The sequence below is a fragment of the Kocuria sp. WRN011 genome, assembly GCF_002295155.1.
GTDB classification, from domain to species: Bacteria; Actinomycetota; Actinomycetes; order Actinomycetales; family Micrococcaceae; genus Kocuria; species Kocuria carniphila.
On the sequence record NZ_NSGI01000009.1, the window covers coordinates 57,672 to 114,523 of the forward strand.

49 protein-coding genes (1 of these 49 only partly in view) are annotated in these 56,852 nt (G+C 65.7%); 24 read left to right on the forward strand and 25 right to left on the reverse strand.

The window, feature by feature from the left end:
• Positions 1–55 precede the first annotated feature (55 nt).
• A complete protein-coding gene (gene fdhA, locus CKW39_RS12770) occupies positions 56–1,279 on the forward strand; it encodes a formaldehyde dehydrogenase, glutathione-independent (protein ID WP_095798501.1) in 1,224 nt (407 codons plus the stop codon).
• 234 nt (positions 1,280–1,513) lie between these two features.
• Here the strand turns inward: fdhA and CKW39_RS12775 are convergent, their stop codons facing one another.
• Both CKW39_RS12775 and CKW39_RS12780 read right to left on the reverse strand, forming a co-directional pair.
• On the reverse strand, positions 1,514–3,142 hold the full coding sequence (locus CKW39_RS12775) for a thiamine pyrophosphate-binding protein (protein WP_095798502.1): 1,629 nt from the start codon (positions 3,140–3,142) through the stop codon (positions 1,514–1,516).
• Complete coding sequence (locus CKW39_RS12780; protein ID WP_095798503.1) at positions 3,139–4,584, reverse strand: sodium:solute symporter; 1,446 nt, start codon at positions 4,582–4,584, stop codon at positions 3,139–3,141. Before CKW39_RS12780 ends, CKW39_RS12775 begins: the two co-directional genes overlap by 4 nt.
• Positions 4,585–4,777: 193 nt before the next feature.
• On the opposite strand from CKW39_RS12780, the gene speB reads away from it, so the two are divergent.
• The 3 genes from speB (at position 4,778) to CKW39_RS12795 (ending at position 7,841) form a co-directional block, all read left to right on the forward strand.
• Positions 4,778–5,815: an agmatinase gene (gene speB, locus CKW39_RS12785; RefSeq protein ID WP_095798558.1), complete on the forward strand. Its 1,038-nt coding sequence runs from the start codon at positions 4,778–4,780 to the stop codon at positions 5,813–5,815.
• A gap of 2 nt (positions 5,816–5,817) precedes the next feature.
• Complete coding sequence (locus CKW39_RS12790; protein WP_095798504.1) at positions 5,818–6,993, forward strand: PLP-dependent aminotransferase family protein; 1,176 nt, start codon at positions 5,818–5,820, stop codon at positions 6,991–6,993.
• A 341-nt stretch (positions 6,994–7,334) separates the two neighbouring features.
• On the forward strand, positions 7,335–7,841 hold the full coding sequence (locus CKW39_RS12795; RefSeq protein ID WP_095798505.1) for a MarR family winged helix-turn-helix transcriptional regulator: 507 nt from the start codon (positions 7,335–7,337) through the stop codon (positions 7,839–7,841).
• A gap of 89 nt (positions 7,842–7,930) precedes the next feature.
• Here the strand turns inward: CKW39_RS12795 and CKW39_RS12800 are convergent, their stop codons facing one another.
• Complete coding sequence (locus CKW39_RS12800; RefSeq protein ID WP_095798506.1) at positions 7,931–8,545, reverse strand: malonic semialdehyde reductase; 615 nt, start codon at positions 8,543–8,545, stop codon at positions 7,931–7,933.
• A gap of 248 nt (positions 8,546–8,793) precedes the next feature.
• Here CKW39_RS12800 and CKW39_RS12805 point away from each other — a divergent pair, with 248 nt between their 5' ends.
• On the forward strand, positions 8,794–9,378 hold the full coding sequence (locus CKW39_RS12805; protein ID WP_095798559.1) for a LysE/ArgO family amino acid transporter: 585 nt from the start codon (positions 8,794–8,796) through the stop codon (positions 9,376–9,378).
• A 60-nt stretch (positions 9,379–9,438) separates the two neighbouring features.
• Here the strand turns inward: CKW39_RS12805 and CKW39_RS12810 are convergent, their stop codons facing one another.
• The 3 genes from CKW39_RS12810 to CKW39_RS12820 are packed head-to-tail and all read right to left on the reverse strand — an operon-like array spanning position 9,439 to position 12,969.
• Positions 9,439–10,191: a succinate dehydrogenase/fumarate reductase iron-sulfur subunit gene (locus CKW39_RS12810; protein WP_095798507.1), complete on the reverse strand. Its 753-nt coding sequence runs from the start codon at positions 10,189–10,191 to the stop codon at positions 9,439–9,441.
• A 58-nt stretch (positions 10,192–10,249) separates the two neighbouring features.
• Positions 10,250–12,208: a fumarate reductase/succinate dehydrogenase flavoprotein subunit gene (locus CKW39_RS12815; RefSeq protein WP_095798508.1), complete on the reverse strand. Its 1,959-nt coding sequence runs from the start codon at positions 12,206–12,208 to the stop codon at positions 10,250–10,252.
• Positions 12,205–12,969: a succinate dehydrogenase cytochrome b subunit gene (locus tag CKW39_RS12820; RefSeq protein ID WP_095798509.1), complete on the reverse strand. Its 765-nt coding sequence runs from the start codon at positions 12,967–12,969 to the stop codon at positions 12,205–12,207. The genes CKW39_RS12815 and CKW39_RS12820 overlap by 4 nt, the downstream gene beginning before the upstream one ends.
• Positions 12,970–13,197: 228 nt before the next feature.
• Between CKW39_RS12820 and CKW39_RS12825 the strand changes: the two genes are divergently transcribed.
• Positions 13,198–14,406, forward strand: coding sequence for a cytochrome P450 (locus CKW39_RS12825; RefSeq protein WP_158222950.1), 1,209 nt, complete (start codon positions 13,198–13,200; stop codon positions 14,404–14,406).
• Positions 14,407–14,410: 4 nt separating this feature from the next.
• On the forward strand, positions 14,411–15,532 hold the full coding sequence (locus CKW39_RS12830) for a polyprenyl synthetase family protein (protein WP_095798511.1): 1,122 nt from the start codon (positions 14,411–14,413) through the stop codon (positions 15,530–15,532).
• Positions 15,533–15,588: 56 nt separating this feature from the next.
• Here the strand turns inward: CKW39_RS12830 and CKW39_RS12835 are convergent, their stop codons facing one another.
• The 3 genes from CKW39_RS12835 to pdhA are packed head-to-tail and all read right to left on the reverse strand — an operon-like array spanning position 15,589 to position 19,601.
• Complete coding sequence (locus CKW39_RS12835; protein WP_095798512.1) at positions 15,589–17,295, reverse strand: dihydrolipoamide acetyltransferase family protein; 1,707 nt, start codon at positions 17,293–17,295, stop codon at positions 15,589–15,591.
• A gap of 3 nt (positions 17,296–17,298) precedes the next feature.
• Positions 17,299–18,309 (reverse strand): alpha-ketoacid dehydrogenase subunit beta, encoded by a 1,011-nt coding sequence (locus CKW39_RS12840; RefSeq protein ID WP_095798513.1) that lies wholly within the window; start codon positions 18,307–18,309, stop codon positions 17,299–17,301.
• Positions 18,309–19,601: a pyruvate dehydrogenase (acetyl-transferring) E1 component subunit alpha gene (gene pdhA / locus CKW39_RS12845; RefSeq protein WP_095798514.1), complete on the reverse strand. Its 1,293-nt coding sequence runs from the start codon at positions 19,599–19,601 to the stop codon at positions 18,309–18,311. Before pdhA ends, CKW39_RS12840 begins: the two co-directional genes overlap by 1 nt.
• A 265-nt stretch (positions 19,602–19,866) precedes the next feature.
• On the opposite strand from pdhA, the gene CKW39_RS12850 reads away from it, so the two are divergent.
• The 3 genes from CKW39_RS12850 (at position 19,867) to CKW39_RS12860 (ending at position 22,835) form a co-directional block, all read left to right on the forward strand.
• Positions 19,867–20,322 (forward strand): Lrp/AsnC family transcriptional regulator, encoded by a 456-nt coding sequence (locus CKW39_RS12850; protein ID WP_095798515.1) that lies wholly within the window; start codon positions 19,867–19,869, stop codon positions 20,320–20,322.
• A gap of 329 nt (positions 20,323–20,651) precedes the next feature.
• Positions 20,652–22,109, forward strand: a complete 1,458-nt coding sequence (locus CKW39_RS12855; protein ID WP_095798516.1) for a tryptophan-rich sensory protein — start codon at positions 20,652–20,654, stop codon at positions 22,107–22,109.
• Between the two features lie 63 nt (positions 22,110–22,172).
• On the forward strand, positions 22,173–22,835 hold the full coding sequence (locus tag CKW39_RS12860) for a CPBP family intramembrane glutamic endopeptidase (protein WP_254049414.1): 663 nt from the start codon (positions 22,173–22,175) through the stop codon (positions 22,833–22,835).
• A 267-nt stretch (positions 22,836–23,102) separates the two neighbouring features.
• Here the strand turns inward: CKW39_RS12860 and CKW39_RS12865 are convergent, their stop codons facing one another.
• Both CKW39_RS12865 and CKW39_RS12870 read right to left on the reverse strand, forming a co-directional pair.
• Positions 23,103–24,731: an ATP-binding cassette domain-containing protein gene (locus CKW39_RS12865; RefSeq protein WP_095798518.1), complete on the reverse strand. Its 1,629-nt coding sequence runs from the start codon at positions 24,729–24,731 to the stop codon at positions 23,103–23,105.
• A gap of 237 nt (positions 24,732–24,968) precedes the next feature.
• A complete protein-coding gene (locus CKW39_RS12870; RefSeq protein WP_095798519.1) occupies positions 24,969–25,613 on the reverse strand; it encodes a TetR/AcrR family transcriptional regulator in 645 nt (214 codons plus the stop codon).
• Positions 25,614–25,708: 95 nt separating this feature from the next.
• Between CKW39_RS12870 and CKW39_RS12875 the strand changes: the two genes are divergently transcribed.
• The 4 genes from CKW39_RS12875 to CKW39_RS12890 all read left to right on the forward strand — a co-directional run bounded on the left by CKW39_RS12875 (position 25,709) and on the right by CKW39_RS12890 (position 30,201).
• On the forward strand, positions 25,709–27,313 hold the full coding sequence (locus CKW39_RS12875; protein ID WP_095798520.1) for an ABC transporter permease: 1,605 nt from the start codon (positions 25,709–25,711) through the stop codon (positions 27,311–27,313).
• A 66-nt stretch (positions 27,314–27,379) separates the two neighbouring features.
• Entirely contained in the window at positions 27,380–27,835 is a 456-nt protein-coding gene (locus CKW39_RS12880) for a DUF4870 domain-containing protein (protein WP_173674331.1), read from the forward strand.
• A gap of 300 nt (positions 27,836–28,135) precedes the next feature.
• On the forward strand, positions 28,136–29,395 hold the full coding sequence (locus CKW39_RS12885; RefSeq protein WP_254049415.1) for an NRAMP family divalent metal transporter: 1,260 nt from the start codon (positions 28,136–28,138) through the stop codon (positions 29,393–29,395).
• 5 nt (positions 29,396–29,400) lie between these two features.
• Entirely contained in the window at positions 29,401–30,201 is an 801-nt protein-coding gene (locus CKW39_RS12890) for a putative hydro-lyase (protein ID WP_095798561.1), read from the forward strand.
• A gap of 4 nt (positions 30,202–30,205) precedes the next feature.
• Here the strand turns inward: CKW39_RS12890 and CKW39_RS12895 are convergent, their stop codons facing one another.
• The 6 genes from CKW39_RS12895 to CKW39_RS12920 form a co-directional block, all read right to left on the reverse strand.
• Positions 30,206–30,913: a GntR family transcriptional regulator gene (locus CKW39_RS12895; RefSeq protein WP_095798522.1), complete on the reverse strand. Its 708-nt coding sequence runs from the start codon at positions 30,911–30,913 to the stop codon at positions 30,206–30,208.
• Positions 30,914–30,933: 20 nt separating this feature from the next.
• Complete coding sequence (locus tag CKW39_RS12900) at positions 30,934–32,673, reverse strand: biotin carboxylase N-terminal domain-containing protein (protein ID WP_095798523.1); 1,740 nt, start codon at positions 32,671–32,673, stop codon at positions 30,934–30,936.
• Positions 32,670–34,301: a 5-oxoprolinase/urea amidolyase family protein gene (locus CKW39_RS12905; protein WP_095798524.1), complete on the reverse strand. Its 1,632-nt coding sequence runs from the start codon at positions 34,299–34,301 to the stop codon at positions 32,670–32,672. The genes CKW39_RS12900 and CKW39_RS12905 overlap by 4 nt, the downstream gene beginning before the upstream one ends.
• Positions 34,298–35,056 carry a LamB/YcsF family protein gene (locus tag CKW39_RS12910; RefSeq protein WP_095798525.1) on the reverse strand — a complete coding sequence of 253 codons (759 nt, stop codon included), beginning with the start codon at positions 35,054–35,056 and terminating at the stop codon, positions 34,298–34,300. The genes CKW39_RS12905 and CKW39_RS12910 overlap by 4 nt, the downstream gene beginning before the upstream one ends.
• A gap of 71 nt (positions 35,057–35,127) precedes the next feature.
• Entirely contained in the window at positions 35,128–36,096 is a 969-nt protein-coding gene (locus CKW39_RS12915; RefSeq protein ID WP_095798562.1) for a cation diffusion facilitator family transporter, read from the reverse strand.
• A 5-nt stretch (positions 36,097–36,101) separates the two neighbouring features.
• A complete protein-coding gene (locus CKW39_RS12920) occupies positions 36,102–36,581 on the reverse strand; it encodes an ABC transporter substrate-binding protein (RefSeq protein ID WP_095798563.1) in 480 nt (159 codons plus the stop codon).
• Between the two features lie 164 nt (positions 36,582–36,745).
• Here CKW39_RS12920 and CKW39_RS12925 point away from each other — a divergent pair, with 164 nt between their 5' ends.
• The 3 genes from CKW39_RS12925 to CKW39_RS12935 are packed head-to-tail and all read left to right on the forward strand — an operon-like array spanning position 36,746 to position 39,104.
• Positions 36,746–37,957 carry an LLM class flavin-dependent oxidoreductase gene (locus tag CKW39_RS12925; RefSeq protein WP_095798526.1) on the forward strand — a complete coding sequence of 404 codons (1,212 nt, stop codon included), beginning with the start codon at positions 36,746–36,748 and terminating at the stop codon, positions 37,955–37,957.
• Positions 37,954–38,616 carry a CE1759 family FMN reductase gene (locus tag CKW39_RS12930; protein ID WP_095798527.1) on the forward strand — a complete coding sequence of 221 codons (663 nt, stop codon included), beginning with the start codon at positions 37,954–37,956 and terminating at the stop codon, positions 38,614–38,616. Before CKW39_RS12925 ends, CKW39_RS12930 begins: the two co-directional genes overlap by 4 nt.
• A gap of 41 nt (positions 38,617–38,657) precedes the next feature.
• Positions 38,658–39,104, forward strand: coding sequence for a MarR family winged helix-turn-helix transcriptional regulator (locus CKW39_RS12935; RefSeq protein ID WP_095798564.1), 447 nt, complete (start codon positions 38,658–38,660; stop codon positions 39,102–39,104).
• A gap of 119 nt (positions 39,105–39,223) precedes the next feature.
• On the opposite strand, the gene CKW39_RS12940 is transcribed toward CKW39_RS12935, so the two are convergent.
• The 5 genes from CKW39_RS12940 to CKW39_RS12960 all read right to left on the reverse strand — a co-directional run bounded on the left by CKW39_RS12940 (position 39,224) and on the right by CKW39_RS12960 (position 43,968).
• Positions 39,224–40,411: a Fic family protein gene (locus CKW39_RS12940; protein ID WP_254049417.1), complete on the reverse strand. Its 1,188-nt coding sequence runs from the start codon at positions 40,409–40,411 to the stop codon at positions 39,224–39,226.
• A gap of 193 nt (positions 40,412–40,604) precedes the next feature.
• Complete coding sequence (locus CKW39_RS12945; protein ID WP_095798528.1) at positions 40,605–41,399, reverse strand: hypothetical protein; 795 nt, start codon at positions 41,397–41,399, stop codon at positions 40,605–40,607.
• A complete protein-coding gene (locus CKW39_RS12950; RefSeq protein ID WP_095798529.1) occupies positions 41,396–42,190 on the reverse strand; it encodes a hypothetical protein in 795 nt (264 codons plus the stop codon). The genes CKW39_RS12945 and CKW39_RS12950 overlap by 4 nt, the downstream gene beginning before the upstream one ends.
• Positions 42,191–42,322: 132 nt before the next feature.
• Positions 42,323–43,195 carry an anti-sigma factor domain-containing protein gene (locus CKW39_RS12955; RefSeq protein ID WP_158222951.1) on the reverse strand — a complete coding sequence of 291 codons (873 nt, stop codon included), beginning with the start codon at positions 43,193–43,195 and terminating at the stop codon, positions 42,323–42,325.
• Positions 43,192–43,968, reverse strand: coding sequence for a sigma-70 family RNA polymerase sigma factor (locus tag CKW39_RS12960; RefSeq protein WP_371514770.1), 777 nt, complete (start codon positions 43,966–43,968; stop codon positions 43,192–43,194). Before CKW39_RS12960 ends, CKW39_RS12955 begins: the two co-directional genes overlap by 4 nt.
• 274 nt (positions 43,969–44,242) lie before the next feature.
• Between CKW39_RS12960 and CKW39_RS12965 the strand changes: the two genes are divergently transcribed.
• From CKW39_RS12965 to CKW39_RS12975, 3 genes are read left to right on the forward strand one after another with little or no spacing between them, the layout of a single operon-like run.
• A complete protein-coding gene (locus CKW39_RS12965) occupies positions 44,243–45,019 on the forward strand; it encodes a hypothetical protein (RefSeq protein WP_095798531.1) in 777 nt (258 codons plus the stop codon).
• Between the two features lie 41 nt (positions 45,020–45,060).
• Complete coding sequence (locus CKW39_RS12970) at positions 45,061–45,756, forward strand: class F sortase (protein WP_095798532.1); 696 nt, start codon at positions 45,061–45,063, stop codon at positions 45,754–45,756.
• Positions 45,757–45,809: 53 nt separating this feature from the next.
• Positions 45,810–46,694 carry an SDR family oxidoreductase gene (locus CKW39_RS12975; RefSeq protein ID WP_095798533.1) on the forward strand — a complete coding sequence of 295 codons (885 nt, stop codon included), beginning with the start codon at positions 45,810–45,812 and terminating at the stop codon, positions 46,692–46,694.
• An 81-nt stretch (positions 46,695–46,775) separates the two neighbouring features.
• Here CKW39_RS12975 and CKW39_RS12980 read toward each other — a convergent pair whose 3' ends face one another.
• Positions 46,776–48,038 (reverse strand): MFS transporter, encoded by a 1,263-nt coding sequence (locus tag CKW39_RS12980; protein WP_095798534.1) that lies wholly within the window; start codon positions 48,036–48,038, stop codon positions 46,776–46,778.
• Between the two features lie 97 nt (positions 48,039–48,135).
• Entirely contained in the window at positions 48,136–49,707 is a 1,572-nt protein-coding gene (locus CKW39_RS12985; protein ID WP_095798535.1) for a molybdopterin-dependent oxidoreductase, read from the reverse strand.
• A gap of 291 nt (positions 49,708–49,998) precedes the next feature.
• Between CKW39_RS12985 and CKW39_RS12990 the strand changes: the two genes are divergently transcribed.
• The 4 genes from CKW39_RS12990 (at position 49,999) to CKW39_RS13005 (ending at position 56,097) form a co-directional block, all read left to right on the forward strand.
• Entirely contained in the window at positions 49,999–51,606 is a 1,608-nt protein-coding gene (locus CKW39_RS12990; protein WP_095798536.1) for an AMP-binding protein, read from the forward strand.
• Between the two features lie 182 nt (positions 51,607–51,788).
• The gene (locus CKW39_RS12995) at positions 51,789–52,238 is read left to right on the forward strand and encodes an acyl-CoA thioesterase (protein WP_095798537.1); all 450 of its coding nucleotides are present in this window, start codon (positions 51,789–51,791) and stop codon (positions 52,236–52,238) included.
• On the forward strand, positions 52,235–53,149 hold the full coding sequence (locus CKW39_RS13000) for an SMP-30/gluconolactonase/LRE family protein (protein ID WP_095798538.1): 915 nt from the start codon (positions 52,235–52,237) through the stop codon (positions 53,147–53,149). Before CKW39_RS12995 ends, CKW39_RS13000 begins: the two co-directional genes overlap by 4 nt.
• Before the next feature lie 206 nt (positions 53,150–53,355).
• Entirely contained in the window at positions 53,356–56,097 is a 2,742-nt protein-coding gene (locus tag CKW39_RS13005) for an aminotransferase class I/II-fold pyridoxal phosphate-dependent enzyme (RefSeq protein ID WP_095798539.1), read from the forward strand.
• A 168-nt stretch (positions 56,098–56,265) separates the two neighbouring features.
• Here the strand turns inward: CKW39_RS13005 and nagB are convergent, their stop codons facing one another.
• Positions 56,266–56,852, reverse strand: partial view of a glucosamine-6-phosphate deaminase gene (gene nagB, locus CKW39_RS13010; protein ID WP_095798540.1) — the 3' portion only. Its footprint extends 205 nt past the window's final position; only the last 587 of its 792 coding nucleotides appear in the window; its start codon lies beyond the right edge, outside the window; the stop codon is at positions 56,266–56,268.

The following is a 56,852-nucleotide window of genomic DNA, read 5'->3' on the forward strand; positions in this document are numbered from 1 at the left end:
TGTGATCCAAGTCACTGAGAAGCACATGCGTAGCTCATCAGGAGGATGATCCGTCATGGCCGACAATCGAGCGGTTGCTTACGAAGGTCCAGGCAAGGTTCAAGTCATCGACACGCCCTATCCAGAGTTCGAACTCAAGGACGGTCCGGGTGTGAATCCGGCCAACGTGGGACGAAAAGTTCCCCACGGGGTGATTCTGAAAACCATCGCCACCAACATTTGTGGTTCCGATCAGCACATGGTGCGCGGTCGAACCACGGCGCCTCAGGATTTGGTCCTGGGCCACGAAATCACCGGTGAAGTCATTGAAGTGGGGCCGGACGTCGAATTCATCAAAGTCGGCGACATCTGCTCCGTCCCGTTCAACATTTCCTGCGGTCGGTGCCGCAACTGTAAGGAACGCAAAACCGGCATCTGCCTCAATGTGAATCCGGATCGCCCCGGTTCCGCCTACGGGTATGTCGACATGGGTGGCTGGGTAGGTGGTCAAGCGCAGTTCGTGCTGGTGCCCTATGCGGACTGGAATCTGTTGAAGTTCCCGGACCCGGAGCAAGCCCTTGAGAAAATCCTGGACCTGACCATGCTCTCGGACATTCTGCCCACCGGGTTTCACGGTGCCGTGACCTCCGGAGTGACGGTTGGTTCCACGGTCTACATCGCCGGCGCGGGACCCGTGGGACTGGCCGCGGCGGCGTCGGCGTTGCTGCTCGGTGCGGCCGTGGTCATCGTGGCTGACATGAACGATGACCGCCTGGCGCAGGCGCGCAGCTTCGGGTGCGAAACGATCAATCTCACGGAAGGCGACCCGCAGGATCAGATCGAGCAGATCCTGGGCGTGCCCGAGGTGGACTGTGCCATTGACGCTGTCGGTTTCGAGGCGAAGGGCCACGGCAAGGATGCTGAAGAGGCGCCCGCAACCGTGCTCAACTCCCTCATGGAGATCACCCGGGCCGGTGGTGAACTCGGTATCCCGGGGCTCTACGTCACCGGCGATCCGGGCGGTATCGACGAAGCCGCGCAGAAGGGCTCCCTGTCACTGTCGTTGGGCACCGGGTGGGCGAAGTCCCTGACCTTCACCACTGGTCAGTGTCCGGTCATGAAGTACAACCGTCAGCTGATGATGGCCATCCTGTACGACCGCATCCACATCGCCAAGGCGGTCAACGCCAAGGCGATTCCGCTAGAGGACGCGCCCAAGGGCTACGCCGAGTTCGACCACGGCGCGGCCACCAAGTTCGTTCTGGATCCCAACGGATACCTGGGGGCGTCTGCGGCATAGGGAGCCGCCAGAACCTCGCGGTCGCACGCTGATCGACGTTACGACCCTTGCGTGCGCCACCTCGCAATCTGATCGACCTTGGGACCCGGATTTCCGGGTTTCAAGGCGTTAACGTCAATTAGTTTGTAGACGGTCCCGGGGCGTGGGCCGTACCGTCGACCCGCCTACCGACGGTGTCGGGGCAACCAGAGCACGCGGTCCTAGCGTCGACCAGGCTGCGCCCCGGGCCCGGCTTCAGATCCGCAGGTGCACCAGGCTCGGCCCGGAGATGCTCAGCGCCTGCTCCACGGATGAAGCCAGGCTGTCCATGGTCGCGGACAACCCGGTCGCGTCGAAGGATTCCGCGAGCTGCACCCAGTCCGGCTGCTTGAGGTCCACGGCCAGCGGGTCGATGTCACGGTCGACCATGCCCTGTCGGATTTCGCCGTACCCGCCGTTGTCCACGCAGATGATCGGCAGATCCAGCTCGAGTTCCACCGCGGTCATCAGCTCCTGGATGCTGAACATCAGGGCGCCGTCGCCCAGTAGACACACCACCGGGCGGTCCGGTGCGGCTAACTTGGCGCCGATCGCGGCGGGCAGGCCGTAACCCAGCGTCGCGTACGTGCCCATGTACAGCAGCGAGTGCGGGGTGGGTGCGCGGAAGAACGTGGTGGATCCCATGTACGTCACCTGGGACGAGTCGCCGGCCATGATCGTGTTGTCCGGGACCACGTCCATGATGGTTTCGTTGAGCGCGGCCAGGTCGGGCGCCCACTGGCGCCCCTCGTTGTCCATGGCGTCGAAGACTTCGCGTAGGTCCGGTGCCTCTCGATCGCCGACGTCGCTCCCATCGTCCGCACGCAAGGCCTCCAGTAGCTGCGCCACCACGGCGGCCGAGTTGCCCGGTACCTCGATGTCCGGCGTGAGGTTGCACAGCATTTGGTCGCGCATGATGTCCACGCGGATGATCGGCCCCTGGGGTGTGATGTCGCCGCCCCACAGCTCGGCCTCGCCCACCTTGGAGCCGATGACCAAGAGCGCGTTGGCGGTGCGCAGGAATGAATGTGCCGTGGTCAACCTCAGATCCGCGCCCAGGGACAACCGGTGCTTCTCCGGAATCGCGCCCTTGCCGTTGGTCGTGGTGATGACGGGAGCTTCGAGTAGCTCGGCCAGTTCCAACAACTGAGAACCCGCGGCCAACGAGCCACCACCGGCCAGGACGACCGGACGAGAAGCTGCGGCGAGAGCAGCAGCCGCCGCGGCGACGTCGGACGCCGGTGCAGGCTGGGGCGCTCCCAGGGGACGCGGGGCCGTCGCGGACGCAGGCACGTCCGCCGGGCCCTCGAGGATGTCCAGCGGAATCTCGATGTGGATGGGCCGGGGGCGGGAATGGGCGAAGTCGCGCATGGCGTCGTGAATCATGGTCACGGCCTCTGTCCCGGACGTCACACGGCGGGACTGACCCACGATCGCGTTGACCGCGGCGGACGGGTTCTTGGTCTCGTGCAGCGAACCGATGTCCCGGAAGTCCTGACCCACCGGGCGGCCCGGTGACAGCAGGATCATGGGGCGCGATTCGGCGTACGCGGTGGCCGCGCCGGACAGCGAGTTCAGCAGCCCCGGCCCGGAGGTCGTGATGACCACGCCGGGCAACCCGCGCACCTGCGACCAGCCGTCCGCGCCGTAAGATGCGCCCTGCTCGTGCCGCGTGGTGATCGCTCGGATTCCCAGCTCGCGCAGCGGCCGGTAGAACTCAAGAGAATGGGTGCCGGGAATGCCGAACACGGTGTCGATCCCGTAGCCGCGCAGGGTCTCGAGGGCCGCTCGGGCCACGGTGCGTTGAGGGTACGACGTCGCCTGGTTGCCTGGGTTTTCGCTCAAGACTTGGCCTCCTTGATCCGTTCCGACCACTCCGTGGAAATCTCGGCCGAGGTGCGCTTGGTCAGCAGCGACACCACCACGTACACGAGCGCGGAGGACAACAGGCCCAGGTAGATGGGGGCGTTGGCGAGCACGCCGAAGACCGCCATCGACACCAGGGTGACCAGAGAGCCCACGGCCATGGAGAGCGCGGCACCGATGGCGGTGCCGCGCTTCCAGATCAGACCGCCCAGGATGGCGACCAACAGGCCACCGACCAGCACGTTGTACGCAATGGTCAGGGCCACCACGGTGGATGGGACGAGCATGGAGATGAACGTGACCAGCAGTCCCACGACCACCACGTAGACGCGGTCCTTGAAGACGGAGGCGTCCTCGGAGCGGGCGCGAGCGACGTCGTCATGAGAAGCTCCGAACAGGCCCTTGAGGGTGGGGATCACGTCAACGCGAGCCACTGTGGAGGCCGCGATCATTGCGCCGGAGGCCGTGGACATCATGGCCGCCACGCCGGCAGCGAGCACCACACCGCCCAGGCCGGCGGGGGCGTGCATCTGTGCCATGGCGGCGAACGCCTCTTCCGGAACGGACAGGTTGGGCAGTACGGCCGCCGCGGCGGTGCCGATCAGCGCACCCGCCACGCCGTACAGCGCAACGTAGGCGGCCGCGCCCAGGCCGGCCCAGCGCGCGACCTGCGGGGAGCGGGCGGTGAACACGCGCTGCCAGATGTCCTGGCCGATCAGCATGCCAAATCCGTAGACCACGAATTGCGTGATGATCGCCTGGAAGCCCATGGAACCCCAGTCGAAGTAGGTGGCGTCCAGGCGTTCGGTCAGCCCGTTGATGCCGCCGGCGGCGGAGAGTGAGAACGGCAGCAGGATCAGGAACATGCCGATGGTCATGAACACGAACTGCATCAGGTCGGTCAGGGTGATCGACCACATGCCGCCCAGCACGGAGTAGGCGATCACCACGGCACCGCCCAACAGGATGGCCCAGGGGCGGGAAATGGGGAAGAGCACCGAGAAGATTGAGGCGTACGCGGCCGTGGACGTCACGGAAATCATGAGCGTGTACGCGAGCATCACGAATGACGAGGCGCTCGCACCGCCGCGGTCGCCGTAGCGCAACTGCAGCATCTGCGAGACCGTGAAGACCTTGAGCGACTGGATGCGTCCCGCGAAGAAGAGACTCAGCGCCGCCAAGCCTGTGGCGATCGCGACCACGAGCCACATGCCCGAAATGCCGTACTGGTAGCCCAGACCCACGCCGCCCACGGTGGACGCGCCACCCAGAACGACCGCCGCCATGGTGGAGGTGTACAGACCGGGGCCGAGTCGACGGCCGGCCACGCGATAGTCCGTGGCCGTCTTGGCTCGGCGTGCCGCCCACAGGCCGATGACCACCATGGCCACCAGGTACAGCACGATGACAAGCACATTCATGAAGGGGTTCTCCTCGGGAGATGGCGGGGGCAGCTGTTGCGTGAGGGGTTGATCTCGCGAAACGGGTACAGGGCATAGGGTTTATGCACTAGGTCACAAAAAATATCACTGCCGGGTCTCCGAGCCGACCACATCCTGGTTGCCCCCGGAGCGTGTGGTGTCCCGAGCGATCCTCGGGAAGAAGGGAGAATCCGTGGAACCGGAACGCATCGTGGAAACCACGGCTGACGGGCAAAAACGCGTGGGGCCGGTCAATGCGGCGCTCACTCCGCGGTGGGTGGGGCCTGCCACGTTCGCCCGACTACCGCGCACGGACCAGGTCGATCACACGGACATTGCCGTGGTGGGAATCCCGTTCGATTCCGGAGTGTCGTACCGTTCCGGCGCGCGCTTTGGGCCGAATCACGTGCGCGAATCCTCGCGGCTGCTGCGCCCCTACAATCCGGCTCAGAACCACTCGCCGTTCGCGCGCCTGCAGGTCGCGGATGCCGGCGACCTGGTCGGCAACCCGTTCGACATCAAGGACGCCATTTCGGCCATTGAAACCGGCGCGCTCGAGTTGATGGGTTCGGACACCAAGATCGTGGCCATCGGCGGCGATCACACCATTGCGCTACCCCTGATGCGTGCCGCGCATTCGCGGCACGGCAAGATCGCGCTGTTGCACTTCGACGCGCACCTGGACACGTGGGACACCTACTTCGGTGCAGAGTTCACGCACGGCACGCCGTTCCGCCGCGCGTTCGAAGAGGGCATTATCGACACGGACGCCGTCATGCACGTGGGAACCCGCGGTCCCCTTTACGGCACCAAGGACTTGGAGGATGATTCGTCCTTCGGTTTCGAGATCGTCTCCTCCGCGGACGTCATGCGCTCCGGTGTGGACGCCGTGGTCCAGGCCCTGCGCGAGCGCGTGGGCGACCGCCCGCTCTACGTGTCCTTGGACATCGACGTCCTGGATCCCGCCCACGCACCTGGCACCGGTACTCCCGAGGCGGGTGGCATGACCAGCCGCGAGGTCCTCGAGATCCTGCGTGGCTTGCGCGGTCTGGACGTGGTCGCGTGCGACGTCGTGGAGGTCGCCCCCGCGTACGATCACGCCGAGATCACCGGCATCGCCGCTGCTCACGTGGTCTACGAGTTGATCACGCTCATCAGCCTGGGTCCCGACGCCGCTCCGGACGGCCCCGCGTACGGCATCTCCGGCGCACGCTACGGCGAGGGGGAGTGACCATGGAATTCGCATCACGCGCGGCGGAGTTCCGGCCTTCGCCGGTGCGCGCCGTCTTTGAAACCGCTATGGACCCGTCCGTGGTCTCACTGGCAGGCGGCAATCCCGATCTGTCCGTGTTGCCGGGCGGGGACATCGGCGCGCTGGCTTCCTCCCTGTTGGCCGAACGGGCCGGGGAAATTCTGCAGTACGGTTCCGGCGCGGGGACGACGCCGCTGCGAGACCTGGTCGTGCACCTCATGTCCCGGGGTGGTTCGGACATCACCGCCGCTGACGTGCTTCCGACCACGGGATCGCAGGCCGGGCTGGATCTGGTGACCAAGCTGTTCTGCAATCCCGGTGACGTGATCCTCGCGGAAGGTCCCACCTATGTGGGCGCGCTGGGAGTCTTCGGCGCGTACGAGGTGGACGTCCGGCATGTGGAGCTCGACGACCACGGACTGGATCCCGAGCACGTGGCCACCGCGTTGGACGAGCTGGCTGCGGAGGGCAAACGGGTTCCGTTCGTGTACGTGATCCCGAGCTTCCAGAACCCGACCGGCGTGACCATGCCGACCGAGCGACGTCGTGAATTGGTGCGTGTCTGCGCCGAACGCGACGTGATGATCGTGGAGGACGATCCCTACGCCCTGTTGTCCTTCGACCGCTCCGGACCGCTGCCATCGATGCACGGCATGGACCCGGAACACGTAATTCACCTGGGCAGCTTCTCGAAGATCTTTGCCCCGGGGCTGCGCGTGGGATGGCTCGTGGCACCCCCGGAAGTCAGGGGGCGGCTGCAGATCGCCGCCGAATCCGTGGTGATCCACCCGTCCAATCTGGCGCAGTCGCTGGTCACCGCGTGGGTCGGGTCGGAGCAGTGGGAACCAGCACTGGGCCGGGCCGTGGAGTTCTACCGGGAGAGGTGGGAGGCCATGAAAACAGCGCTGGAGGAGTTCATGCCCGAGCGTGCCGACTGGACCGAGCCGACCGGTGGCTTCTTCACGTGGGTCAAGGTGCCCGGGTTGGCGGAGAAGGACGATCTGCTGCGGGACGCGATCGAGCAGGGAGTCGTTCTGGTGCCGGGTTCCGCGTGCTACTCGGACGGACGTCCCTCCGACGCCGTGCGGCTCGCGTTCTCCGGTGTCTCGCCCGTGCGCATCCGGGAAGGTGTGAAGCGGCTGGCGCAGATTTTGTAAGTCAGACCGCCACCTCCACCGCGATTCACCGGACCCTTGAGTCTGGTGTGAGGGAACTGCAGGCAGTAAGGCTTAGGGGAGGGAAATGCTGGAATCTTCGTCGATTTCAACACTTCCCTCCCACGAGATTTCCTGCTTGCACTTTCCTCACTCAGCGCTTCTTGGATCGCATGGCCGCTTTAACCGTGACCGGTTCACCCGCGGTGGCGGCGCTGTCCGGCGAGACGGTGATGAAGGTGTCGAAATAGCATGTGCTGTGCGAGGTCATGGCCACAATCTAGACCGCACGAGCCCCCTTGGGAACTTGCTACTTTCCGCAGAATAAGTTAGCTTAACTAACTATGGATAAGACTCCCGATGTTGAGAGCCAGTCCCTGGGCCGTGCGCCCCTTGAAAGCGCTGAGAAGCTTAGAACGGCACTGCGTCACGGGGTGTTTTTCCTCCGGCGCATGGACAACACGCGGGAACTCACCAGTCAGCAGATCAGCCTCATGTCCATGTTGACAGACGGCGGGGTCCGCATGACGACTATTGCAGCGAACCTCGGAGTCCGTACCCCTACCGCAACGCAGAGCGTCGACCGCTTGATGAAGTCCGGCCTGGTGGAGCGTCAGCCAGACCCTGCCGATGCTCGCGCTGTTCTCGTGAAGCTCACGCGCCGCGGCCACAACGTGATCGCGGCAGAAGATCGCCACCGCAACGAGGTGGTTGCCAAGGTTCTTGCGCGGCTGGATGACAAAGAACTGGCCGCGCTCGACGCCGCCATGCCCGTTCTCGAGAAACTCGCCAGCCCGCGCGGCGGTATGACGGGGGAGCACCAGCCCCGCCCGGGAGTTCGCCGGGACTGATCTGGATTCAACGCATGATCTGCGCCGAAGACAAAACGAGCCGGACCCGCCTCAATGGCGGGTCCGGCTCGCTTTCTGCGTACTGAGAATCAGATGGTCTCGGTAACGTCCTCGGCGTCGAAGCGCGGGTTGCGTGCGTACTCGGGCTCAACCGGGGTGCCCAGGTTGACGACCACGATGGAGTGCTTGCCGGTGCCCTCGAAGAACTCCTCATCCACGCCGGCCGGGTTGAAGCCGGTCATGGGGCCGGCGGCCAGGCCTGCGATGCGGGCGGCAATGATGAAGTAGCCCACCTGGATGTGGGAGTTGGCCTTGCCGCTCGTGATGCGCATGTCGTCGTTCTCGTCATACATGCCCTTCATGTGCGGGGCGGCCGGCAGGAACTCGGGGAAGTGCTCGTGCCAGTTCTCGTCGTAGGAGAGGATGGCGGTCAGCGGCGCGTTGCGGGTCTTCTCCTGGTTGCCGCGGCTCATGTGCTTGACCAGGCGCTCGCGGGCCTCGGGGGACTCGACCCAGGTGATGCGCATGGGCTGGGAGTTGAACGCGGTGGGGCCCATCTTGGTGAGCTCGTAGATGGTGCGCTTCTGCTCATCGGTCACGGGGGCGTCCGTGAAGTGGCTCGCGGTGCGGGCATCGCAGAACAAGCGATCCACGGCGTCCTGGTCGATGGCCACGGTCAGATCAGCGGTTGCGGTCTCAGTCATCTAGCGTCCTCTCGTCGTTCTCTCGTTCGGGCACACACGCCGACGACGCACGCGCACCTTCCGAGAAATTGTTTCGTCGGAAAGTATAACTGCGCAGACTGCCGATGTGTTGCGGATGTAAGGAAGGTAACGTCACTGATTGGTCTGATGGCCATTCACCCGTTTGTGACGAAGCACGCCGCGGTGGGTTTTCGGTGGTCACGGGCAGGGTCTAGTTTGGTCGAGTGACTTCCGTCTTCATCCCCGGCATGCTGACCGGGCTGGCCCTCATCGTGGCGATCGGTGCCCAGAACGCGTTCGTTCTGCGGCAAGGCATTCGTCGTCAGCACGTGTGGGCCGTGGTGCTCATCTGCATCGCCTCGGACGTGTTCCTGATCTCCGTGGGAACTGCCGGGATCGGGTTCCTGATTGAACGCGTGCCGTGGTTGCTCGAGATCTTCCGCTGGGGTGGCGTGATTTATCTGGTGGGCTTCGCGATTCAATCGTTCCGCTCGGCCATGAAACCGCAGGGCCTGCAGGCCGCGAAGGAGGGTGGCGGCTCCCTCAAATCCGTGGTGCTCACAACGCTGGCCCTGACCTGGCTGAACCCCCACGTGTATCTGGACACCGTGATCATGCTGGGCAACCTTGCCAATCAGCAGGGCGATCAACGCTGGGTCTTTTCGGCCGGAGCCATTACGGGGTCCGTCATCTGGTTCATCGCGCTGGGGGCAGGTGCCAAGGCACTGTCCCGGGTCTTGAATACCCCGCTGACCTGGCGCATCGTGGACATCATGGTGGGCGTGGTCATGTTGGCTATTGCCTTGAAGCTGGCGTTGAGCCCAGCGGTCTGATCACTCGGACTGGGCCACGGGGTCAAACTGTCCACTTGCACGGCTGCCTAGGCACAGTCGTCAGTCATCCCGGTTCCGCCGCACGGCGGCGCGGGCGGCCTCACGGTTCACGGCACTGATGGCGGACAAGGGAATGCCAGCGGGGCAGACCTCCGCGCATTCACCGTAAACCGAGCACGGCCCGAACTCTTCTTCGGCGGACTCCACGACCCCGCGCGCACGCCGTCCGCGCTCCGGCTTTCCCTGAGGCAGTGTGGCCAGGTGGGTCAGCAGTGAACCGGTGAACAGGTGTGAGGATCCGTTCGGGCACGCCGCAATGCACGCGCCGCAGCCGATGCACGCGGAGAAATCCAGAGCCCGCTCGGCCATGTCGAAGGGGATCTGGCGGGTGTCCGCATCCGGTGCGGTGCCCGCGTCAACGGACACGAATCCACCCGATGCAACCACCCGGTCCATCGCGGAACGGTCCACCACTAGGTCGCGCACCACCGGGAACGCAGAGGACCGGAACGGTTCCATCCGGATGTGCGCGCCGTCTGAGAACGACCTCAGGTGCTGACGACACATGGGTGTGTGCGGCTCCGGTCCGTGAGGGATGCCGTCCACCGTGATGCCACACGTGCCGCAAATTCCCTCGCGACAGTCCGTGTCGAAGGCAATGGGGTCTTCACCCTCCTCGACCAGTTGCGAATTGAGTCGATCCAGCAGCTCCGGCAGGGACATCTCCGCCGCGGCGTCGTCCACCGTGTACGAGACGAATCTGCCGTCGGTTTCGTCGGAGGCTTGCCGCCACACATCAATGGTCAGTTTCACAGTCGGTCTCCTCGCATGCTGCTGGACAACGCGAATCGGAAGCGTTCATGGGCGGACATCACTTGTAGTTCCTGGTCTGCAGCGGAACTGTCTCGAACGACAGTGGTTCCGCGTGCCGTATGGGCGTGCCCGGGTGCTCGGGCGTGCCGGGCACGTGCTCCCACGCGGATACGAACGCCCAGTTCTCGTCATCGCGCTGCGCTTCGCCGCCTTCGGTCTGGTGATCCTCACGGAAGTGCGCGCCGCAGGACTCGTCGCGGTCCAAGGCATCCAGGCACATGAGTTCGGCCATTTCCAGATAGTCGGCCACGCGACCCGCGCGCTCGAGTTCCTGGTTCAGCTGCCGCCCCGTTCCCGGAACTCGCAAGTCATTCCAAAATTCCGAACGCAAGGAGCGGATCTCGTTGAGGGCAGTTTCCAATCCGGACACCGTCCGGGACACTCCACAACCCGTGTACAAAATGTCGCCGAGTCGCCGGTGGAAGTCGTCTGCACCGCGGGTTCCACCGATGGACAGCAGCTGCTCCGTGCGGGCCTTGACGTCGTCGACCGTGGCGCGCACGGCGTCGTCGTCAAGCGACAGGGGAGCGGTCCCGAGATGCGAAGCCAGGAAGTTGGGCACCGAGAACGGGAGGGTGAACCAGCCATCCACGCACGCCGAGAGCAGTGAGTTGGCGCCCAACCGGTTGGCGCCGTGATAGCCCCATCCGGCCTCGCCACCCACGAACAAGCCGGGTACTGAGGTCATCATGTCGTAGTCGCTCCACAGCCCACCCATCGCGAAGTGCGCGCCCGGAGCGATGCGCATGGGCTGGGTGTAGGGGTCCTCACCTGTTGCATCGAAATACATGGAGAACAGGTTTCCGTAGCGCTCCTTGATGGTCGGCTTGCCCAGCCGTTCCATGGCGTCTCGGAAATCCAAGTACACGCTGTTCTTAAGCGGGCCCACGCCGTGGCCCGCCTCGATCTGTTCGCGCGCCGCCCGAGAGGAGATGTCTCGCGGGGACAGGTTGCCGTACGCGGGGTACTTGCGCTCCAGGTAGTAGTCGCGCTCGTCCTCGGGAATCTCGTTGGGTGGGCGGTCGTCACCGGCCCGCGCCGGAACCCAGATGCGTCCGTCATTACGCAGCGACTCACTCATCAGCGTGGTTTTGGACTGCCAGTGCGAACTCACCGGCAACGCGGTCGGATGGAACTGGATGAAGGACGGGGACGCGAAATACGCTCCGCGCCTGTGCGCCCGCCAGGCCGCGGTCACGTTCGAATTGTGCGCGAGCGTCGAGCGGAAATACACGTTGCCGTAGCCGCCCGTGCACAGCACCACGGCGTGAGCGGTCTCCGCCTCGATCTCGCCGGTGTACAAGTTGCGGCACACCACGCCCTGCGCGCGACCGTCCTTGACGATCAGATCCAGCATCTCGCGATGCGTGCGCAGATCCACGCTGCCCGTGCCCACCTGGCGTTGCAGCGCACGGGACGCCGCCACCTGCAGCTGCTGACCCGTCTGGCCACGCGTGTAATAGGTGCGCGAGACCTGCACGCCACCGAACGACCGGGTGCGCAATTGCCCGCCGTACTCTCGGGCGAACGGTGCGCCGATCGCGTCCATATGGTCGATGACGCGCACGGATTCCTCCCCGAGACGGAAACAATCGGCCTCGCGCCCGCGGAAATCCCCGCCCTTCACGGTGTCCTTGACGAACCGCTCGAGTGAATCGTTGTCCACCTTCTTCGCGCGGGCCGCGTTGATACCGCCCTGGGCCGCCACCGAGTGGGCACGGCGGGCGGCGTCGTGGAAGGTATAGACGACGACGTCGTAGCCCAGCTCCCCGAGCGCGGCAGCACATCCCGCCCCGGCCAGTCCCGTACCCACCACGATCACGCGGAACTTACGCCGGTTGAGCGGGCTGACCAGTTTGTAATCGAGTTTCCGGCGAGCCCATGCGGTGGCCGGATCGCCGTCGGGAATGCGGCCGTCCAGGGGTTCGGAGGCGCGGTCGGTCAACGGGGAGCTCATGAAATCAGTCCTGTCAGAACAGCCACGGGAATGGTGATGTTGCCCAGAGCGACCACCAGGGCCACCAGAAGGGCCACCGCGGCCAGAATGTTGCGGGCCTTGGAACCCACGCCGATGCCCAGGTCGTACACCGAACTCACCAGGCCGTGGAGCAGGTGCAGGGCCAGGGCCAGCATGGCCACGATGTAGATCAGAGAGGCCGGCCAGCGGCTGAACGAGTCCACCAGGTTCGAATACGCGTAGGACGATTCGTGCGTGGCGGCTTGGAAGCCGTCCGGGGCCGCGGGGGAGGTGCCCGTGGTCAGATCCAGGATGTGGAAGATCACGAACAGCAACAGCACCACACCGGTGACCAGCATCGATCGGCCGGCGAACACGGAAAGGCCCAGGCCGCGGCGTCGGCGAATGCTGGGCGCGCGGGCACCGCCGCGGGCGCGCCGAGCACGGGATTTCAGAATGAGGGCGCACACGATGTGGGCGATCACGCTGACCAGCAGCACCACGCGCAGGATCCAGAGCAGACCCTCGTAGGGGAGCACGGGGTAGAACGCGTTACGCAGCCAGTGCGCGTACGAATTGAAGGCCTCGGGGCCCTGATAGACCTTGAGGTTGCCGATCATGTGGACCAGGACATAGGCCGAGAAAATCAGACCGGTGATGGCCATGATGTATTTGGCAGCCACGGATGAGAACCGGCTGCGGTGACCGGCGCGCGTGACGGGCGCGGATCCACTCGGACGGGCAGGGGCGGGTGCTGACATGGCGGCTCCAGCTTCGTAGACGGAAGCTGCGGACGCAGCTCCCGGCGACCTCTCACCCCAGCTTATCCGGGGTGTCCTCAGCATTGGGGGTATGGCGCGCTGTATCCACAGGTGCTTTCGTGAGTGACAATGGGGGATGTGAGTGCCGAACGTATGGCGGCGGACGGCCCCGCGGGGGCCCCGACTGCGAACCAGTGCCCGGTGACAGGGCGGAGCGACAGCCAGGATATGGATCAGCGAAAAGCCACCGACGGTGAATGGAACACCGGCATCCCCATCGAGAGGGTGGGTGACGGTTGGCGCATCAGTTCGCTGAACCTTGCACGCCAGGTACTGCGGAACCAGAAGACTCTGCAGGCTGGTTTCCGCGCCGAACAGGTGCGTGCGGGACTGCGCAAGTCACGCCATCCCGTCCTGTTCTCGGACGGCCCGGAGCACCGCGAGCAGCGCTCCATGATCGCTCGCTTCTTCGCGCCCACCACCGTGGACACCACTTACCGCGAGCTCATGGACCGCTACGCCAAAGAGACCTTGGCTGAGCTGGACCGCACCGGGTCGCTCGACCTGGGCGAGGCGGCCATGGGGTACTCCGTTCGGGTGGCCGCGCACATCGTGGGCCTGGACGGCACCGATCCGGACGCCATGGGGCGGCGCCTCATGAAACTTTTCGGCAGCGACGCCGATCCCACCGAGACACCTCGCAACGCTGTGCACAAGGTGTGGTTCACGATCCGCTCGTCCCTGAACAGCCTCCCGGTGGCCACATTCACATGGCACGACGTTCGCCCGGCGGTCAAAGCTCGCAAGAAGGAGCGCCGAGCAGACGTGATCTCGCACCTGCTCGATCAGAATTACACCCTGACGGAAATTGCGACCGAGTGCCTCACCTACGCCGCGGCGGGCATGGTCACCACGCGCGAGTTCATTGCCATGTCTGTGTGGCACTTGCTCGAGAACAAGCCGCTGCAGGAGCGGTTCATGGTGGCGGGTAAGGGTGAGCGATATGCGATCCTGCACGACATCCTGCGCTTGGAACCCGTGGTGGGCCTGCTCTACCGCCGCGCCACCGAGGACATCGAGGTCGAACACGACGGCCAGAGCTACACGATTCCCGCCGGTGACATGATCACGATGTCCGTCAAGGACACCAATGTGGACACCGAGGTCTTCAACCAGCCCCGCGAGGTCTGTCCCGAGCGCAAACTTCCGCGCGGGGCTCGTCCCGAAGGCGCAGCCTTTGGCGACGGTGCCCACCGCTGCCCGGGTCACTTCGTCGCCATCCAGGAGACCGACGTGTTCTTGCGCGAACTATTCAGCCGCGAGGTGGAGCAATTGGCCGCGCCCGAGCTGTTCACTGACGCGTTGATCGCCGGATACAGGGTGGAGGGGCTGCGCGTGGGGCTTTCCTCAGCTGGTCAGAGCGGTGTGCTGAAATAGGGGCATGAAGAAGTACTCCTCGTACACACAGAGCGGCACGGGCCGGCCCGTGGAGGAGTTCACCGCATCCAAGTCCCTGCAGGGGTTCCTGAACAACGCCATTGAGCGCGCGGAGCAGGTCAATCCTCGGTTCGCCGAGCTGTGGCGGGAGATCGCCCGCGTGGCCAACGGGGGCAAGGGTGTGCGGCCGCAACTGCTGCACATGGCCACCCATTCTTATCCGGCCCGTCCCGTGCACCCGGTCATCAACGCCGTGGGTGCAGGGTTCGAATTGCTCCACACCGCCCTGCTCATTCACGACGACGTGATAGACCAGGACGAGCTGCGCCGTCACCAACCCACGGTCAACGCGGCGGCCGAACGGCGCGCGGCGACCCGGATGGCGTTGGGTGCCCGAGCGACGTCGGCGGGGGGAACCGAACACGCGAAACAGTATGGGCGCAGCGTGGGAATCCTGGCCGGTGACCTCGCGCTCACGGGCGCGTACCGGCTGATCGCCACGTCGCATGCGCCGGAATCGCGACTGCTGCGGCTGCTTGCGATCCTGGACGAAGCGGTGTTCCGGTCTGCAGCCGGCGAGTTCCTGGACGTTGAGCACGCCTTGCCCGGTTTGACGGTGTCCAATCAGGAAATCCTACTGGCCACGCGTCTGAAGACCTCCGCGTACTCATTTGAAGCCCCATTGACCGCAGGTGCCGTGCTGGGTGGTGCTCCCGTGGCGGACGTCAACGTGCTCGGCGATGTCGGCCGGGCCATGGGTACGGCCTACCAGCTCGCGGACGATGTCCTGGGCGTTTTCGGCGACCCCGAACGGACCGGCAAGTCGGCTCAATCGGATCTGCGCGAGGGCAAACGGACCATGCTCATCTCCCTCGCCGAACACGGGCCGTACGGACCCAAACTGCGGGAGATTCTGGACCGGGCCGCGGTAGAAGGTCTGAGCGATGAGGACGCCCACGCAGCCAAGGACCTGCTGGAACGCTGCGGTGCCCGCGCCGGCGTGGAGCGCATGGCGGAGCAGGCTGCTCAACGGGCCAAGGACCTGCTGGAAGATTCGCAGCTGCCGACCACGCTCGTGGAGCAGCTGTCGGAGACCACGGACGGCATCGTGCGGCGGACCAAGTAGGTCCACCGCACGATGCACTGCCGCCGGAAGTAAGGCGCCGGCCGGTACCCGAGCCGCTACATCCGCAAGAACGCGCTGGTCGGGTCCTCCACGGCGTCGGCCACGAAGCGCAGGAACCCGCCCGCGGAACCGCCATCGCACACGCGGTGGTCGAAGGCGAGGGTCAGTGTGGTGACCTTGCGGACCGCGAGTTCACCGTTGACGACCCAGGGCTTGTCGATGATGCGTCCGATGCCCAGGATGCCCACCTCGGGGTGGTTAATGATGGGCGTGGCGCCGTCCGTGCCGAACACGCCGTAGTTGTTGAGCGTGAACGTGCTGCCCGACAGCTCCGCTGGGCTCGCCTTGCCGGAACGGGCCACTTCGATGACCTCGCGCATGCGCTGGTTGAGCTCCACGGTGTTGAGCTGATCCGCGTTGCGCAGGTTGGGAACCAGCAGTCCGCGCTCGGATTCCACGGCCAGGCCCAGGTTCACACCGTCGAAGCGCACGATCGAGCGCGTGCCGTCCTCGTGGGTCTCGAGCCGCGAACACAGTTGCGGGAAGGCGCGCAGCCCGGCCAGCGTGAAACGAGCCAGCAGTGCGAGCAGACTCGGCGCGTTCTCCGGGTCCTTGGCCTTGTAGCTCGCGCGCAGATTCAGCAACTCGGTCGCGTCCACATCCACCCAGATGGTGGCCTCGGGAATCTCGGTGCGCGAGCGCGTCATCGCATCGGATATCGCCTTGCGCACGCCCTTGACGGGTTCGCGCTGCGCCACGGCCAGGCCGGTTCGCGAGTCCACATTCTGCCCGTGCGTGCCAGCGACATTCGCCGACGCCGCCGTTTCCGCCCCTGCCTCGCCTGTCCTCTTCCCGCCGCGGGCCGCGCTCGCATGGGGAGGAAGGGTCGAGTGGCCCGGGTCCGCGGCGGTGGCCGGCCACCCCTTGCTGGGCGTGGGCGGAACCGACGTGTGATGCGCCGCTGAGCCGGGAGCTGCCGGCGCGGCCGGAGCCGGGGGAGCGGGAGGTGGCGTCGCGAGACCGGTGGGCGCGGGGCCGGCCGCATCCGAGCGGCGTCGTTGATCGTCCACCTGATCCAGAGCGGCCCGGATATCCTGACGCATGATCAGTCCGCCCGGACCGGTTCCGATGAGCCCGGTGATGTCCACGCCATGCTCCTTGGCGAGCTTGCGCACCAGCGGCGAGATGACCGTGGGGGCCATGCGCGGTGCCGCGGTGAGCGCGTCGTGGGTGTGGGACGCGGCACCGGACTGGCCGGTCGCGGAACCGCCGGACGTGCGCGCGGACTTGCCGCGGCGGCGTCGGCGGGACGAACCACCCGAGGTGGTTCCGTAGCCGATCAGTACGTTGCCGGAGGACTCGTCGGAACTGTCGTCCGCTGACTCCTCGGCGGAGGGCTGCGTTCCCGCGCGCTCCTCCTCGCGGTAGCTCGCGCCCTGGGTGGGTGCGGGAGAGTCCTCGGATTCGGTGGCTGAAGCCTCCGTGGCGGGTGCCGGGGCGTCCTCAGAGGCCGGGGTTTCGGCGCCGTCGGAGACCGAGATCAGCGACTGGCCCACCGTGAGCGTCTCGCCCTCCGCGCCGTGCAACTTGTGGACCGTGCCCTCGAAGGGGCTGGGGATCTCGACCGCTGATTTGGCGGTTTCGACCTCCACGATCGGCTGGTCCATGGCCACGGTGTCACCCTCGGCGACCAGCCAGTGCAGGATGTCCGCCTCGGTGAGACCTTCGCCCAGGTCGGGCAGATGGAACACATTGATGCTCACGGGTCAGTCCTCCCACTGCAGTTCGTCCAGGGTGTCGAGGATCCGCTCGACACTGGGGATGTGATGGTGTTCGAAAGCCGGCGAGGGGTAGGGGATGTCGAATCCCGCGACCCGTAGGACCGGCGCGGCCAGCGAATGGAAGCAGCGCTGCTGGGTGCGCGCCACGATCTCCGAGGCCACGGACGCGAAGCCCTGTGCCTCGGCCACGACCACGGCGCGGCCGGTTTTGCGCACGGATGCGGCGACCGTTTCGTCGTCGTAGGGCACGATGGTGCCCAGGTCGATGACCTCCACGCTCATCCCGTCCTGCGCGGCTTCTTCCGCAGCGGACAAGCACACGGGAACGGACGGGCCGTAGCTGATCAGGGTCGCGTCCGTGCCTTCACGAGCGACGACGGCGTGCCCTTCGCGTTTCGGTGCGGTCCCGTTCGCGTACTGCTCGCGCAATTCGTCCAGGTCGATCTGGGCGGTGGACCAGTACAACCGCTTGGGCTCGAAGAACACCACGGGATCCGGGGAGTCGATGGCCTCGCGCAGCATCAGGTAGGCGTCCGTGACGGAGGCCGGGGTGAAGACCTTCAGGCCCGGGGTGTGGGCGTAGTAGGACTCCGAGGAATCACAGTGGTGCTCCACACCGCCCACGCCGCCGCCGTAGGGAATGCGGATGACCATCTGCATTCCCAGCTTGCCGCGGGTGCGATTGTGCATCTTGGCCACGTGCGAGGCGATCTGCTCGAACGCGGGGTAGGCGAAAGCATCGAACTGCATCTCGACCACCGGGCGCATGCCGTTCATGGCCATGCCCACGGCGGTGCCGATGATCCCGGACTCCGCCAGGGGAGTGTCGAAGCAACGCTCGCGGCCGAACTTGGCGGTCAGGCCGTCGGTGATACGGAAAACGCCGCCGAGGGTTCCCACGTCCTCACCGAAGACCAGCACGCTCGGATCGGTTTCCAGGGCGTCCGCGAGAGCGGTGTTCAGCGCCTTGGCAAAGCTGACTTTCTGGACGCTCATCACGCCTCCTCTCGGGACAGTTCGTCGGCCAGCAGATCGGACTGCTCGCGCAACTGGGTGGTGGGTTCGCTGTAGACGTGGCGGAACAGATCCTGCGGGTCCAGTTCCGGTTTGGTCGCCATGGCTTCGCGCAAGCGCTTGGCCATGTCCTCGGCGTGCGTGGAGATCTGCTCCGACGCGGCGTCGTCCAGGGCGTCCTGATCCGTCAGGTAGCGCTGCATGCGCGTGATCGGATCCTTGGCGACCCATTCGGAGACCTCGTCGCGCTCGCGGTAGCGGGTGTCATCGTCCGCGTTGGTGTGCGCCTGCATGCGGTAGGTCATGGCCTCGACCAGCAGCGGGCCCTTGCCCTGGCGGCACAGGTCGACGCCGCGGCCCAGCACGGAGAGCAGCGCGGCCAGGTCGTTGCCGTCCACGCGCTCGCCGGCCATGCCGTAGCCGACCGCCTTGTGCGCGAGCGTGGGGGCGTGGGTCTGGGAGGACAGCGGCACGGAGATCGCATAACCGTTGTTCTGCACCAGGAACAGGACGGGCAATTGGAATACGGCGGCGAAGTTGAGGGCTTCGTGGAAGTCGCCCTCGGAGGTGGCGCCGTCGCCGCACATCGCCAGGGTGACGGTGTCCTCGCCGCGCAGCTTGGCCGCGTGTGCCACGCCCACTGCGTGCAGGAGCTGGGTGGTGAGCGGGGTGGCCTGGATGCTGACCTTGTACTCGCGCGGATCGAAGCCGCCGTGCCAGTCACCGCGGAACGTGCTCATGACCTCGAGCGGATCCACGCCGCGGGACATCACGGCCACCGAGTCGCGGTAGGTGGGGAACAGCCAGTCGTTGTCGCCCAAGCACATGGCCGCGGCGACCTGGCATGCTTCCTGACCGTGGCTCGAGGGGTAGACGGCCATGCGGCCCTGCCGGACCAACGCCATGTTCTGGTCGTTGATGCGACGACCCACCACGAGTTTCTCGTAGGCCTTGAGCAACTGCTCGGTCGAGGGCAAGGGGTACTCGTGACCCGGTTCGGGGCCCTGCTCGCTGTCCGGGACGGGCTGTCCATCCGGGGACAACAGCTGGATCTCGCTGGTTGCCGGAAGCATGTAGGCCTCCGGGGTGATGCCGAAATTCTTGGACGCTTCCACCGCCGGGATCACGGGTGCGGTGTCCTCTGCGGGGGTTTCGTCGACTGCGCCGGGCGCGGTCTCCTGAGCCGCGGCGTTCTCCGGTGATTCCGGTGTCGTGGAGTTCGTCGTGGGGGTTTCGGCTGCGGGATCGCCGCCGGGTGAAGTGGGCTCGCTCATGGCCGACCCCTTCCATGGTTGGTTCAGACGTTTCGTGATCCAAGTATGAGAACTATTGGTCAGTTGTCTCCCCACTTCGGGGATGCACTGGACAAAAGTGCACTCCAGGGACTCATCGTGGACAATATGGTCTGATGTGACGTACGTCATGACGGTTTGTCGGGCGGGTCACGGCGCCCGTTGGACGCTGGCTGGCGGGCCGCGTGGACGTGAAGGTGGCGGGCGTCGTCGTCGTCGGCGAAGTGCGTGGAGAAAGAGGAGCGAGATGGCGGAGAAGCGGCGGGCGGATCTGGATGATACGGATCGGCGGATCCTGGACGAATTGACCCGGGACGCGCGGCAATCGGTCACGGCGCTGGCGAGTCGGGTGCATATTTCGCGTGCGCACGCCTACGAGCGGATCAAGAAGCTCCATGATCAGGGCGTGATTCTGCGGTACACGGCGGTGATCGATCCGGTGCGGGCGGGCCTGGAAGCGTCCGCATACGTGACCGTGCGGCTGAAGCAAAACACGTGGCCATCCCTGTGTGCCAAGCTGCGCCAGATTTCTCAGGTGCAGCACGTGGCACTGGTGGGTGGCACGTTCGATGTGATGCTTCTGGTGCGAGCGAGCGGCACCACGGAACTGCGCGACGTGATCTTCGAGAAAATCCAGCCCATGCCCGAAGTGGTGGACACCCAGACCTTCCTGATCTTTGAGGACGTGGATGCGCGGGGTTAGTTAGGTCGTTTGCGGCGAGTGCTGCTCGCTGATCGACGGTGAAGCCATGCCCGGCCCGGCTCTGCAATCTGGTCGACGATGAAGCCAGAATTCACGAGTTCTAGGGACGCAACGTCGATGGATTTGCAGGGTGCCAGAAATTTGGGTCGTAGCGTTGATCAAAAAGCACGGCTTTCCCTGCCCTGGCCGTTACGTAGATCAGAATCCGGCGCACACAGCAGATCTCCAGGTGTGGGACCACGGAGAGCCGCTGATCAGTGCGATGCTCAGTAGGCGAACTACTGCGCGGCGACGTGTCCGCGCCAGGTCCATCAGAATGAGGGGTTCTCATGAGTGACATCACACGATTGGCGCTGGTCACCGGTGCCACGGGGTATATCGGCGGCAACGTCGCGCAGGAACTCCTTGACCGGGGTTGGCGGGTCAGACTGCTCAGCCGCAGCGCGGACAAGGTCCGCGACCTACCGTGGGGTGACCGCGTGGTAGCGGATGGCCAGGAAGCCGGCCCGGGTCAGGCAGAGGTTGTCGAAGGGGACGCCTCGGATGCCAAGGACATTGCTCGCGCCATGGAAAACGTGGACGCCGCTTGGTACTTGCTCCACTCGATGGGTGACTCGGAGGACTTCGTGGAGGAAGAGAAGTCCATGGCGGACACCTTCGCCACGGCCGCACACAACGCGGGCGTCAACAGGATCATCTACCTGGGCGGGCTGCACCCCGCAGACACTGCCACCGAAGACCTCTCGGATCACCTGCGTTCCCGCGTGGAAGTCGGCAAGGTGCTCATGGATTCCGGTGTTCCGACCGCGGCACTGCAAACCGGTGTGGTGACCGGGGATGGGTCCTCATCCTTCACCATGATCCGCCACCTGTCCGAGCGGCTTCCCGGTGCCATTGCCCCCAAGTGGGTGCGTAATCACATCCACCCGATCGCCGTGGCCGACGTGATGCACTACCTGGTGGGGGCCGCGGACCTGCCCGAGGACGTGAATCGCACCTTCGACGTGGGCGGCCCCGAACCTCTTGAGTACGCCGACATGCTCAAGGAGTACGCAAGCGCGCTGAACAAGATCCCGCGCTTCATGCTGACGGCACCGGTCACCACTCCGGAACTGGCCGCGTACTGGATCGGTCTGGTCACTCCGGTGAAGTCGAATTTGGTGCGCCCGCTCATCGGTAGTCTCCAGCACGACACCGTGGTGCGCGAGCGCGACCTGGACGATTATGTTGGCCCGCCGCCGGGTGGCCACACCTCGTTCCACGATGCCGTACGCGCCGCGGTCAAGAACCTGGACACCTCCCGGTGGAACAAGATTTTCTGGGCGACCACCGCGGGAGTGGCCGCGACCGCCGTCGTCGGATCGCTCGCAACCAAGCCGAACTCGACGTGGTACAAGACCCTGAAGAAGCCCGCGTTCCAGCCGCCCTCGTGGCTGTTCCCCGTCACGTGGACGGCGCTCTATGCAGATATCGCGGCGATCGGCTCGCTGTCGATTGCCGACCTGGGAGAGCAGGGCCGCACCAAGGAACAACGGGCATACGTAGCAGCCCTCGCGACCAACCTGGTGCTCAACGCCGGGTGGAGCATTCTGTTCTTCGACCGCAAGCAGCTGGGCCCCGCAGCCGTAGAATCAATCGCGCTGGCCGCGAGCACGGCGGACTTGGTGCGCCGGTCGGGCAAGGTGTCCATGGAAAAGGGCGTGGTGCTCGCGCCGTACGCCGGGTGGACTGCCTTCGCCGCGGTGCTCACGGGAACCATCCGGGCATTGAACCCGCGCCGGGACTGACACTCGCACGCGCGCTCCGGCACAGCATAGACCCGAGCATCAACCCTTGTGAAAGGCAGCACCGTGAGGGATTCCGAAGCACCGTCCACCGATGCGCAGCCGGTACTACCCGGAGGGGCTTCTCGAGTGGCCGTCATCATCACCGGAGTGCTGGCGGCTGCCGCCCTCGCGTGGTCCTTGCGCATCGAGGCGGGCGATCCGTGGTTCTACCCGGCCACTTTCATTCTGGCGGCGATCTATATCGTGGGCAGCCTCGTGGCGGTTCGGTTGGTGGGCAGCAGGTTTCGATGGCATGCCTCCCGGCGCGGGATTCGCGACGCCGTGGTGGGCGGTGTGCTCCTAGCTCTCGTTTTCTTCGCGGGTGCCTTCTTGGTGCGGTTCATCCCGTTCCTCCGCGACCCCGTGGACGAACTCTTGGACTACGCCCGCGTGGGCAGCCTGGTGTTCGTGCTGATCACCACCGCGGTCAATGGCGTTGCGGAGGAGATGTTTTACAGAGGTGCCCTGTGGAGGGCCGTGAAGCCGGGATACCGAATGGTCGTGACCACGGTGCTGTACACCGCAGTCACCGCCCTGGCCGGGGTGCCACTGCTGGCCTTTGCCGCCGCGGCCATGGGTGTGATGGTGGCCGTGCTGCGTGAGCGGACCCAGTCGCTGACGCCGCCGATCATCGCCCACCTGATCTGGTCGCTGACCATGCTTTTGGTGTTGCCGCAGGTGGTTTAACGAGCTATCGGCCACTTAGGCTCCGGAACAGGTCCGCATATCTTTGACGAGCAACAGCCGAAAGCTGACTTACAGTGAGATCTCGATCAAGTACCCCGTTTGCGCGATCAAAGCTCTCTGGGTTGTCCGCATCGAAGGCTCCCTGGCGTGAGTCCCCCGTTGCGTGGGATTCCGGGTCGTTTGTCATCTCATAAGGCTGCCAAATTTCTGCGTCCGCGAATAGATGCTCGAATGGTCACCTCGATGGAACATACTCAGGCCTCGGACTCAGTCCAACTCCAATGACCTCATCACCCCGATCCGCTCGATAAAGCTGTCGTCGTGACTGACCACCAGCAGCGCACCCTCGAACGCGGTGAGCGCATCCACCAACTGATCCACCGACCGCAGGTCCAGGTTGTTAGTGGGCTCGTCCAGGATGAGCAGCTTGGGAGCGGGTTCAGAGGTCAGCACCCGCGCCAACGCAAGGCGCAGCAGTTCACCGCCGGACAGTTCACCCATTCGCTTGTCAGACTGCGCACCTCGGAACAGGAATCGAGCGAGCGTTTCGCGGCACGCATGCTCGGTTGCCGCTGGGTTGGCCAGCTGCAGCTCTTGAACCAAAGTGAGCTCCGGACGTTCCACGGTTAATCGCTGCGGGACGTACCACACCGGGGTGATGCAGTAGCGCACGGTCCACGGGGCGACACCCGCTAGATCCGCATCGCGTGGCCCCTCGGCGGAATCGGCGGAATCGGCCGTCCACGCGACCACTCGTTCAAGCAACGTGGTCTTCCCGGAACCGTTCCGACCGGCCAGCCGCACCCGTTCCGGGCCGGCCATATCGAGCCGTTCGGTGTCACCATCGGTAAGGGATCGCTCCAACTCCAGCACCTTGGTCCCATTGGCCACGACGGTCTGGGGCAGCTGAACGCGGATGTGCCGATCCGCACGCAAGGCATCCCGAGCTTCAGCTGCCGCAGCAGCGGCCGTCTTCTCCCTGTCGGCTAGGATGCCGCGTAACTTACCCGCCTGAACCTGAGCCGACATCGCATCGTTGCCCATGACCATGCCGGGCTTACGCTTTTGTCGCTTGAACTTCTCGCCCCGGGTCACCCGATGGCTCAGCTTGGTCTCCTCTTCGACACGCTCCCGCTTCTGCTTCTTGGCCTCAGCCTCCGCGCGAGAAACTTCGCGCAGCGCCGCCTCCTGTTGGGTGGCCAGGTAGGTCTCGTACTCGCTGTACGTGCCACCGAACTCGGTGAGCCGCCCGTCCCGCAGTTCCACGATTTGATCCACGAGCTCCAACAGTTGCCGGTCGTGGCTCACGATCAACAGCGACGCCTTCCACCCCCGCACGGTCGCGAACAGGTCCTCGCGTGCGGCGGTGTCCAAATTGTTGGTGGGCTCGTCCAGCACGGTCAGTTGCGCCCGCCGCAGCACCGCTCCGGCCAGCGCAGCCCGCACGATCTCACCGCCCGACAGCTCCGCAACGCACCGTGCCAGGTCGGTGGGAAGCCCGCGCGCGGCCAGTTCCGCCTGCGCGCGCTCCTCGATATCCCAGTCATCGCCGACGACGTCGTACTCCGCCTCCTCCACACTGCCCGCCTCGATCGCGCGGAGACTTTTCAGGATGCGGTCGATACCCAGAAGTTGGGCCATCGTCCATTCGGATTTCGCGGTGACGTCCTGAGGGACGTGCGCGATGCTGGCTGCGCGGTGTAGCGACCCTGCCGTCGGGGCGAGTTGTCCCGTGAGGACTCGCAGCAGCGTGGACTTGCCGCTTCCGTTGTCGCCGACCAGCCCGGTAACTCCTCGCGGAACGGAACCGGAGAGATCGGTGAAGCACTCCGTGCCATCAGCCCAGGTGACGCCGAGGCCGCTAAAGGTAATGAGTGTCTGTTGTGAATGGGTCATGTGGATCTCCTGAAAAGAAAGAGGATGATCCGCTGCCGCGCCATGAAATGGCCCTCAGCAACCGCCTACGAAAGGCGAGCAAGAAAGAGAAGGGTCAGAGCGGCGTCGTCAATTAAGGAACGAAAGCGTGAAGAAGCGCGTGCAGCGGCGGGCTCAGAGAGAACCGGCAAGCTTCACAGCGCACACCTTTCGTGGACAACAAGACCCGAGAAGCGTAACCCCGGGCCGGCGAGAAATCTAGTGCTCCGCTTGGCCTGCGGGGCGGGTGAACGCGAGCCACATGGTGGGAATGACCTTCTGATCAGTGATTTCACCCATGGCCATGCGGTCGGTCAGCTGACCGCTGTAGCTGGTGAGCATGAGTCGGGTCATGTCGGACGCAGGGATCGTGAACTCCAGGTGTTGGCTCTCCGCTACGCGGCCCAGCGCGTTTTCAACGGCGCCGTAGAGCTTGTTGCGCAACGGTCGGACGACATCGCGAACTTCACTCGAGCGGAATGCTGCGAGGAACAGCTCGAGGCGGACGGCCTGCACGTTCATGTTGGACGACTGGTCCGTGACGCCTTCGATGATGCGGGTGACGACCTCCTCGGTGCCGGCGTCGGAGTCGAGCCACTGCTCCAGTTCCGAGTCGAGGCGCTCGATCAGGCTTTCCACCAGGTTCTCGAAGACCGCCACCGCCAGATCCAGTTTGGTCGCGAAGTTGGAGTAGAAGGCTCCGCGCGTGAAGCCGGCGGCCGCGCACAGCTCGCCGATGGAGGCGCCGTCGATCCCCTTCTCGGCGAAAACCCCCGCCGACGACGCCACGAGCCTCCTGCGCGTGGCCGTCCGGGACCGCTTGTCCGCGTCCTCGTCCGTTCCGTGTGACGTCTGGTCAGTCACTTTTACTCGCTCCCTCTTGCCGCCTCGATACATCAGTGTATCGTGAATGTGAAAACTCGATACAGTAATGTATCCAAATCACATTCAGGGGAACTATGGCAGACGGCAAACTAGGCGCGCGCGCCTCTCATCAAGCAGCGGGGCGGCAGCGCGGACCGTTCTATTCGGCAACGTTCTGGGCGCTTCCGGCGGTGGTCATCATGGTCCTGGCGGTCCTCGGAACGGCCCTGTATCTGGGTGGGTTGTCCAATCCGGCAGGTCACCTCAAGGACTTCCCGGTGGCCATCGTCAATCAGGATCGCGGGGCGGACGTGCCGCGAGAGGGCGGTGGAACCGAGAAGCAGAATTACGGTCACCGCATCGAGGACGGTTTTGCATCCGAGGCGGGTAAGGATGAGCGGCTGGATCTGCGTCGGCTGGATTGGGATCAGGCGCAGGACCAATTGGAGCGCGGCGAGCTGTTCGGAGTGGTGGTCATCCCGGAGTCCTTCTCGGAGGACACGGTGAGCATGGTCAGGGGCTCTCTGACGCAGGAGTCTGCGGCTCGGCCGGAAATCACCCTGTACACGGACCCGCAGGCAGGTTCTCTCGGGACTCGGATCGCCACGGAGGCTGTGCAGCCGGGGCTGGAGCAAGCCAGCTCCACGATGGGTGAATCACTTGTGAAATCTGCGCAGTCCGCCCAGCAGCAGGCCTACGAGCAGGTGCTGTCGGAACTCGAATCGCAGCAGGATCAGCAGTCCGAAGAACTGGCCCGGTCGGCTGCGCAGGGCGGTCCTGCCGTGCAGCAGTTCGCGCAGCAACTTCAGGAAGCCCAGGCCAACACTCCCAAGCAGGTGGCGGATCAACTAGCACCCAAGGTCAGCTCCGTCTCAACGGATCTGTTGCGGGATCCGGTGAACGTGGACACCAAGCCCTATCAAGAGCTTGAAGAGGGCACAGCGTTGGGGATGGGCGCGTTCTACTACGCGATTATCCTGCTGGTCATCGGTCTCTCCGGGTCCATCGCCGTCAATGTTCTGATGGATGCCCGCATGGGCATGGCGCCGTTCGAAATGGGTCCGCTGTTCCGAGACTTGCCGCGCGTGGGTCTTCCGCGGTGGTTGAACTTCCTGATCAAGTGGGGCCTGTTCACCGTGGCAGCAGGACCCACCTCAGCCCTGATGCTGTGGGTCGCCGCAGGCGTGGGCATGCCGGTGCCGCATGGCCTGGCGCTGTTCTTCGCGGGCTGGCTGTCGCTGTCCGCAGTCTCTGCCGTGGTGTTCGCGCTCATCACACTGGGCGGCTCGGCAGGCATGTTGATCTCGATGGTCTACCTGGTGTTCATGGGGCTGCCGACCGCGGGCGCCGTGGTGCCGTTGCAGGCGGTGCCGGACTTCTTCCGGATCATCGCCCCCATTGAGCCGCTGCATCACATCTTCATGATGGTGCGATCGCTTCTGTACTTCGACGCCAATGCGGATGCCGGGTTGCGGTCGGGGCTGATCGGGATCTCTCTGATCCTGCTCGTCGCCGTTGTTGTGGCACTGATGGCGGGGTGCGCCTATGACCGCAAGTTTGGTCACCGCGGTTCTCGCGGGCCCGGCAAGCATTCTGCGGGCCACGGGGAGTCGCAGGCCACAGATGCTGCGGAAGCTGGAGGTCAGCCGGTGGTGAAGAGTGGGGAAAACCTCAATGCAGTGGTGGGCTCCGGACTTTAGGCTGGAGCTAACGGGAAACCCCCGCACCCTCCACCGCCGGTGGATCACAACCTTGACGGAGATGCCATGAGTTACGAACCGCAGCAACCTCGCCCGGACTACCGCTCCGGCGGTGCCGGCGGCTACGACAACTACGACACCCACCGCCGGACCGGTTCCAGCGGTCCTCAGAACGATGAAAAGACCGTGGCCATCCTGACGCACCTGTCGGGACCCATTGCCGCCATCATCTCGGTGGGTTGGCTGGGCTTCCTGGGCCCGTTGATCGTGTGGTTCATCTACAAGGACAAGAGCCCGTTCCTGCGTGCCGCATCCGCCGGCGCGTTCAACTTCAACGTGACCCTGTGGATCATCAACGTGATCGGTTGGATCTGCATCTTCACGGTCATTCTGATCCCGGTTGGATTCATCTTGATCGCCGCCTACTGGGTGTTGCTCCTGGTCTGCCATATCGTGGCCGCCGTTCGTGCCAACAACGGTGAGGTCTACCGCTACCCGATGCAGTTGCCCATCCTGCGCTGAGTGTGGTGAGCGGCGGCTTGTTGGCCGTAGCTCTGAGACATCAAAAAGCCACTCCGGTTCAACCGGAGTGGCTTTTTCGTGCCCGTGATCTTGAGGGTGGCCGAGGGATGCCCGAATTCAGCTTCGACGGTTGCCAGGGTGCGATTCAGCGGGCGGGGGCTCCACGCAGCAGTGCAGCCCTCCGTTCGAGTGGCGGCCAAGTTGTTGAACAATCCCTTGCTCGAATTGTTGAACAACCTGTAGTCTTCCGGCAACACGTCAATCTGTGACCCCAGTCACCCCGACCCATCGGATGAAGACATGTCGACAGCAGCACCCCGGTCCGGGCAGCCCGACCAGCCCTCTCAATCCGGTGGCAAGCCGGTCAAGACGAACTCCGGCGGCCACCGCACCGCGCTGCTCGGTGCCATGTTCCTCATGGCCACCAGCGCCATCGGCCCCGGATTCATCACCCAGACCACCGTGTTCACGGTCCAGCTCGGAGCGGCGTTCGCGTTTGCGATTCTGGTGTCCATCCTGGTGGACATTGCCGTGCAGCTGAACGTCTGGCGGGTCATTGGCATCTCCGGTCAACGCGCGCAGGAACTCGGCAGCAAGGTCCTCCCGGGCGCGGGCATTGCGCTGGCGGCGCTGGTGTTCGTGGGTGGAGCCGTGTTCAATATCGGCAACATTGCCGGAACCGGGCTCGGACTCAATGCGATGCTCGGGCTGGATCCGAAGATCGGCGGCGGCATTTCCGCTGCCATCGCGATCCTCATCTTCCTCTCCAAGCGAGCCGGCATGGCGCTCGACCGGATCGTGGTGTTGCTGGGCGCCGTCATGATCCTGTTGATGCTCTATGTGGCCATCGTTGCTGCCCCTCCCGTGGGTGTGGCGCTCAAGAATACGGTGCTCCCCGAGGAAATCGACTTCCTGGTGATCACCACGTTGATCGGCGGCACCGTAGGTGGCTACATCACCTACTCCGGTGCGCACCGCATGATCGATTCCGGTGTGAGCGGTGTGGAAAACGTCAAGCAGATCAGTCGGAGCTCCGTTCTGGGCATCCTGGTCACATGCATCATGCGTGTGCTGTTGTTCCTGGCGATCTTCGGCGTGGTGGCCGGGGGAGTGGCACTGACCAGCGACAACATGGCCGCCGAAGCATTCGGTGCAGCCGCCGGAGAGATCGGCGTGCGGATCTTCGGCGTGGTGCTGTGGGCCGCGGCCCTGACGTCCGTGATCGGCGCGGCCTTCACGTCCATCTCCTTCGTGACCACGTCCTCCGGCAGCCCGCGCACCCGAAACTTGTTGACCGTCGCCTTCATTTTCGTGTGCACCGTTGCCTACCTCTCACTCGGTCAGGCTCCGCAGACCCTGTTGATCTTCGCGGGGGCGTTCAACGGCCTGATCCTCCCGTTCGGTTTCGCCATCCTGCTGTGGGTCGCCTGGCGCCGCCGGGATCTGTTGCACGGGTACGTGTATCCCACGTGGCTCCTGGTCATTGGTGTGCTCGCGTGGCTGCTCACCCTGTTCCTCGGCTGGAACTCCCTGGCCGGGCTCACCAAGTTGTGGAGCTGACGGACATGAAAACCACGGACCACGTAGACCTGGCACGTCTCACACCCCGAGAGGCCAGGGAACGATTCCGCCGCGGCCTGCTGCGTCCCACGTCCGGAATCTCCGCCGGATACGCGCAGGCCAACCTCATCATCGTTCCGCGTGAACTTGCTTTCGACGTGCTCTTGTTCGCCCAACGCAACCCCAAACCGTGCCCCGTCCTCGGGGTGTTGGACGCGGGGGAGACCACCGGCGAGCTGCTCAAGGACGGTGACATCCGCACGGACCTCCCGCAGTACGTGGTCTATGAGAACGGCCGCGACATCGCCCGCCCCACGGACATCACCGAGTACTGGCGTGACGACCTGGTCACCTTCATGGTCGGCTGTTCCTTCACGTTCGAGGACGCCCTGCTGAACAACGGCATCCGCATGGCACACAACGACCAGGACGTGAACGTTCCCATGTACCGCACCAACCGGCGCTGCGAACCGGCGGGGTCTCTCTCCGGCCCGCTCGTGGTCTCGATGCGTCCGGTTCCCGCGTCACAGGTGGCCGACGCCGTTCGCGTCACCTCTCGCTATCCCGCCGTCCACGGCGCTCCCGTGCACGTGGGCAACCCCGAGGAGCTGGGAATCAACGACATCAACCAGCCGGATTTCGGCGACCCCGTCCGGATCGAGCCGGGTCACATCCCCGTTTTCTGGGCGTGCGGTGTGACACCGCAGGCGGCCGTGATGGAATGCCGGCCGCAGTTCGCGATTTCTCACGCACCGGGGCACATGCTCATCACGGACGCCAAGGACTCCGACTACCAGGTGCCCTGAACCGCTATTCCACGTGGTCCAACAACTGTGCTTCCGCGAAACTCAGATACTCCCGCAGTGATTCGGCAGCCCGTTCGCGTTCACCGGCCTCCAGCAGCCGCAGCAGTTCGGCGTTGCGGTCCACGTAGTCCCCGTGGAAACCGGGATCCGTGGACATCGAGTGGAACATGAGCCGCATGCGCGCCAGCAACCGGTCCATGGTCGTGACCAGGGTGTCCGAACCGGTCAGATCCATGAGCCCGCGGTGGAAACGCTGATTGGCGTCAGCCATGCCCATAATGTCCCCGGCCGCACGAGCAGCCCGAGCCGCCTCGATCACAGACCACAACCCCGTGAGCACCTGCTCCGAACAGGAGCCCCACAACACCGCCCCCGGCTCGATGATCCGCCGCGCGTTGTAAATCTCCCGCACATCGCCGGCAGTCGGATGTGCGACGAAGACCCCGCGATTGGGCACGCGATCAACCAGCGACTCCTCCGCCAGCATTGTGAACGCCTCGCGCAGCGTGTTCCGCGAAACGCCCAGTTCCTGGGCAATGACGTGTTCCGACAGCTTGGTCCCGGGGGCCAAATGCCCTCCGGAAATGCGCTCGCGCAGCCGGCCTGCCGCGAGTGCGCGCGCCTGCGCGCGGTGCGCACCGAGCGGCGTCGGCGGGCCGTGGACGGGGGCAACCGGTGCCGAGGGGGGTTCGAGTGCGAAGTTACTGGTCACCGGCCCATCCTCTCACCGCGCTAGGCGATCTCGCCCAGCGCCTGCCCCTTGCGGACGGCATCGCCCTCGTTCGGCTCGCCACGAGTCAATGTGCCGGAGCGATGCGCGCGCACGGGAGTCTCCATCTTCATGGCCTCGAGCACGAGCACGGTGTCGCCCTCGCTAATGTTCGCGCCGTCCTCCGCCGCCCACTTCACGACCGTCCCGTCCATGGGCGCGGCCAGCGTGGTGTCCGAGGCTCCATGTGCGGTCGACGCCGCCACCGCCTCACCGCCCGCGCCGGCACCACCGCCGTGCAGCAGCGCCTCCACCATGGCGGTGGGGAGTCCGAGCTGCACGGCCTTACCGTCGAGATCCACGGTCAGGGTGGTGCGCTCGGCGGCGCCGGAGGTCACGTACGGGGACGCCTCCAGCTGCTGCGTGAACGCATCCTCGATCCACGTGGTGTACACGCCCAGCTCATCGGGAGAGGTGAAATCGAGGTGCTCCACCACCGCGCGGTGGAACGGTGCCACCGTGGGCAATCCCTTGATGCTCAGCTCCGCCAGGGCAGCCCGGGAGCGCCGCAGTGCCTGCTGCCGGTCCTGACCCCAGACAATGAGTTTGGCCAGCATCGAGTCGTAATGGGGTGGCACCACGGAGCCGGAACGGACACCGGTGTCCACCCGGATTCCCGCGCCGGTGGGAGTCTGGAAGACCTCCACGGTCCCGGGCGTCGGCAAGAATCCCAGTGCCGGATCCTCCGCGTTGAGCCGGAATTCAAAGGCGTGCCCGCGCGGTGCGGGGTCCTCGGTGATGCTCAGGGCCTGCCCGTCGGCCACGCGGAACTGCTCGCGCACGAGGTCCACCCCGGTGGTCTCCTCGGTCACGGGGTGTTCCACTTGCAAGCGCGTGTTGACCTCCAGGAACGAGATCAGCCCGTCCGGAGCCACCAGGTACTCGACCGTGCCCGCGCTCGTGTAGCCGGCCTCGCGACAGATGTCCCGGGCCGATTCGTGAATGGTCCTCCGCTGCTCATCGCTCAAGAACGGCGCCGGAGCCTCTTCCACGAGCTTCTGGTTGCGCCGCTGCAGCGAGCAGTCGCGGGTGCCCACCACGGTCACGTTGCCGTGGGTGTCCGCAATGACCTGGGCCTCCACATGGCGCGGCTTGTCGAGGAAGCGCTCCACAAAGCATTCACCCCGTCCGAACGCGGACGTCGCTTCGCGCACCGCTGCGTCGAACGCTGACTCGACCTCGTCCATGGTGCGTGCAATGCGCATCCCACGGCCACCGCCGCCGAAGGCCGCCTTGATGGCGATCGGCAATCCGTGTTCCTCGGCGAACGAGCGCGCCGCGGTTGCGTCCTCGACGGGCCCGTCCGTGCCCGGCACCAAGGGGGCGCCGGTGCGAACGGCGATCTCGCGAGCCGTCACCTTGTTGCCGAGGGTGCGGATGACCTCGGCGGACGGGCCGATCCAGGTGAGGCCGGCGTCGGACACGGCCTGGGCGAAGTCCGCGTTCTCGGACAGGAACCCGTAGCCGGGGTGCACGGCGTCCGCATTCGCGCGGTCGGCCACGTCGAGCAGAGCCTCGATCTTGAGATAGGTGTCCGCGGAGGATGAGCCGGGCAGGGCGTAGGCCTCGTCGGCCATGCGCACGTGGACGGAATCGGCGTCGGGTTCGGAGTAGACGGCCACCGAGGTCAGCCCCGCATCCGTGCAGGCCCGGGCAATGCGGACCGCGATTTCCCCGCGGTTGGCGATCAAGACCTTTTTCATGCTGACTCTCCTGAGGTTTCGGGTGCGTGCGCGGGGCGGGGTGCATCAACGAGCGTGAACCGGACCGCAGACCCCGGTGGAAGCTGTGCGGCCAGCGACAGGTCCTCCGGGACAACCACGCCGATCACCGGGTAACCGCCGGTCACGGGGTGGTCGGCGAGGAACAGGACCGGAACCCCGGAGTGGGGGACCTGCAGCGATCCCGTGACCACGCCCTCACTGGCCAGCTCGCCGGTGATGGCGCGTTCCAGGGCCCGCCCGTCCTCGGGTGTCTCGAAGCGCACGCCCACGCGGTTGGACTGGCTGCTGACCCGCCACTGCTGACGGGTGAGGGTCTCGAGCGCGGCCGGGGTGAACCAGTCGCCGCGGGGTCCGGTGGTCACGCGCAGCACGGTGCGTCGGCCCGGTTCGGGCAGGGTGACCGCCGGGGCCTCGGGGCGTCCCACCGGGCGCGATGCCGCGGAGCGCACCTCGATCACGCTTCCTGCGGTCAGCGCTTCCGGGCCGATCCGCGAAAGCACGTCCGTGGAGCGGCTGCCCAGCACCGTGGGCCCGCCAAAACCACCGCGCACCGCGAGGTAGGTTCGCAGGCCGGTGTGCGGGGTGCCCAGGGTGAGGGTCTCGCCGTCGTAGAGGGCAAAGGGAATGTCCCGGGGGAGCGGGTTCTCGCCCTGCTGACCGCTGACCGTGGCGTCCACGGGGGCGCCGGACAGCGCCAGCACGTGGTGGCCGCGCGCGGTTACCGACAGGCCACCCAGCAGAGACTCAATGACCGTGGCACCGGACTCGTTGCCCACCATGCGGTTGGCCTGCGCTGCGGACACGTGATCCGCCGCGCCGGACGCAGGCACACCCAGGTCTCCGAGGCCGGGGCGGCCCAGGTCCTCCAACATGGACTGCATCCCGGGGTCCTTGACCACGAGAGCCTGCGCGGGTTCCACGGAGCCCTCGGCGGGTGCCGCCGGGGGCACCGCCACCTGCTCGCGCACCGCGCGGTAGCGCACGGTGTCCCCGGGGCGGATGAGCGCGGGTTCGTCCCGGCCCAGGTCCCAGAGTGTGGCGTTGGTGCGGCCGATCAACTGCCAACCGCCCGGTGAACGCTGCGGGTACACGGCGGAAAACCGCCCCGCCAGCGCCACGGATCCGGCGGGCACCGCGGTGCGCGGGGAATCCCTGCGCGGCACCTCGAGCGGATCCCCGGGGGCCACGAGATACGCGAACCCCGGCGCGAAACCGCCGAACGCGGCCGTCCATTCCGCACCCGTGTGCGCCTCGATCACGCCGCGCTCGCCGAGCCCGGTCAGCTCGCCCACATCGGCCAGGTCCTCGCCGTCGTACACCACGTCGATCTCCACGGTCTTACCGGTCGCCGCGTCGGTATCGCCCAGGCGAGCGGTGACGACGTCGCTCGCGGCCTTGTGCGCGGCCGCGGGTGAAGAGAAGGTCAACAGCACCGTCTCGGCTGCGGCGAGAACGTCCAACTGACTGGAATACGGATGTGCACTGAGATGGGCGTGCCAGCGCATGACGTGTTCGAGGGACGCGCACTCGATCAAGAAGGCCCGCGTCCCCGCCCAGCGGAGGGAGACCGTCGACGGCGCAGCACCGGTGGGCGGATCCTGGCTCATACGAACGACCGGACCTGCACGCCGGCGCGCTCCAGGCCCGCGCGAACCTCCGCGGCCATTGCGGCGGAGCCGGGGGTGTCACCGTGCACGCAAATGCTCTCGGCCCGGATCCGTACGGTGGAACCGTCCACGGCGCTCAAGGTGCCGTCCTCGGCCAGGCGGATCATGCGTTCGGTGACCTCCGCCGGGTCGTGCAGGATGGCGCCTTCTTCGCGGCGGGAGACCAACGTGCCCTCCGGCGTGTAACCGCGATCCGCGAACGCCTCGGCCACCGCGCGCAGTCCGGCCTGCTCGGCCTTCTTGAGGGCCACGGATCCGGGTAGGAGCAGCAGCGGAAGGTCGCCACCGAAGGCCTTGACCGCATCCACCACGGCCTGGGCATGGACCTCGTGATGCACGATCGTGTTGTAGAGGGCGCCGTGCGGTTTCACGTACTTGATCTTGGTGCCCGCGGATCGAGCCATCGCCTCGAGAGCGCCCATCTGATACAGCACATCGTCCGCGAGCTCCTGCGGGGAGCAGTCCAGGAAACGTCGACCGAAGCCGGCCAGGTCCCGGTAGGCCACGTGCGCGCCCACGGTCACACCGGCGTCGACGGCGTCCCGGCAGGTTTGCGCCATCACGCTCGGATCACCGGCGTGGAAACCACACGCCACGTTGGCGGAGGAGACCGACCGGAAGATTGCGGCGTCGTCGCCCATGCTCCAGTTGCCGAGCGACTCGCCCACGTCGCTGTTCAGATCGATGATCGTCATGCGTGACCTCCGTCTCATTGGTGAGTTCCAGAATGCCCCACTGGCGGAGATTGTTCAACAATTACGGCCGGTTACTCCGATTCCACCACGTTCGGGAGGTGGGCGACCGGCGCGATCACCACGTCGCGAATTTTCCAGTCCTGGTCGAACAGCGCATTCTCGGCTGCTTCGAGACGTTCGGGCGTTGCAAGCTCCAGGGACGTGGGGATGACGAATCCTTCGATCTGGAACACTTGGCCCTCATCACGGAGGCGCACATTGGCCGCACGCACCCAGTCCAAGTTCTGCAGGAACTCCTGTGCATCGTTGATGAGCGGGTGGGGTTTCTTGTTGTCCACCGTGGTGGGCCGACCATCCATGAGGCCGGATACGGCAGCGGAGAGGTTGGTGGCGCCGTCTTTCACGATGGACGTGGCAATCACGATTGCCGCCGCGGCATCCGCCCACCACAAACCCAGGCCGATCCCTGCAATGCCCACAATGGCGGCGAACGAGGTCATCCAGTCCGCCTTGTTCATGTCGGCGTCCGCATAGAGCACCTTGTTGTGCAGTGGCTCGGCGAGCTTGAGTTTCATACGCCCCAGGATCACGGGCGGGATGCCGGTGACCAAGAGCACCAAAATCATGAGCCACCCCAGCCAAATGGTGTGGCCGAACAGGTTGATGCCGCCGATGGTCGGGTGTTCGACCGTGATCAGTTTGATCAGCGCGTCCACGATCAAGTAACCGCCCATGACGAACAGGGCGGTTCCCGCCACCAGGTGGGCGATGCCGATGGCACGGTGATAGCCGAACGGATGTTTGGCGTTGGCGGGTTTGCGGGTGACGCGCACGCCGATCAGAAAAGCGATGGGCGGAACCATGGACAGCATGTCTTCGATCCACGCCGTTTTCATAGCCTGGGAATTGCCCATCACCAGAAAGACCAGAACCACCGTCACACTCAGCATGCCCAGGGTGGCCCACTCCAGGCGCACCGCTTTTTGCACCGCGCGGGAGATCTCATCGGGCAGGTGCTCGTTGTCCGCGGGGCTTGCCATGCGCTTCACGACTGGCCTCCGCTGCTCTGCAGGAACTGATCGAGTTCCAGGAGGAAGGCGTTCTCACCATTGACCACGGCCATGACGTGCTTCTCGGTCTCGCCGTACGCGTTGACTGTTTCCTTGTAGGGCCGAGTCAGGCCCACTTTCTTCTGCCATTCCGTGTCCATGGTCATCCCACCGATCAAGAGATCCAGTTGACCGTGCTCCATCTCCGTGACCAGGTGTTCCTCGCTCGCGGTGGTCCATTCAATGCGCGCACCTAGGGTGTCGGCGAACTCTTCCACCAGGCGCACTTCATCACCGGTGGGCTCACCACCCTCGACGGATACAAAGGGCTCATCATGAGTGGCACCCACGCGCAGGACTCCGTCGGTCACCCGGTCCAGGGTGCCGTGGGGATCGGCCGGGTAATGGGTCACGCAACCGGTCAGGGACATAGCGAGAACCAGGAGCACCGTCAGCCTCCTGATGACCTTTTTCATGGCAACACCATAAGCCAAAGTGCCCTTGCCCACATCCGGAAACTTTCCGTGGAATAAATCTCGCGTCGGGTGCATTATGTAGGTAGTTCAAATTTGAAAGACCAACGGAACGGGCCGGCGGGACTACCGCAGCGGCGTCGTCAGCCACGACACAGGAGGCATCCATGCAACTCGGCATCTTCACCATTGGTGACGTCACCATGGACCCCACCACCGGCAAGACCCCCAGCGAGCACGAGCGCATCAAGGCAACCGTGGCGATCGCCAAGAAGGCGGAAGAGTTGGGCATGGACGTATTCGCGACCGGCCAGCACCACAACCCGCCGTTCGTGGCTCCCGCCAACCCGCCCATCCTGATGGCGCACGTGGCCGCGCAGACCAAGAACATCCAGCTGTCCACCGCCACCACGCTGATCACCACCACGGACCCGGTGCGCATCGCCGAGGACTACGCCTACGTGCAGCACCTTGCCGACGGTCGCGTGGATCTGACCATGGGTCGCGGCAACACCGGGCCTGTGTACCCCTGGTTCGGCAAGGACATCCGGCAGGGCATCCCGTTGGCCGTGGAGAACTATCAGCTGCTGTACCGCCTGTGGCACGAGGAGAACGTGGACTTCTCCGGTCGTTTCCGCACTCCGTTGCAGGGTTTCACCGCAACCCCGCGCCCGTTGGACGATGTGCCCCCGTTCGTGTGGCACGGCTCCATTCGATCCCCGGAGATTCCGGAGCAGGCCGCGTTCTACGGCGACGGTTTCTTCCACAACAACATCTTCTGGAACAAGGAGCACACCGAGCGCATGGTGGACTTCTACCGTCAGCGCTACGAGTACTACGGTCACGGTTCCTACGATCAGGCGATCGTGGGCCTGGGTGGGCAGGTGTTCATACGCAAGAACTCGCAGGACGCCAAGCGTGAGTTCCGCCCGTACTTCGACAACGCACCGGTCTACGGCCACGGCCCGTCCATGGAGGACTTCACGTCCCAGACCCCGCTGACCGTGGGCTCGCCGCAGGAGGTCATCGAGCGGACTCTGTCCTTCCGTGACTACGCCGGTGACTACCAGCGTCAGCTGTTCCTCATGGACCACGCCGGCCTGCCCCTGAAGACCGTGCTCGAGCAAATGGATCTGCTGGGCGAAGAAGTCTTCCCGGTGCTGCGCAAGGAATTCGACGCGCTGCGCCCGGCTCACGTGCCCGAGGCTCCGACCCACGAGTCCCAGGTGGCCCGTCACAAGGCCGGCAAGGACCCGATCCCCGGTGGCGGCCCGGAGCCCCGGCGGCCAAGGACCGCACCAAGCAGGCGGCAGCCGCTCAGCGCGAGCACGAGAACTCCAAGTAATTCCCCACCGTCAGCAGAGAGAAGGACACCATGACTGATCGTTTGACCCTCGCGGTGGTGACCGCAGGGCTATCGGAAGACTCCACGACCACCCGCTTGGGTGAGGCGATCGCGAAGGCCGCGAGCGGCGTCGTCGAACACGCCGGACAGCACGTGGAGATCAAGGTCATTGCGCTGCGCGATCTGGCCCACGGGCTGACCGACATGATGATCACGCACGTGGCCTCCCCGGCCGTGCAGGACGCGATCGACACCGTGCTCACCGCGGACGGTCTGGTCGCGGCCTCGCCCACGTACAAGGCGTCCTACTCCGGGCTGTTCAAGCAGTTCTTCGACGTGATCGACGAATCTGCCCTGGAGAACCTGCCCACCGTGGTTGCCGCCACGGGCGGGTCGCCGCGCCACTCGCTGGTGCTCGACACCGCCCTGCGCCCGCTGCTGAGCTATCTCAAGGCGCTCGTGTTGCCGCTGGGCATTTACGCGGCCTCCGAGGACTGGGGGCGCCAGGACCTGCAGCGGCGCATCGACCGCGTGGGCGCCCCGCTCGCGGCTGTCATGCTGGCGGGGTCGGCCGGTGGCGCGTCCGGTTCGCTCGACAACGACGCCGCCCGCCCCGGTCTGCGCCGCGAGGTCAAGGACGAGTTCAGCAACGTCCCCGATTTCGCGAGCCTGTTGGCCTCGGTGGGATCGTGAGCGACACGGTGAGGTGCGCGTCCGAGCCGTCCGAGGCCGCGATGGATTCGGGTGACGCGTCCCAGCAGGAATGGGATGCGTGGCAGCTCTACTTCGAAACCACCGCCCGGCTCACGGCGCGGATCGAGGAGCGACTCAAGGCCCACGGGTGCTCCCTCATGGACTACCAACTGCTCCTGCTGCTGTACAACGCCCCGGAACACCGCATGCGCATGGGGGAGTTGGCCCAGCGGCTCGTGTTCTCACCGTCCCGGTTGAGCTACCAGATCGGTGTGCTGGGCACACGCGGGTGGGTGGAGCGGCGTCGGGCGGAATGTGACGGCCGGGGCTGGGAGGCGGTGCTCACCGCCCACGGTGTACGGGCCTTTCGGGAATTGCGCCCCGCCCATGCGCGCGACGTCCAAGAACTGTTCTTCTCCGCCCTCCACGGCGACGACGCCGCTCGCCTGGCCGAGCTGATGCGTCGGGTGAGCGGGTTGCTGGGTTAGCCCCCGCTTCCCGCGGGGGCTGGCCGCCCGTCACCGCGGGCGCGTGCCATCTGATGCGGCCTTACTGCGCGGTAGCAGGCCCTACCGTGTAGTAAAGCGGCATCAGATGGTTTCGGAGTTCAGGAGCCGACGTTCCTGCGACCGGCGCGCTCCGCGAAGTCGTCCAGAGCTCTCACGACAGCTGGGACCACCCACACTTTTTGGCCCCGTACCTTGATGGACCGCTCTGCTCGTAACAACCCGGCTTCGGTCAGTGAATCCACCGTGCGGTAGGCGGTTGCTTTCGAGATGCCGGCGATGTCTTCCACCATCCCTGCCGTAAAGGCGGGTTCCGAGCAGCACAACTCGGCAACCGCGCGCAGTGGTGCGGTGACGCGGCGTCGGGAATCCAGGACCTGCCTGTGGAAGGCGCGGATGTCGTTGATCAGCTGATCCGCGTTAGCAAGCGACCCCAGAACGGCATTGGAGAAACACGCCACGATGGAAGCTGGGTTTCCGGTCCGGTAGTCATTCAGTGCATCGATGTAATCGTCGATGTCGTGGAGCAATCCCGAGGAAATAGGAATGGTGACGTTCTGCACCGTCCCACGGGCCCGGAGGAGCGAGGACACGATGGCCCGCCCGGTCCGCCCATTGCCATCGGTGAAAGGGTGGATGGTTTCGAACTGGGCGTGGGCGATGGCCGCCTGAACAGTGGGATCCAGGTCGCGACGGTGCAAGAAGTGGATCAAGTCCTCAATGGCAGGGGGAATGCGAGGATACTCAGGCGCCACATATGCAGCGGTGACCGGTGATTCGCCACCGATCCACACCCATTCCTTCCGATATTCACCCGCATCGTGCTGAACGCCCGCGGTCAACACGCGGTGCATGGTGAGGATGGCGTCGGAATCCAGGCGAGAAGCGGCGTCAACGGCAGCGCGCATGGCCGCTACGTTGCGGGCCACCAACTCTGCATTTCCGCCGACGTGTGCTCCCACGGCAGCCAAGGACAGCTTGCGAGCATGAACGGTGAGGTTCTCGATTTGGGAACTTGTCGCAGACTCGCCGCGCAAGAGGACCGCTGCGAACGGCAGCGAGGCCAATCCGCCCGACTCCCGGTCGAAACTCAACATTGCGGCCGTGGCATTGTGCGCGGACGCGTGAATGCTGTGGGGGAGATCCGGAGTCAGCGAGGAGATCTGGGGGGCGACCGCCGCCGCAAAATTCCCGGTGTTCCGAATCCGTGCGCGATGAGATGCCATGGGGTCGCGGTGATCCCAGCGGTGGGTTTCGTGGCCGATCGCGGGCCAAGTGGCTGCGGACATGGGACTCCTTATTGAGACTGTTAACAACAATTATCTCAATAAAGGTCTTACTGAGACAATCATGCGTTCTGGTCTCAATAACGGACATAGGCACGCTGTTGTCCTGGCGATGGCACGCCCTTCGGACACCGGGTGGGCCATATGGTGAGGCCTTACTGCAGGGTAGGGCGACCTACCGTGCAGTAAGGCGGCATCAGATGGTCACGACGGTCAGATGCCCGAGTGCCGTTCGCACCGGGTGGGCGCCGGTCAGGCCGGGGAACGTGGCCACGGTGCGGTCAAGCTCCGCCACGGCACCGCGGACACCGGGGTCGGCGAAGAAACCGGCAACTGCGGCGCGAGCCGGTGCCGGGCCGGCGTAGCGGGTGCCGGGGAAACGCCATCGGCTCACCGCAACGCGGGCGACCCGGCGTGCCGAGGCGGCGTCGGCCAGGCGGTTGTGGGCCTCGGGAGCGTAGAAAGCCATGTGCCGGTCCTTCAGGCGACCCACCGTGCGCATGAGATCTCCCAGCGCGGGCTCCATGCCGCCCAGCCGCCGATAAACCGTTGCCACCACGGCGGTGTCCAACCACCCGGTGACCATGTGCGCCCCGGTGATGTCCGCGTTCAGGAGGTTGGTGCCGATGGCGGCCACGGTGGGTCGGCACCGGTCGTCCCAGGCCCGCAGGATACGTCCGAGCTGTGTGTCGCCGGGTTCTCGGGGAGGCCGGCCGTTGGCGCTCAGGAGTGCCTGCAGGGTTGCGCCCAGCCAGTGTTGTTCGTGGGCCCAGGTGGAAAGGAAGGCGGTCACCCTGGATTCGGCGTGTGTGGGTGTGACCAACAGATCGCGCATCCGGTCCAATGCATGACTCTCCACCGTCCACAGGTAGTTGAGCGTCTCCATTGCCGGTCCCGACAACGAGCCCATTGTCCCCAGGTCCAGGTCCGCGGGGTACATGACGTAGGGGTTGCGCATGTACGCGCGTACGTCGAAGGTGGGAGCACTCATGCGGGCACTCCCCGGGAATCCAAGGTCTCGGCCACCAGGTTCAGCCCCGCCATGCCGGGCAGCTTGGCGACGTGGCGGTCTATGGCGAGGACTTCCTTGCGCCCCTCGGGGCCGGAGAACAAGTGTCGTAACACGTGGTCGACCTCGGCCTCGGGGGAAACCCCGGAGCCGACCGGCTGCCACGCGGTGCGCAGGGCCAGGCGGGCCAGTTTCTGGGCGCGTAAGTTGTCCTGTAACCGCGCGCGGGCCTGGGTGGTGTAGAAGGCAATGTGTTTGGCCTCCTGGGAAGCGATCCTGCGCAGCAGTTCGCCGAGCACGGGGCTGTCCTCAAGCGCGGCCAGGCGCTTGTAGGCCGCGGCGGTGGACCGTTCGTTGATGGAGCCCCACAACATGTGCACCGCCACGAAATCAATGCCCACAATGTTGGACAGCAGTGACTGCTTGACCGGGCTGAACCGATCCCGCCACCCGAGTTTCATCCGCTTGGCCTTGAGCACGTCGTAGGTCACCGTGATCCCGTGCAGGCCCAGTACGTGGGCCAGGGCTTCCCCGTGCCAGATTTCTTCCCAGTTCCAGGTGGTCATGAACGTGCCCACCTCCGGATCCTTGCGTGAGGGACTGACCAGCATGTCGCGCAGATAGCACACGGTGTGGAACTCGATCTCGCACATGTAGCGCAAGGTGCGCAGAGTGTCCGGCGGCAGGGGGTGATCGCGGAAGACCTCGTAGTCCAGGTCCTCCCAGGTGACCGGCGTGGCCGCTTGGGTGTACCGATCAATATCGAATGCCATGATGTCTCTCCCTGATTCCCGCGCCGCACTCGACGGTGCCTTCGAGAGGCGGGGGCGCCGAGCGGTGCGGTGGTCGTTGCTGGTGTTTCACCACATGTTCGGAGCCCGCGCCGCGCCGGATGGGTTACGACATCAGATTTCGGTGCTGGCCACCAGCGGCAGGGTGGGGGTGGTGGAACCGCCGGCGGGTTCAATGGTCATGGCCACGGCGTCGGCCTCGGCCACATCGCCGGTGAGCCAGGTGCGCAGTTGGCCTCCGGTGAAGTGCGCATCGGGAACCGGCGTATCGCCGTCCATCAACCACAGTTGATACTCGCTGTTCTCCCCGGGGGCGGGCAGGTCATCGGAGACGAACATGGCAGTGTTCTGCTCCCGGGACACGACCAAAGTGCCTGTCCGGCCCCCCACATCCAGGCTTCGCGTGGTGACGTCCGAGGCGGCCAGCAGCCGATTCTCGCGGTCCTGTTCCTGAGCCACGATGTGTTCTTGCTGCCGCTGCTCCGCCTGCACCCCCAGGCCCCACCCGCCCGCCAGCACCCCGGGCACGAGAGCGGTGGACACGGCGGCGACGAGCACGCGACGATAACGACGTCGTAGCGCGTCCAGCGACACGTGCGAGCCCCTGTCGGAGCGGGCGCGGTCTCCCCATGTACCCTTGGCAGGTTGCCGCTCGGGATCCCTGGCAGCAGGCTGGGCCGTGGCCGTGGCCGTGGCCGTGGCCGTGGCCGCGCTCGTGTCGAGGTGCGCGGGCGAGGGGAGGGTGCCGTGAATGGCATCCAGGACACTGGTGCGCAGGGCGGGCGGCGGGTCCTGCGCCACCGCGGCCGCCAGCTGGGCCGTGGTTTCGGCATAGCGGGCAACCTCCGCCCGGCACGGTGGGCAGTCGGCCAGATGAGACTCGAATGCCGCCCGTTCGGCGGGGTCCAAGGCGTCCACGGCGTACAAGGAGGCCAAGTCATGAAGATCGTCGGGGGCGAGACCGGGCTCTGGGATGTCGTGGCTCATTGCTGCGCCCCCAGCGCCGTACCGAGCCTCTTCAAACCGTCTCTGATCCTGGCCTTGGCCGTGCCCAACGGGATGTCCAGCCGCTGGGCCACCTCCTGGTACGTGCATCCGTTGTAATACGCCATGGTGACGGCCTCGCGCTGCAGCGGCGTGAGGGCTCCCAGACCCGTCCGAACTTCGCGCGTGTCCATGTCCTGTTCGACCTCCTGCCAGGTCGCATCCATCGGTGCCCCCACCCTCCGACTCTCATAAACTTGTTCTCTGCCCCGTTCCTGCACCACTTGCCGGATCCGATCCACGGCGCGGCGGTGGGCCAGAGTGGACAGCCAGGCGGCCACGGAGCCGCGGCTCGGATCGAAGCGGGTGGCTTGCTGCCAGGCCATTAGGTAGACCTCTTGGACAACCTCCGCGGCAAGCTCCGGTGACCGCGTCAGCCGTCTCGTGAGTCCGTAAACCCTGGACGCGGTGGCGTCATAGAGTGCGGCGAAGGCGGCTTCGTCTCCGCGAGCGCTGCGCAGCAGCAGTTGCGTAAGGTCTTCTCCCCTGCCCTCATCGGATTCTACGTGCGGCCGTGAGGCTGTGTGCTGTTGGGGGGCTGGCTCGTCCGGGGAGCCGGGAAGAGGATCACGGGGGGTTCTCCGGCCTGGGCCGGGCTCAAACATGCTTTCCCACTGGTCATCCCTTCGACACGAGTACTTCTCACGGGGGCGGTCGATGTTGTTCCAGTGTGAATACTGCCACACGCCCCGGACATCGTGGCACCACCGGCACATGCCCCCGCAGTGTGCCGTGACCGGGCGGTTTCCTGGCCAGATGCGTCCGGGCAGGGCTGGACCGTGGCGAGGCGAAGAGGGCCGGAGGAAAGGGTTCACATGGGGGAGTTCGTAGCCGAACCCCGGGCGGATGGTTCTATCTCGGGCGTGGTTGCGCCGCGAAAAGAAATCTTAAGGTTTTTCTCAGCTCACCCATCCGGGCAGCGATCGGCACCGAACTCCCCGTGTAACACCAGCACAAAGCACCCCCCGCACGCTAAGTAAGGAACCGATCATGAACAAGAAGTTGCGTTTGCTCGCCGTTCCCACGTTGGCCCTGAGCGCCCTGGCGCTGCAGGTCGCCCCGGCCATGGCCCACGAGGGCGACATGTGGTCGACCCAGACGACCCTGAACACCATGAACAACTCCGGCACCACCGGTGAGGCCATGGTTGACGTCCACGGCAACCAGGCCACCGTCACGGTCAATGTCACCGGTGCCGCGGAGACCTTCATGGACGGGCCGTTCCCGCACGCCCAGCACATTCACATCAGTGCTCAGGGAGTCTGTCCGCCGGCCTCCGCCGACACCGACGGCGATGGCGTGGTCAGCACGCCCGAGGGCCACCCGTTCTACGGCATGATCGGCACGTCCCTGACGACCGAGGGTGACACGAGTGCGGATTCCGCCCTGGCCGTGGACCGCTTCCCCGGAGGCAGCTCCTACACCTATGAGCGGACCTTCGATCTCAATGCGGAGACCGCGCAGTCCCTGAAGGACGGCAACGCGGTTGTGGTCGTCCACGGTGTGGACCCCGCGAAGATGCCGGCCGCCGCGGCTGAGAAGAAATCCAGTCTGGATCCCAAGCTGCCGCTGGCCGCGACCCTGCCGGCCGCGTGTGGCACCTTGGGCGCGTCGCAGATGGCGGCCATGCCGAACGGCGGAGCCGACACCGGCGTGGAGACGGACACGAACACCGGTGCGACAGTTGGAGTGGCCGCCGCCGGTGTCGGTGCCGTGGCATTGGCCGCCTCCGGGATGTTCGTGGCCCACCGCCGCGCCCGGAGCTGACCGATTCGCATGTTGATCCGGCACGAAGGAGTTCGACTCCCATGACGGGTTCGAGCACAGATCGCCGCGCAGGCCTGATGGCTTGCGCGGCGATCGCTGCCCTTTTCTGCTTTACCGGCTGCACCTCCGGCGGCACTCCGGAGTCCGGGGCCACAGGTGAGGTCCCCGTGGCCTCGGCCAGCACCTCGACAGCCACTCCGGTCCCCAGCACCTCGGCGGCCGCCCCGGTTCCCAGCCCCACGGCCGCGTCGGCAGCCGCTTCCGGGCCCGCGCAAAAAGTGCTGGCCGCATCGGACCCGCAGTCCCTGTCGATCCCGGCCACCGGCACCAGGTCCGAACTACTGCACCTGGGCCTGCGCGAGGACGGTTCCCTGGAGGTCCCACCGGAGCCTCCCGGGTCCCCGGCCGGCTGGTACGACGGCTCACCCACGCCCGGCGAGCGCGGCCCGGCAGTGCTGCTCGGTCACGTCAACGCCACGGGTGGTGGCCCCGGAGTCTTTGCGGACCTTCGCCAACTGCGTCCCGGGGACACCATCGAGGTTGCCCGGCAGGACGGGAGCACCGCTACATTCACGGTCGATCGCGGGGAGGCCTACGCCAAGGACGAATTCCCCACCCTGAAGGTCTACGGCAACACCCCGGGGGCCGAGCTGCGGCTGATCACCTGCGACGGCTACGACCCCGCGACCGGTAACTTCGGGGACAACTACGTGGTGTACGCGACCCTCACCACGTGAACCTGCAAGGGCGGCGTTGGTATCCCGGGAAATCATCCTGGGAGGATGGGGCCATGAGCGTTTCGCGAGCGTCCCTTCCGCTGTCCGGACAGACCGCGCTGGTCACCGGGGTGTCACGACGCCGCGGGATCGGCTTTGCCGTGGCCCGCGCCTTTGCCCGCCTGGGGGCCAGCGTGTTCATCCACCACTACGGCCCGCACGACCAGGATCAGCCGTGGGGCGCGGACGACCTGAGCGGCGTCGTCGGCGAAGTGCGGGCCGAACTCACCGAAGGTGCCGTGCTGGGTGAGATGAGCGCAGACCTGCAGGACACGGGGCAGATCCAGCCGCTCGTCGACGCCGCGCACGCGCTTACCGGATCCCTGGACATTCTGGTGTGCAATCACGCCAAGAGCGGCGGAGACGGCTCCATCCTGGACATGACACCCGAGGCGCTGGATGCCTTTTGGAACACGAACACCCGCTCCACCCTGTTGCTGACGCGGGCCTTCGCCCTGCTCAAGACCGATAGACCTACCGAGGCCGCGAGGCCGGGCGATCGATTGGGTAACGGGCACGACAAGAAATTCAGCAAGCCGACCAGTCGCGTGTTCTGGATGACGTCGGGTCAGGGGCACGGGCCCATGCGCGGCGAGGTCGCTTATGCCACGAGCAAGGCCGCGCTCGCGGGGGTCACCGCCACGGTGGCGGCGGAGCTGCTCGAGCTGGGTATCGTGCTCAACACCGTGAACCCCGGCCCCGTCGATACCGGGTACCTGACGCCGGACGCCACGGATCGCTCGCTCGAGGGCGTGCAGGAATTGCTCGACGCTCAGCCGTTCGGCCGTTTTGGTGAACCGGGGGACCCTGCCAAGTTGATCAGCTGGCTCGCCACGGACGACGGCGCGTGGATCGTCGGTCAGGTGCTCACCTCGGACGGCGGGTTCTATCTGGGGTAATTTCGGGTGCGATGGGCCTGGTGAGCCATTTAATGGGGCCTTACTGCAGGGTAGGGCGACCTACCGTGCAGTAAGGCGGGATCAAATGGTGACGCGAGTGTCACGGAGGGTCTTTACCGCCACCACCGTCACCACCAGCACCGCGGCCAGGAACACCAGGCCCAGCCCGGAGAAACCGACCATCGCCAGAATGGGCCCGGCCAGCGCGCCACCGGCCGCGCCGCACAAGTTCATGACCAGGTCCGAGGTGCCCTGCAGACCCGGCCGGTCCTGCACCGGAACGGATTCCGTGACCATGGTGGAGCCCGCCACGGTGGATGCGGACCAGCCGAGACCCAGCAAGATCAGCGCCGTCAGAACCAGGGCCTGGTTCTCTGCGCCCAAGAACGTGAGCAACAGTGCGATGGCGAATGTGGCTTGCCCCAGAAGTACGGTCTGCGCGCGGCCCATCTTGTCCGCGAGCCATCCGAACACGGGGGACAGCGCGTACATGCCGGCCACGTGGAGGCTGATGGTGAGCCCCACGAGCGAGAGAGTGGCGCCGTGGCTGGTCAGGTGCACGGGCGTCATGGACATGACCGCCACCATCACGGCATGGGAGAGCGCCACGATCAGGACAGCTTGGCGAGCCGCCGGAACGGAACGTAGACTCCCGAATCCGCCGGCGGGGCCGGGCTTGTTCTTGATGGTGGCGCCCCGGGCGAGTGCGAGTTTGAGCGGGTCCGGTCGCAGCCCCAGGAAATAGACCGTCGCGCCGAGTACCTGTGCGGCCATGGCGATCAGGAAGCCGCCGGTGAACTGGGGGAGTCCAAGGGCGCGTCCCAGGAGCTCACTGGGTTCGAAGAGGTTGGGTCCCACCACGGAACCGATCGTGGTGGACCATACGATCAATGACAGATCCCGGGCGCGAGTCTTCTGCAGGGCCAGGTCCGTTGCGGCAAAGCGGGACTGCAGGTTCAGCGCGATGGCCGCGCCCTGTAGCCCCATGCCGGTCAACAGCAGGGGAAGCGATCCAAGAATGGCGGCCGTGACAATTACGGACGCGCCGAGAATTGCCACCAGAGCGCCGGTGGTCAGCGAGATCCGCCGCCCCCGCCGTTGGGCGAGGCGGGCCAAGGGAATGGCCAGGATCGCCGCGCCCAGGGTGTTCATGGTGGCCGCCAGGCCGGAGAGCGCACTGGACCCGGAAACCTCCGTCACCAGGAGCGCACCCAGCGCCAAGGTGGCGCCCACGCCCAACCCGCCCAAGATCTGTCCGGTGGCGAGGACGATCAGCACCTTGCGTTGTAACCGGGTACTGCCCGCGGGGGGCTTCGTGGAGTGTGTGGGCGGAGAATCGGTCATGCAGGCATCATGACCGATCACGGGCCGGCGCGCATCCTCGTGCGCGGACCGAGGTCACGTGCTCGCCGCACGGTGTCGCCGTCCGGTGAGCGGGTGGTCAGGAGCGCACGGTGAAGGCCCGCTCGTGCCAGCCCGAGGAACCGTTGGGGTCGGGGCGTGCCCGCTCCGAGGTCTGCACCTGCCCGTCCGCGTCCACCGCTCTGACCTCGGCCATGTGGGAACCGGCAGGAAGATCGGTGATGCGCACGGACCACTGCCGCCAGGTGTCTTCGGACGGCACTGCGGCGAGAGTTGCGTCCATCCATTCCCCGCCGTCCACCCGCACCTGAACCGCGGTGATTCCCGTGTTCTGGGCCCACGCGCTGCCCGCGAGGGTCATGTCGGGGTCCACACTCGCGTTTTCTCGGGGGACGTCGATACGAGAGGACATCTTGATGGGCCCCTCCGCGGACCAACCCCGGGGCGTCCAGTAGCCTTCGGCCTGGTCAAAGCGGGTGACCTCGAGATCCACGAGCCATTTGGTTGCGGAGACGTACCCGTAGAGACCCGAAACCACCATGCGCACCGGATAGCCGTGCTCGAAGGGCAGTGGCTCTCCATTCATAGTCACGGCGAGCATGGCGGTGCGGTTTTCGTCCGTGAGGGCGCTCAGGGGTGTCCCGGCCGTGAAACCGTCCTCGGACGTCGAGAGCACCATGTCCGCGTCCGGGCTCACTCCGGCTTCCGCGAGCACTTCTCGCAACGGCACACCGGTCCATACGGCGTTTCCCACGAGGTCGCCGCCCACCTGATTGGACACGCACGCGAGCGTCACCGTGCGTTCGTGCAGCGGACGCCCGATGAGGTCGTCGAAGGTCAGCTCGATCTCCCGGTCCACCATCCCGTGGATGCGTAGTCGCCACTGGCTCACGTCGAGATGGGGGACGCTCAGTGCGGTGTCGATCCGGTAGAAGTCCTCGGCGGGGGTCAACCACAGCTCGGTGCCGGCGACTGGCACCTGGGTCCCGGCGGGGATGGCCTCGCGAGCGACCGGGGCCGGAATGCTCAGCGCGGCGCGCATGTCGGGGACTTTCCGGGCCGCCGACACCGCCCATCGCCCCACTGCGCCCGCGACCACTCCCAGGGTCAGTGCTCCCGCGGACAGCTGGAGGAATTTACGGCGATCCAGCGGGTCATCGGCCGCGGGAGCTGCCGCACGGCCACCCGCGTAGCTGAGGAATGCGAGGCCGACGCCGGTGCCGACAACCACGGGGACGGCGTTAACCGCGTCCGCACCCGTTCGGGTCATCACGGCGACCAGTCCGACCAGCCCCAGCGCGGCGAGGACCGCGATACCCGTGCGGCGCCGTCGCCGCTCCGCGACGCCGACGAGCAATCCCAGTACCACGAGCCCCACGGCCATCATCACAAACAGGAAAATCTTGTCACCGGTGCCGAACACGGCGATCACGGTGTCCTTGACGGGCGCGGGGACAGAATCCACCACGACTCCGCCCACCGCGGTCAGTGGGGACCCCAAGGGCCCGGTCAGCCACGCGAAGAATTCGGCGATCCCCACGGCCATCGCGGTCGCGGCCACGCCCAGCAACTGCCAGGCACCGGTGAAGCTGCGGTGCGTGAGCGGAGCGGCTGCGTCGGCAGAACCCGTGCGGCGTGAGGACGAGGGCATGTCACCAAGGTTACGCGGCAACGGCCCTGACCCCTCGTGCCCGCGCCCTGCGAGACGTCGGGCGGTCATTGGCCGCGGGTCGTGGTTCGAGGCGGTCCAGGCGGTCAACCCATGTCTCCCGGCCGGCAACACCCCCGGCGATCGAGGATGCTCACACGGTAACGGGACGAATCAATACGTTTCCGATATCAAAACCCGGTTCCGGAACATCATGGGTGTTGGTAACGTGAATCACATCACTCGTTGAGATTCTCAACGATAGAGAATATCCTCTATTTCAGGAGCTCACCCGTGTCCAACTCGGTCAACATCAGCCCCGTCCGCGGCTTGCTCTTCAACCAGCGCTACAGCCGTGACCTGGCGGCCGTGATTTACGAGGGCCGTACCCTCAGCTACGACGAGTTCGCGGGTAACGTGCGCGAACTCGCGGCGAGCTTGGCGGCGTCGGGTGTGAACGAAGGCGACCGCGTGGTCTACCTCGGCCTGAACTCCGAAATGTTCCTGCGCACCATGTTCGCCACCTGGTGGCTGGGCGGCGTGTTCGAGCCGCTCAACTTCCGTCTTGCCCCGCGCGAGGTCGGCGAGCTCCTGGTGCGGTCCGCACCGCGCGTGATGATTGTGGAGCCCGGTCACGCCCCGGTTGTCGACGCCGCTCTCGGCACCCTCGAGGGCTCCGGTCAGGACGGCGCGGGGTGGCCTTTTGAGACCGAGACCATCCTGATCGATGACGATCCCGCGGTGCCCCTCAATGACGGGCTCGAGATCGCGGAGCACTGGATTCCGCTGAGCGGTTTCGTGCAACGCGCGGAGGATACGGAACTCGGTGAGCCGGCCGAGACCACGGACGACACCCTGGCCATCCTGATGTTCACCTCCGGCACCACGGGCAAGCCCAAGGGCGTGCGGCTGAGTCACGGCAACATCTTCTGGAACGCGTTCAACGTTGATTCGCTGGTGGACACCCGCCGCCGGGACATCAATTACGCCGTGGCACCGCTGTTCCACATCGGCGCGCTGAACTCGTTCACGGTACGAGCGCTGGTGCGCGGCAACACCACGGTGGTCCGGCGCGGGTTCGTGCCGTCCCAGGTGCTCGCGGACATCGAGAACTACGGCGTGAACAATGCGTTCTTCGTCCCCGCCATGCTGCTCTCCCTGACCCACGATCCCGAATTCAAGGGCTCGAAACTCGATTCCCTGCGCGCCCTGATCTGCGCCGGGGCCCCCGTCCCTCCCGTGGTGATCTCACTCTTCGAGGCCAAGAACGTTCCCGTTCAGCAGGCGTGGGGTCTCACCGAAACCGCACCCTTCGCCACCTACCTGCCCACCGAACTCACCTACGAGAAGGCCGGTTCGGCGGGTATGCCCATGCTCTACACCGAGGTGCAGATCATGGATCCCGGCACGGGAGAGCCCGTTTCCGAACCGGATACGCGCGGCGAATTGTGGGTGCGCGGCCCCAACGTCACGAGCGGCTACTGGGAGGACGAGGGCGCCACCGCCGCAGCCTTCACGGACGGCTGGTTCCACACCGGCGATATCGGCTACCGGGATCCGGACGGCTATTACTACATCGTGGATCGCCTCAAGGACATGATCATTACCGGCGGTGAGAACGTGTACCCCGCGGAGATCGAACGCGTCCTGGCCGAGCACCCGGACATCTCCGACGCCGCCGTGGTGGGCGCTCCCGACGAGCAGTGGGGTGAGCGCATCGTGGCCGTCCTGCAACCGCAGCCCGGTCACGAGGTTCCCTCCATCGAGGAACTGCGACAGTTCTGCAGCGACCGCTTGGCCCGGTACAAGCTCCCTAAGGACCTCGTCGCCGTGGAAGAGGTGCCCCGCAACGGTTCCGGCAAGTTGGACAAGGTCGCCATCCGCCAGCTGGTCCGCGGCTGAGTAGCAATGACGACGCCGCTCCAAGACCCACGCAGCCCCGGGCAGTGACGCGCGGGACCAGCGTCCTGCCGAGCTGGTCGCTCACCGAGCGTTCGGCACGTAGGCCGCGAGCGGCGTCGTCGGCGGTAAAACCGAGGAACGAAACCCGCGACCCCGCGCCGCGACCTCACTAAGCTGAACCTATGCAGCCGAACACGGACATCACATTCCGCACCCGAAAATGGGTCAAGCCCGAAGATCTCAACGCCAACGGCACCCTGTTCGGTGGGTCGCTGTTGCGGTGGATCGACGAGGAAGCCGCGATCTACGCGATCGTCCAGCTGGGCAATCAGCGCGCAGTGACCAAGTACATGTCGGAGATTGAGTTCGTGGCCTCGGCGGTACAGGGCGACATCATCGAGATGGGTCTGACGGCCACCAAGTTCGGCCGCACGTCGCTGACCATGCGCGCGCAGGTGCGGAACATGATCACGCGGGAGCTGATCCTGAGCATCGACAAGATCGTGTTCGTGAACCTGGACAAGGACGGCAAACCCACCCCGCACGGCTACACCGAGATCACCTACGACCGCGACCGCATTCCCACCACGGCGGTACCGATCGTCAATCAGCTGCGTAGGCCCCAGCAATGAACCGGCTCAGCGCCCAGCGCCTGACGCCGAGCTGGGTTTATCACGGCGAGGGCCCGTGCTGGAGCCCCGAATGGGGCGGTCTGGCGTGGGTCGACATGCTCGCCGGGGACATTCTCACGTTCGGCCGGGATGAGCAGCCGCGCCGTCAGCACGTTGGAACCGTGGCGGCGTGCGTGCGTCCGCGCGTCAATGGCGGCCAGATCATCGCCGTGGAACGCGGGGTGCTCCTCACGGACGCCGCCGGTAATCCCGAACGCGAAGTCACCCTGTGGGAATCGCCGGAGATCCGCATGAATGAGGGCGGGGTCGCCCCGGACGGCACCTTCTACATCGGGTCCATGGCCTACGACCAGTCCGAGGGTTCCGCCACGCTCTACCGGGTCTCACCGGACCTGGAGTGGGAACCGGTGCTTGAGAACGTCACCATTTCCAACGGCATTGCGTGGTCCCCGGACGGCTCGCTCGCCTATTACAACGACACCCCCACCGGTGAGGTCTCGGTCTTCGACTGGTCCGCGGCGAACGGCCTGCACAATCGCCGCACCTTCGTCACGCCGGTGGTCGACGACGACGCCGCGGCCGGCGCCTGGGACGCGGACGAGGAGTACGAGCCCGGCAGCGTGTCCGCCAACCCGGACGGGCTGACCGTGGATTCGGAAGGTGCCGTGTGGACCGCGCTCAACGGCGCCGGCCAGGTCCACCGCTACCTCCCGGACGGAACCCTGGACACCGTGGTGAGTGTGGGCGCCAAGCAGACCACGGCGTGCACGCTGGGCGGGCAGGATCTGCGGACCCTGTACATCACCACCTCGCGCGAGAACCTGCCGAACGATGTGCAGCCCACCGCCGGGTCCCTGTACTCGGTGAGGGTGGCGATTCCGGGCCTGCCCACGGCGAGGTTCGCGGGCTGACACAACCCGGCCGAGGCAGTCGAGCCGAGTCAACCTGGCCGACGCACGGCACCCGATGCACGACACCCGAAGCACGGCACCCGATGCCGGTAGCTGAGACCGAGTTGCCGTCGCAAAGTGTTATGTTCCGCGAGCCCCCGCGGGCCCGGACATAGGATGAACGTTCAACAGTTCGGCGCAGGCAATGGAGCAAGCGGAGGAATTCGATGGATACACCGGCCACGGACGACCAAGGTCAGAACAACCGTCGGGGGAGTGCCACCGGAATCCTTGAACCGGACCCCGGAATGCCCGCCAGCACGTGGCGGCTGCGCAGTGACGCGTGGGAGTACCTGCGGTTCGCCATGAAACGCATTGCGCTCGGCAACGAGGACAAAGAAGCCCTCGCCGCGGACAGCGAACTCCAGCGCTCACTGCGCGCCCTCGAAACCGTTGAAATGTACTGGGCCGGATTCGGCCAACGCTATGTCGCCTCCATCCGGGAAATGCTCGAACAGGGCGACTACCACATGGCGCTCGACCGGATCGGAAAGGTCGTGAACCGGCTCCGCGGTGACACCGTGCCGGACACGTCCCGCGATGATTTTGCCGACGATCCGGAGAACTCGGACCTTCCGATCGACACCGACCCGCGGCCCCGCTTCGAGGTGCTGATCGTGGACGAGAGCACCCAGGCGGACCGTGACGGTCTGCGTGCCGAAGGCCTGCGGTTGCGCTCCTCCGCCGACGATTTCATTTACGAGTACGTGATCGTGCCCTCCGCCGACGACGCCGTGGCGGCGGTCCTGACCAACCCCAACATTCTCGCGTGCGTGGTCCGCCCCGGATTCAGCGAGCGCACTCGCCAGCCGTTGAGCCGCGATCTCAAGAACTCGATTCGCATGGCTCGCGATCTGGTGAGCCCGGAATCAGCCTCCGCCCGCACTCCGCTCGCGTCCATTCAGCGGGTGCTCCGGTTGGCCGACACTCTGGCCGAGCTGCGCCCCGAGATGGACCTGTACCTGATGGCGGGCGCCCATATCGAAGGCCTGTCCGGTGCGCTGACCCACCGTTTCCGTCGCGTGTTCCGGCGCGAGGACAAGCTCGAGCTGCACCTCACCCTGTTGCGCCGGGTGTCCCACCTGTACGACACCCCGTTCTTTTCCGCGGTCCAGGAGCACGCGCGGCGTCCGGTGGGTGTCTTCCACGCGCTGCCCATTGCCCGCGGCGGTTCCGTGGTGGGTTCCAAGTGGATCAAGGACCTCGTGGACTTCTACGGGTTGAACCTCCTGCTGGCGGAAACCTCCGCGACCTCTGGCGGGCTGGACTCACTGCTGGCGCCGGTGCGCACGTTGAAGAAGGCTCAGGAACTCGCGGCCCGTGCGTACGGGGCCAAGCACACGTTCTTCGTGACCAACGGAACCTCGACCGCCAACAAGATCGTGCACCAAGCGCTGTTGTCACCCAATGACGTGGTGCTCGTGGACCGCAACTGTCACAAGTCCCACCATCACGCGGTGGTGCTCACCGGCGCTCGTCCCGCGTACCTGGAGGCATACCCGCGTAACGAATTCGCGTTCTACGGCGCTGTGCCGCTGTCCCGGATCAAGCAGTTGCTGCTGGACTACCGAGCCGCGGGTCGTCTGGACGAGGTCCAGCTGGTCACGCTCACCAACTGCACCTTTGACGGCATCGTCTATGACCCCGAGCGGGTCATGGCCGAATGCCTGGCCATCAAGCCGGACCTGGTCTTCCTGTGGGACGAGGCGTGGTTCGCGTTCGCGACCTTCCACCCCGTGACGCGACGTCGTACGGCCATGTGGGCTGCCTCGCACCTCAAGGAAAAGCTGGGGACCAGGGCGCACCAGATCGCCTACCGTGAGCAGCAGAAGCGTCTGTACGACGATCAGGGCAACCCCGCGCCGGACGAAGTGTGGTTGGAAGAGCGGCTCGTTCCCGCTCCGGACGCCAAGATCCGCGTGTACGCAACCCAGTCCACGCACAAGACCCTCACTGCGCTGCGGCAGGGGTCCATGATTCACGTGCACGACGACGAGTGGGTGCGCGAAGCCGAGGAGCCGTTCCACGAGGCGTACATGACGCACACCTCCACCTCGCCCAACTACCAGATCCTCACGTCCCTGGACATCGGGCGACGTCAGGTAGAGCTGGAGGGCTACGAGCTCGTGCAGCGGCAGCTGGATCTGGCCACGAGCCTGTCCCAGGCCATCGCGCGCCATCCGCTGTTGCGCCGGAGCTTCCGCGTGCTCACGGCCCACGACCTGGTGCCCAGCGAGAATCGCGAGGTGGGCCGGCCCATGCCGTTGCGCGACGGGTTGGCCAGTATGTGGAAGGCATGGACCACGGACGAGTTCGTGGTGGATCCCAGCCGTATCACCATCGAGATCAGTCGCACGGGCGTGGACGGTGACACGTTCAAGCACGACCTGCTCATGGATCGTTACGGCATTCAGGTGAACAAGACGAGCCGGAACACCGTGCTGTTCATGACCAACATCGGCACCTCGCGCAGCGCGATCGCGTACCTCGTGGAGGTGCTCGTGAAGCTCGCGCAGCGTTTCGAGGACGAGAACTCTCAGCTCGATCCCGAGCTCGCGGCCAAGGTCGACGACACCCCCATGCCGCCGCTTCCGGACTTCAGTTCGTTCGCTCCCGGGTACGCCACGGACGAGGAGCTCCCGGATGGAGATATGCGCGCCGCGTTCTTCAAGGGTCAGCGCCGCAAGTCCGTGGAACACGTTGCCCACGAAGAGCTGCGCGAGCGGGTGACCAACGGTGAAAAACCCGTCTCGGCCGGTTTCGTGACGCCCTATCCGCCCGGGTTCCCGGTTCTCGTGCCGGGGCAGGTCATCTCCCCGGACGTCCTGGACTTCATGGCCGTTCTGGACACCCGCGAGATCCACGGTTACGACCCGCGCAAGGGCTATCGCGTCCTGCGGGATTCCTGACCAGCACTTCGGGTACGACGCCGCGGGGCCCGTTGCCCCGCGGCGCTCACTTTCCCGTGCACGAACGGCGCGCACTCGCCGCTCCTGTTTCCGGGTCTTGTTCCCGTGCACGGACAGCACCCGGCTCGCCCCACGCGTTTCCCAGGCATGGTTCCTGCGGCTACTTCACTAGGGCAGCAGTCCCAGCTCGTCGTTGAGGTGCTGGACGTGGCGGTAGTAGTCCAGATTCTGCAGTCGGCTCGCGGCGGCAGCGTCCAGGATCACGGTGGCGTGGGGGTGCAGTTGCAGGACCGAGGCCGGACACGCGGACGAGACCGGCCCCTCCACGGCGGCCGCGACGGCGTCGGCCTTTGCCTCCCCCTGCGCCACGAGCACGGCGTGACGGCTGTCCAGGATGGTTCCGAGGCCCTGGGTGAGGCAGAGTTTGGGGACCGTCTCGTCCTCACCGAGGAATCGGGCATTGTCCTCGCGGGTCTGCTGCGTCAACGCTTTGATGCGGGTGCGCGAGGCCAGCGACGAGGACGGCTCGTTGAAGCCGATGTGCCCGTTGGCACCGATCCCCAACAACTGAACGTCGATCCCACCGGCCAGGCGGATCGTTTCCTCGTAGGCGGCCGCGGCGTGGCGTAGCGCTCGGGGATCCGGGTCGGCGGCGTCGGGGGAGTGTAGGGAACGTGTGGGCAAATCCACGTGGTCGACGAACTCGTCACGAATGGTGGCCCTGTAGGACCGGGAGTCATACGGTTGTAGCCCCA

Bases quoted from the DNA above. Each gene is read 5' to 3' on its own strand.
- CKW39_RS12890 (WP_095798561.1), top strand. From the start codon at position 29,401: ATGAAAACCACGGACCACGTAGACCTGGCACGTCTCACACCCCGAGAG.
- CKW39_RS12955 (WP_158222951.1), bottom strand. From the start codon at position 43,195: ATGAGCCACGACATCCCAGAGCCCGGTCTCGCCCCCGACGATCTTCAT.
- CKW39_RS12945 (WP_095798528.1), bottom strand. From the start codon at position 41,399: ATGAGTGCTCCCACCTTCGACGTACGCGCGTACATGCGCAACCCCTAC.
- CKW39_RS12975 (WP_095798533.1), top strand. From the start codon at position 45,810: ATGAGCGTTTCGCGAGCGTCCCTTCCGCTGTCCGGACAGACCGCGCTG.
- pdhA (WP_095798514.1), bottom strand. From the start codon at position 19,601: ATGAGCGAGCCCACTTCACCCGGCGGCGATCCCGCAGCCGAAACCCCC.
- CKW39_RS12840 (WP_095798513.1), bottom strand. From the start codon at position 18,309: ATGAGCGTCCAGAAAGTCAGCTTTGCCAAGGCGCTGAACACCGCTCTC.
- CKW39_RS12820 (WP_095798509.1), bottom strand. From the start codon at position 12,969: ATGTCAGCACCCGCCCCTGCCCGTCCGAGTGGATCCGCGCCCGTCACG.
- CKW39_RS12950 (WP_095798529.1), bottom strand. From the start codon at position 42,190: ATGGCATTCGATATTGATCGGTACACCCAAGCGGCCACGCCGGTCACC.
- CKW39_RS12985 (WP_095798535.1), bottom strand. From the start codon at position 49,707: ATGCCCTCGTCCTCACGCCGCACGGGTTCTGCCGACGCAGCCGCTCCG.
- CKW39_RS12855 (WP_095798516.1), top strand. From the start codon at position 20,652: ATGAGTGACATCACACGATTGGCGCTGGTCACCGGTGCCACGGGGTAT.
- CKW39_RS12935 (WP_095798564.1), top strand. From the start codon at position 38,658: ATGGATTCGGGTGACGCGTCCCAGCAGGAATGGGATGCGTGGCAGCTC.
- CKW39_RS12925 (WP_095798526.1), top strand. From the start codon at position 36,746: ATGCAACTCGGCATCTTCACCATTGGTGACGTCACCATGGACCCCACC.
- CKW39_RS12940 (WP_254049417.1), bottom strand. From the start codon at position 40,411: ATGTCCGCAGCCACTTGGCCCGCGATCGGCCACGAAACCCACCGCTGG.
- CKW39_RS12795 (WP_095798505.1), top strand. From the start codon at position 7,335: ATGGATAAGACTCCCGATGTTGAGAGCCAGTCCCTGGGCCGTGCGCCC.
- CKW39_RS12905 (WP_095798524.1), bottom strand. From the start codon at position 34,301: ATGAGCCAGGATCCGCCCACCGGTGCTGCGCCGTCGACGGTCTCCCTC.
- CKW39_RS12885 (WP_254049415.1), top strand. From the start codon at position 28,136: ATGTCGACAGCAGCACCCCGGTCCGGGCAGCCCGACCAGCCCTCTCAA.
- CKW39_RS12850 (WP_095798515.1), top strand. From the start codon at position 19,867: ATGGCGGAGAAGCGGCGGGCGGATCTGGATGATACGGATCGGCGGATC.
- CKW39_RS12780 (WP_095798503.1), bottom strand. From the start codon at position 4,584: ATGAATGTGCTTGTCATCGTGCTGTACCTGGTGGCCATGGTGGTCATC.
- CKW39_RS12995 (WP_095798537.1), top strand. From the start codon at position 51,789: ATGCAGCCGAACACGGACATCACATTCCGCACCCGAAAATGGGTCAAG.
- CKW39_RS13000 (WP_095798538.1), top strand. From the start codon at position 52,235: ATGAACCGGCTCAGCGCCCAGCGCCTGACGCCGAGCTGGGTTTATCAC.
- CKW39_RS12965 (WP_095798531.1), top strand. From the start codon at position 44,243: ATGAACAAGAAGTTGCGTTTGCTCGCCGTTCCCACGTTGGCCCTGAGC.
- CKW39_RS12790 (WP_095798504.1), top strand. From the start codon at position 5,818: ATGGAATTCGCATCACGCGCGGCGGAGTTCCGGCCTTCGCCGGTGCGC.
- CKW39_RS12970 (WP_095798532.1), top strand. From the start codon at position 45,061: ATGACGGGTTCGAGCACAGATCGCCGCGCAGGCCTGATGGCTTGCGCG.
- CKW39_RS12930 (WP_095798527.1), top strand. From the start codon at position 37,954: ATGACTGATCGTTTGACCCTCGCGGTGGTGACCGCAGGGCTATCGGAA.
- CKW39_RS12915 (WP_095798562.1), bottom strand. From the start codon at position 36,096: ATGGCAAGCCCCGCGGACAACGAGCACCTGCCCGATGAGATCTCCCGC.
- CKW39_RS12800 (WP_095798506.1), bottom strand. From the start codon at position 8,545: ATGACTGAGACCGCAACCGCTGATCTGACCGTGGCCATCGACCAGGAC.
- CKW39_RS12880 (WP_173674331.1), top strand. From the start codon at position 27,380: ATGAGTTACGAACCGCAGCAACCTCGCCCGGACTACCGCTCCGGCGGT.
- CKW39_RS12960 (WP_371514770.1), bottom strand. From the start codon at position 43,968: ATGTGCCGGTGGTGCCACGATGTCCGGGGCGTGTGGCAGTATTCACAC.
- CKW39_RS12830 (WP_095798511.1), top strand. From the start codon at position 14,411: ATGAAGAAGTACTCCTCGTACACACAGAGCGGCACGGGCCGGCCCGTG.
- CKW39_RS12900 (WP_095798523.1), bottom strand. From the start codon at position 32,673: ATGAAAAAGGTCTTGATCGCCAACCGCGGGGAAATCGCGGTCCGCATT.
- CKW39_RS12805 (WP_095798559.1), top strand. From the start codon at position 8,794: ATGCTGACCGGGCTGGCCCTCATCGTGGCGATCGGTGCCCAGAACGCG.
- CKW39_RS12865 (WP_095798518.1), bottom strand. From the start codon at position 24,731: ATGACCCATTCACAACAGACACTCATTACCTTTAGCGGCCTCGGCGTC.
- CKW39_RS12910 (WP_095798525.1), bottom strand. From the start codon at position 35,056: ATGACGATCATCGATCTGAACAGCGACGTGGGCGAGTCGCTCGGCAAC.
- fdhA (WP_095798501.1), top strand. From the start codon at position 56: ATGGCCGACAATCGAGCGGTTGCTTACGAAGGTCCAGGCAAGGTTCAA.
- CKW39_RS12920 (WP_095798563.1), bottom strand. From the start codon at position 36,581: ATGAAAAAGGTCATCAGGAGGCTGACGGTGCTCCTGGTTCTCGCTATG.
- CKW39_RS12815 (WP_095798508.1), bottom strand. From the start codon at position 12,208: ATGAGCTCCCCGTTGACCGACCGCGCCTCCGAACCCCTGGACGGCCGC.
- CKW39_RS13005 (WP_095798539.1), top strand. From the start codon at position 53,356: ATGGATACACCGGCCACGGACGACCAAGGTCAGAACAACCGTCGGGGG.
- CKW39_RS12980 (WP_095798534.1), bottom strand. From the start codon at position 48,038: ATGACCGATTCTCCGCCCACACACTCCACGAAGCCCCCCGCGGGCAGT.
- CKW39_RS12825 (WP_158222950.1), top strand. From the start codon at position 13,198: ATGGATCAGCGAAAAGCCACCGACGGTGAATGGAACACCGGCATCCCC.
- CKW39_RS12875 (WP_095798520.1), top strand. From the start codon at position 25,709: ATGGCAGACGGCAAACTAGGCGCGCGCGCCTCTCATCAAGCAGCGGGG.